Source organism: Microbacterium sp. zg.B48 (assembly GCF_024623505.1).
GTDB lineage: Bacteria > Actinomycetota > Actinomycetes > Actinomycetales > Microbacteriaceae > Microbacterium.
In genome coordinates this window covers 57,108-113,868 of sequence record NZ_JANJFE010000002.1, presented here as the reverse complement: position 1 = coordinate 113,868, position 56,761 = coordinate 57,108, and the positions used below count along the sequence as shown (strand labels likewise).

The window sequence follows — 56,761 nt, the reverse complement described above, 5'->3', positions numbered from 1 at the left end:
CCGCAGCAGAGTCCACTCCCCCGTCCACCACCGATTCCGAGCCGGAGAACGATCCCGGCACCGAAGCGGACCAGACCGCGGCGCCCGCCGACGCCACACCGGCCGACGCGCCATCGGCAGACGCCGCGCCCGCGGACGCGACACAGGCCGACGCGGCGCCCACCGACGTGGCGTCCGCCGACGGAACGCCCACCGACGTGACGCCCGCCGACGTGACACCCGCCGGCGCACCTGCGGTCCCCGCACCCGGCAAGGCCATGCCCTCCCCGGCGAAGGCCATGCCGTCGCCCGCGGACGCCGCACCGCCGGAGGCCGAGACGGAACCGTGGGGCCGCGTCGAGGAAGACGGCACCGTCTCGGTGCGCGAGGCGGACGGCTGGCGCGTGGTCGGACAGTATCCGGACGGATCCGCCGAAGAGGCGCTCGCGTACTACCGGCGCAAGTTCTCCGACCTGGCAAGCGAGGTCGCGCTGCTCGAGGTGCGCTCCCGTCGTGGCGGTGTATCGCCGTCCGACCTGCGCGCGACTGCGCGCGCCCTGCACGCCAAGCTGCAGGACGCGGCGGCGGTGGGCAACCTGGCGGCGCTGGACGCGCGTGTGCTCGCGCTCACCGGTACGCTCGCCGCAGCATCCGAATCCGAGGCCGCCGCATCCCGGCAGGCCGTGGAGGAGGCCGTGCGCGTTCGCACCGAACTCGTGGAGAAGGCCGAGGCCCTCGCCGCGCGCGACCCGCGCACCGTGCAGTGGAAGCAGGCCTCGGTCGACCTCGCGTCGATGTTCGACGAGTGGCAGTCGCAGCAGCAGAACGGCCCACGCCTGCCGAAGTCGACCGGTCAGCAGCTGTGGAAGCGATTCCGCGACGCTCGCGCGACCGTGGACAAGCACCGCCGCGAGTTCTACGCCGAACTGGACGAGGCGCACAAGACGGTGCGGGACCAGAAGGCCAAGCTCGTCGAGAAGGCCGAAGCGCTCGCCCCGAAGGGCGAGGACGGCATCACCGCCTACCGCGAGCTGCTGGATCAGTGGAAGTCCGCCGGTCGCGCCGGCAAGAAGGCCGACGACGCGCTGTGGGCGCGGTTCAAAGCCGCCGGCGATGCCCTCTACAGCGCGCGCGGCGCGCGCGAGGCCGCGGACGAAGAGGAATCCCGCGAGAAGATCGACGCCAAGCGGGCGCTGTTGGAGCAGGCACGGAGCATCGCTGACGAACGCGACCTGGTCCAGGCGCGAAGTGCCCTCACCGCCATCCAGCGCCAGTGGGATGACATCGGCCGGATCTTCCCCCGCGACAAGGAACGCGTCCTGGACGACGATCTGCGCAGGATCGAGACCGCGCTGCGCAGTCGCGAGGAGACGGATTGGAAGCGCAACAACCCCGAGACGAAAGCGCGCGCCAACGACATGACGCGTCAGCTCACCGAAGCCATCGCGAAGCTCGAGGACGAACTGGCGAAGGCGCAGAAGTCGGGCAACGAGGCGGCCATCGCGAAGGCGACCGAGGCGCTCCAGGCGCGCCGGGCGTGGCTCAACGCGCTCGGCGGCTGAGCGCTCCTCCCGGCTGATCGGAGGGACGGGTTCTCCACAGAGTCAGCGGCACGCCACCCGCGGTTCACCGGCATGAGCCACAGTGGCTGCCATGTCCTCGCCGTTCCTCTACTTCGCGGACGGGCGTCTGTCGCAGGCTGAGTTGTCGGCGGCGCGTCTGGACGGCCACCTCGTCGAACTCGGGGACGCGTACATCCCCGCCGACGCCGTCGAGACACGGGAACTGCGTGCCGGATCGCTGCGGGCAATCCTCGGAGACACCCTCGCCGCGACGCACCTGAGCGCAGCATGGGTCCACGGCGGCCTCCATGTCCCGCCGACCCGCCATACCGTGCAACGGGCTGTGCCGCGCCGGCTGCACCAGGTGATGGGCCGCCGGCTGCTCTACCGCGACCTCAACGTCGATCCGGTCGATCTGATGCGCATCAGCGGCGTGTGGGTCACCGACCCGGTGCGCACTCTCGCAGATCTGTCACGAGTCGTCGACGACGAGCACGCGCGCGCCGCGCGGCTGCTGGCCGATGCCGTTCCCGGACTGCCCGCGCGGGCGATCGCCTGGATGGCAGCGCACGGCGCGCTGCCGAACAAGCGATCTGCGCTGGCATTCCTGCGGGGCCTGGCGGCGCGGGGTGCGGTGGATCAGGAGGAGGTGACGCGGTAGACGTCGTAGACGGCGTCGATGCGTCGCACCGCGTTCAGGACCCGCTCGAGGTGGACGATGTCGCCCATCTCGAAGACGAACCGGCTCAGCGCCAGTCGATCGTTGGTGGTGGAGACGGTGGCGGAGAGGATGTTCACATGATGCTCGCTCAGCACGCGCGTGACGTCACTGAGCAGACCTGACCGGTCCAGCGCTTCGATCTGGATCTGAACCAGGAACACGCTCTTGCTCGTCGGTGCCCACTCGACCTCGATCAGCCGCTCCGGATCCTGCATCAGGGAGCTGATGTTGGTGCAGTCGGTGCGGTGCACCGAGACGCCGCTGCCGCGTGTGACGAACCCGACCACTTCGTCGCCGGGCACGGGGGTGCAGCATTTGGCGAGCTTGACCAGGATGTCCGGCGCTCCGCGCACCAGCACACCGGAGTCACCGCCGCGCTGGGCTCGCGACCGGCCCACCTGCGGAAGGTCGATCGGTCCGGTCGAGGTGTCGTCCGCGCTGACCAGCGCCGTCACCTTCTCGATCACGGACTGCGTGGAGACGTGGCCCTCGCCCACTGCGGCGTACAGCGCCGAGACGTCCTCGTACTTCAGGGACTGCGCAACCTCGGCGAACGAGTCCTGGCTCATCAGCCTCTGCAGGGGCAGGTTCTGACGGCGCATCGCGCGGGCGATCGCCTCCTTGCCCTGCTCGATGGCCTCCTCGCGCCGCTCCTTGGTGAACCAGCCACGGATCTTGCTGCGCGCACGCGTGCTCTTGACGAAGGTCAGCCAGTCCTGACTGGGTCCGGCATCCGGGTTCTTCGAGGTGAAGACCTCGACCACGTCGCCGCTTTGCAGTTCGGTCTCCAGCGGCACCAGCCGGCCGTTGACCTTCGAGCCCATCGTGCGGTGCCCGATCTCGGTGTGCACCGCGTACGCGAAGTCCACCGGCGTGGCGCCGCTGGGCAGGCCGATGACCCGGCCCTTCGGCGTGAAGACGTAGACCTCTTTCGCGCCGATCTCGAAGCGGAGCGAGTCCAGGAACTCTCCCGGGTCCGCCGTCTCGGCCTGCCAGTCGGAGATGTGGGCGAGCCACGCCATGTCGGCGTCCATCGACTTCGCGTCCGGCTTGCCGCCGATCAGGCGTTCCTTGTACTTCCAGTGCGCGGCCACGCCGTACTCGGCCTGCTGGTGCATCTCGTTGGTGCGGATCTGGATCTCCACCGTCCGCCCACCCGGGCCCATCACCGTGGTGTGCAGCGACTGGTAGAGATTGAACTTCGGCGTCGCGATGTAGTCCTTGAACCGGCCGGGCAGAGGAGTCCAGCGCGCGTGGATCGCGCCGAGGACCGCGTAGCAGTCCCGGACGCTGCCGACCAGGACCCGGATGCCGATGAGGTCGTAGATGTCGTCGAACTCGCGGCCGCGGACCACCATCTTCTGGTAGACGGAGTACAGCTGCTTGGGCCGTCCCAGCACGCGTCCGCGGATGCGCAGCTCACGCAGGTCGCTGTCCACCGCCTCGATGACGTTCTGCACGTATTGCTCGCGCTGGGGTGTGCGCTGCTTGACGAGACTTTCGATCTCGGCGTACAGCTTGGGGTGCATGACCGCGAAGGACAGATCCTCGAGTTCGGATTTGATGGTCTGGATGCCGAGCCGGTGCGCCAGCGGAGCGTAGATCTCCAGCGTCTCGGTCGCCTTCTTGCGCGCCTTCTCCGGGGGTACGAAACCCCACGTCCGGGCGTTGTGGAGGCGGTCGGCGAGCTTGATCAGCAGCACCCGGATGTCGCGGGACATCGCGACGATCATCTTGCGGACGGTCTCGGCCTGCGCGCTCTCGCCATACTTGACCTTGTCGAGCTTGGTGACCCCGTCCACGAGCATCGACACTTCGTCGCCGAACTCGGCCGTCAGCGTGTCCAGTGCGTATGCGGTGTCCTCGACCGTGTCGTGCAGCAGCGCGGCGGCGATCGCCTTGGGACCCAGCCCGAGGTCGGCGAGGATCTGGGCGACCGCGAGCGGGTGGGTGATGTACGGCTCGCCGCTCTGGCGGGTCTGCCCGGAGTGGGCCTGATCGGCAACGGTGTACGCACGCTCGATGATCGACAGATCGCCCTTGGGGTGGTGCGTGCGCACCGTGCGCAGCAGCTGCTCGACGTCGTCGCGCCGGGCCGAGCGGGAGAAGATGCGCGGTACGAGCCGTCGCAGCGACGAGGACTGGGCGGGGGGAACGGTCTCGGTCATCGATTCCTCCCCTCCCCGGATCCGTCAATCCTATGCCCGTGGCCAGCAGCGGCAGCCGCGCCGGGAGGCCGGTCTAGACCGGCTGCCCGGCACGTTCGCGCGCCGCCAGAACGCGGGCGTCGCGTGTCTTGATGTTCGGCTCGTTCTCGCGCAGCAGCGAATACAGCGGTGCGGCCACGAACACGGTCGAGTAGGCCGCCACGATGGTGCCGACGAAGATCGCCAGCGAGATGTCGGTGAGGGTCTGCGCGCCGAGCCACAGCGCGCCGATGAACAGGATCGCACCGGTCGGCAGGATCGCCACCACGGTCGTGTTGATCGAGCGGATCAGCGTCTGGTTCACCGCGAGGTTCACGGACTCCCCGAAGGTGCGGCCGGACACTTCGCCGTCCTCGGTCGTGTTCTCCCGGATCTTGTCGAACACGACAGTCGTGTCATAGAGCGCGTACGAGAGGATCGTCAGGAAGCCGATGACCGCCGCCGGGGAGATCTCGAATCCGCAGAGGGCGTAGACGCCGACCGTGATGACGAGCACGTCGAGCAGGCCGATGATCGAGGCGGCCGACATCTTCCACGTCCGGAAGTACAGGGCGAGGATCAGGAAGGTCAGCGCGAGGAAGATCGCCAGACCCCACAGCGACTGCCGGGTGACATCGGCGCCCCAGCTGGGCCCGATGAAGGACGAGGTCACCTCGGTGACCGGAACGGCGTAGATCTCAGCCAGCGCGTCGGTCACCTGCTGGGTCTCGCCGGGCGTCAGCTGGTCGGTCTGGACGCGGACGTTGCTGTCCCCGACCGTGGTGACCTTCGTCGTCGCATCGGGCACCACGGACTGGACAGCCTCGGTGGCCAGCTGCTGGTCCGGGGCGGTGACGTTGGTCACCGTGAACTGGGACCCGCCGGTGAATTCGATCGAGAACTGGATGGGCCGCACGAGCGGAACCAGCGCCGAGCCGATCACCAGGATCGCCGCGATGATGAACCACAGACGGCGACGCCCGACGAACGGGAAAGAGGTCTTGCCGGTGTAGAGGTCGTTTCCGAGCTGACTCATGGAACGCATCAGAGCTCTCCCTCCTTCTCGCGCGGGGACGGTTTGCCGCTGGCCGGAAGCTCGGCCAGCTCCGCCTGTTTGCGCTCGGCGATGGTCTGACGCCGTTCGGCCTCACCGCGTGAGCGGGACGCTCGTCGTTCCGCCGCGGTCTTGGTCGACGCGACCGCCGGTGCGCGGAACTGCGCGCGCCCTCGGTACACCGCTCCCAGTGCTGCCGGATCCATGCCGGAGAGCGGGTGACCGGAACCGAAGAACCGCGTGCGGGCGAGCAGCTGCATCACCGGGTGCGTGAACAGGATGAAGATCAGCACGTCGATGACGGTGGTCAGACCGAGGGTGAACGCGAAGCCCTTCACGGTGGCGTCGGCCAGGATGTACAGCACCACGGCGGCGAGCACGTTGATCGACTTCGAGATGTAGATGGTGCGCTTCGCGCGGCTCCAGCCGTCCTCGACCGCCCCGGTGATGGACTTGCCGTCGCGCAGTTCGTCCCGTATTCGTTCGAAGTAGACGATGAACGAGTCGGCCGTGAATCCGATGGAGACGATCAGGCCGGCGACGCCGGCGAGCGAGAGGCGGAAGCCCATGCGCCAGGCCAGGATGCAGATGGTGACGTACGTCAGCACACCCATCACGATCAGGGAGGCGATGATCACCATCCCGAGGGCGCGGTAGACGATCAGGGAGTAGATGGCCACGAGCGCCAGGCCGATCAGCCCCGCGATCAAGCCGATCTGCAGCTGTTGCGATCCGAGGGTCGCCGAGATCGTGTCCGAGCTGACCACTTCGAAGCTGAGCGGCAGCGCCCCGTACTTGAGCTGGTCGGCGAGCGTCTTGGCGGTCTCCTGAGTGAAGCTGCCGGTGATGCTCGGGTCGCCGCCGAGGATGATGGCGTTCATCGAGGGGGCCGAGAGCACACTGCCGTCCAGGACGAACGCGAACTGGTTCAGCGGCGTGGTCGCGCCGAACAGCCGCTGACTGATCTGACCGAACGTCTTGGTGCCCGCGTCGTCGAACTTGATGTTGACGGCCCAGCGACCGGTCGTCTGCTCCAGCCCGAACGTCGCGTCCGAGATGGACGAACCGTCCAGCTCCACCGGTCCGAGGATGTACTTGACGGTGCCGTCCACGTCGCAGGTGATCAGCGGCTGGTCCTTGGGAGCGTTCGCCGGATCGTTGTCGGGGTTCGCGCAGTCGTAGGCCTGGAACTGCGCGAACAGCGCCTCGGTGATCCACGCGGGATCGCTCCCGTTCGTCGGCTCGGTCGTCGGCGTCGCGTTCAGCGAAGGATCGGGCGTCGGGAACGGCGTGGACGTGCCGTCCGGGCCGACGAATGTCGTCGCCGGCTGACCGGTGTAAAGGACCCCGCGCAGCTGGAGCTGGGCCGAGGCCTCGATCCGCTGGCGGGTCTGCTCATCGGCCTGGCCGGGGATCTGGACGACGATGTTCCGGCCGCCCTCGGTCGTCACGTCGGCCTCGCCGACACCGGACGCGTCCACCCGCTGGCGGATGATCGTGACCGCCTGGTTCAGCTGCTCGTTCGAGGGCGCCGCCCCGTCGGCGGTCTGCGCCTCGAGGATGATCTGCGTCCCGCCCTGGAGGTCGAGCGCGAGCTCGGGGGTCCACGAGCTGGCTTTGAAGACATGGACGCCGAGCGCGTTGATGCCGAACAGCACCGCGGTGACGATCAGAAGACCGGTCAGCGCGCGCCAGGCATGACGGACGGGGGTGGAAGTCGCCACGAGGGGTCAGCTTTCTGGGAGCCCGGGAGGGCGAGCGGGTCAGGCCTTGGGCTTGTTGTCCAGGTCGGTGTCGGGGTCGACGGGCGGCAGCGGTTCGGCCGCGCGGTAGTCGTCGCTGATCGAGCTGATCGAACCGCTGGCGACGCCGTCGATGTAACCGGCCTCGCTCTCTTCGGCCTCGATGAGCTCGTCCTCGGTCACGACGCCCTCGGCGGGGTCCACGACGCGGAGGATGGCCTGGCTGTGCACCTTGATCTGGACGCCGGGCGCGATTTCCACGAGCGCGGGCTGGTCGAGGTTCTCCGGGTCGAAGGCGACGATGGTGCCGTAGAGACCGCCCTGGAGCAGCACCTCGGCGCCGGGAACGGTCTGGCGGGCCTTCTGCTCCTGCTCGGTCTTCTGCTTCTGCATCCGCCGACGCGAACTCCAGAACATGAAGACGAGGAGGACGACCAGCAGGATGATGAGGCCGTAATTGCCGAAGAACGTGGCGATGTCCATGGAGGCGAGAGCACCTTTCGAATCAGGCGCGCGCCGTTGCGGCGCTGCCTTGCATGAGGAGGGTAGGCGAGAGCCTCCAGCGATTATAGATCATTGAATCTGAGCGCAGAGTCTGCCTGCCGAACGCCCAGGTGTGCGAAGGCCGACGGCATCGCCACGCGCCCGCGCGGCGTGCGACCGATGAAGCCGATCCGCACGAGGTAGGGCTCCACGACCGACTCGATCGTCTCCGGCTCCTCGCCGACCGCCACGGCGAGCGTGCTCAGGCCCACCGGGCCACCGCCGAAGCGACGCACGAGGGCATCCAGCACGGCGCGGTCGAGGCGATCCAGTCCGATCGCGTCGACGTCGTAGAGGTCCAACGCGGCGTCGACGGTCGCCGTGTCGCCACCACCACCGCGCACGATCATGAAGTCGCGGACACGCCGGAGAAGTCGGTTCGCGATCCGAGGTGTCCCCCGCGACCGGCGGGCGATCTCGGCGCGTGAGGCCGGTGGCAGGTCGACCGCGAGCATCACCGCGGACCGCTCGATGACCCGCTCCAGCTCGGCGGGCTCGTAGTACTCGAGGTGACCGGTGAAGCCGAACCGGTCGCGCAGCGGGTTGGGCAGCAGCCCCGATCGGGTGGTGGCGCCGACCAGCGTGAACGGCGCCAGGTCCAGGGGGATGCTGGTGGCCCCGGCACCCTTCCCGACCATGATGTCGATGCGGAAGTCCTCCATGGCCAGATACAGCATCTCCTCGGCGGAGCGGGCCATCCGGTGCACCTCGTCGATGAACAGGACCTCACCGGGCGTCAAGCTGGACAGCAGCGCCGCCAGGTCGCCGGCGTGCTGGATCGCGGGCCCGCTGGACAGGCGCAGCGGCCGGCCGCTCTCGTGCGCGACGATCATCGCCAGCGTGGTCTTGCCCAGCCCGGGGGGTCCGGACAGCAGGATGTGATCCGCCGGACGCTGCTGGATGCGGGCGGCGTCCAGCAGCAGCTGGAGCTGCCCGCGCACCTTCTGCTGCCCGACGAACTCGGACAGTGAGGCCGGACGCAGTGCTCCCTCGATCGCCAGCTCGATGTCGTCGACCGGCTCGTCGGCGTCGCGGACGTCATCCACCGGCGTGCTCCTTGCGGGCGGGGCCCAGGGTGGCCAGAGTCAGGCGCAGCAGCGACGGCACGGCCGCCCGCTCAGCCGGTGAGGCCTGCTCCGCGGCGGCGGAGACGGCTTCGGCGGCGGCGCGCTCGTTCCAGCCCAGCCCGACCAGCGCCTGCATGACCTGGGCGGCGACATCGGGAGCGGCATCCCGACGCCCAGCGCCCGAAGGCGACGGGGCGGCGATCTTGCCGGCCAGCTGCACGACGATGAGCTTCGCCGTCTTCGGGCCGATGCCCGAGACGCGCCGGAACGGCGCGTCGTCGTCGGAGGCGACCGCGTCGGCGATCTGCGTCACACTGAGGGCGGCGAGGACTCCGAGCGCGGATTTGGGGCCGACTCCGGTCACGCTGAGCAGCTGGGTGAAGACGAGGAGCTCGTCGCGGCTTTCGAAGCCGAACAGCGAGAGCGCGTCCTCCCGGACGATGAGGTGGGTGTGCAGGTACACCTCGTCCCCGACGTCGGTGGCCGCCGCGACGTGCGGGGTGACGGCGATCGTGAGCCCGACGCCGCCGACTTCCAGGACGAGCGAGTCGGTCTCGACGTGGGCGGCCCGACCGCGCAGGGAGGAGATCATGCGACGAGCCTACGAGGCTGTTCGCAGTTTTGTTCGACCGACACACTCATCGTCGGGCAAGGCGCTCCGCGTCCGCCCACGCGCGCTGCGCGGGCGTGAGGGTTCCGCCGGTCGGAGCCTGTGCCGTGCCCCCGCGCCACGCATGGCAGAGCGCGAGCGCGAGCGCGTCGGCGGCGTCGGCCGGCTGCGGCACTTCGTCCAGGCGCAGGATGCGGGCGATCATCGCCTGCACCTGGCGCTTGTCGGCTGCGCCGTAGCCGGTCACCGCGGCCTTGACCTCGGTCGGCGTGTGCGTCGTGGCCGCGAGCCCGCGCTCGCCCGCGATCAGCAGGGCGATGCCGCTCGCCTGTGCCGTGCCCATCACGGAATGGCGGTTGTTCTGCGAGAAGACGCGCTCCACTGCCATGACCGTCGGCGCATGCAGGTCGATGACGGCGCGGATGCCGGCGGCGATCGTCGCGAGACGCCGTTCGATCGGCTGGCCCGGGTCGGAGCGGACGACACCGACGTGCACCAGCGTCGCGGACCGGTCGCGGGCGACATCGACCACGCCGACGCCACAGCGGGTCAGGCCCGGGTCGATGCCGATAACGCGAAGGGCTGTCACTCCCCCACGCTAAGCGGGCTCGACCGGCGGGCGCCGACGGCGCGCCCGGCGAGCGGCAGTTGTCGCCTACTCGTCCGTTTCCAGTTCGGCCTGCACGTCGGCGGTCAGGTCGAAGTTGCTGTAGACGTTCTGCACATCGTCGCTGTCTTCGAGCGCGTCGATCAGACGGAAGACCTTGCGCGCCGTGTCGGCGTCCACCTCGACCTTCAGCGTCGGGACGAATTCGACGTCTGCCGACTCGTAGTCGATGCCCGCCTCCTGCAGCGCGGAGCGGACCGTCACCAGCTCGGACGGATCGGTGAGGATCTCGAAGCCCTCCGCGTGCGGCTCGATCTCCTCCGCACCGGCCTCCAGGACGGCCAGCATGACGTCGTCCTCGCTGGTCCCCTCGCCCGAGACGACGATCACGCCCTTGCGATGGAAGTTGTAGGCGACACTGCCGGGGTCGGCCATCGTGCCGCCGTTGCGCGTCATCGCGGTGCGCACCTCGGCGGCCGCACGGTTGCGGTTGTCGGTGAGGCACTCGATCAGGAGGGCGACGCCATTCGGCCCGTAGCCCTCGTAGAGGATCGTCTGATAGTCGACCGACTCACCGGTCAGCCCGGCACCGCGCTTGACCGCGCGGTTGATGTTGTCGATCGGAACCGAGGTCTTCTTGGCCTTCTGGACGGCGTCCTGAAGGGTGGGGTTTCCCGCGAGGTCCGCGCCGCCGATCTTGGCTGCGACCTCGATGTTCTTGATGAGCTTGGCGAACGACTTGGCACGGCGCGAATCGATGATCGCCTTCTTGTGCTTCGTGGTCGCCCACTTGGAGTGGCCGGACATTCCCCCAGTTTACGTGGCTGCGGTCGCAGTCACGTGCGCGGATGCGCGCCGGTCCTCTCGCGCCGTGCGTCAGGCCGCCCGTACGGTCTCGAGGAAGAGGCTGTGGAAACGGTGTTCGCCGGTCACCTCGGGGTGGAAGGAGGTGCCCAGGAGGGTGTCGGTACGCACCGCGACCACCCGGCCATCCTCGAGACGGGCGATCGCCTGGACCCCCGGCCCCACGGCGACCACCAGGGGGGCGCGGATGAAGACCGCGTGGACCGGCGGCCCGTCGAGCACCGGCACGTCCAGATCGGTCTCGAAGGACTCCACCTGACCGCCGAACGCGTTGCGCTGCACGGTGACGTCGAGTCCGCCGAAGCTCTCCTGCCCCTCGATGCCGTCGGTGATGCGATCGGCCAGCAGGATCAGTCCGGCACACGTGCCGTAGACCGGCATGCCGGCAGCGATCGCGTCGCGGATCGGACGCTGCATCCCGAACGCGCGCGAGAGCTTGTCGATCACGCTGGATTCGCCGCCCGGCAGCACCAGCCCCTGCACGTCCGCCAGCTCATCCGGACGCCGCACGAGCAGGACGTCCGCGCCGAGATCGGTCAGCACGCGAGCGTGTTCGCGCACGTCGCCCTGCAGCGCGAGCACGCCCACGCGGGGTCGCTCAGCCATTCCCCGACCCAGCCGGAGGTCGCCGCTACCAGCCGCGCTCGGATAGGCGGTGCGGGGCGGCAAGATCGGTGACGTTGATGCCGACCATGGCCTCGCCCAGGCCGCGTGAGACCTCGGCGATGACCTTCGCGTCGTCGTAGAAGGTGGTGGCCTTGACGATCGCTGCGGCGCGCTCCGCCGGATTGCCTGACTTGAAGATGCCGGAGCCGACGAACACGCCGTCCGCGCCCAGCTGCATCATCATCGCGGCATCCGCGGGGGTGGCCACGCCGCCGGCGACGAACAGGACGACGGGCAGCTTGCCCGTCTCGGCGATCTCGGCGACCAGCTCGTAGGGCGCCTGCAGATCCTTGGCGGCGACGTAGAGCTCGTCCTTCGTCAGCGAGCGGAGGTGGTTGATCTCCCCCGAGATCTTGCGGATGTGCTTGGTGGCCTCGGAGACATCCCCGGTGCCGGCCTCCCCCTTGGAGCGGATCATCGCCGCGCCCTCGTTGATGCGGCGCAGCGCCTCGCCGAGGTTGGTCGCACCGCACACGAACGGGACGGTGAACTTCCACTTGTCGATGTGGTTGACGTAGTCGGCGGGCGAGAGCACCTCGGACTCGTCGATGTAGTCCACGCCGAGCTGCTGCAGGACCTGCGCCTCGACGAAGTGGCCGATCCGGGCCTTGGCCATCACGGGGATCGAGACGGCCTCGATGATGCCGTCGATCATGTCGGGGTCGCTCATGCGCGACACCCCGCCCTGCGCGCGGATGTCGGCCGGAACCCGCTCGAGCGCCATCACCGCGACCGCACCGGCATCCTCGGCGATGCGGGCCTGCTCGACTGTGACGACGTCCATGATGACGCCGCCCTTGAGCATCTCGGCGAGTCCGCGCTTGACGCGGCTCGATCCGTGCTGAGCGGATGAGGGCGCGGGTGTGGTGCTGTCAGTCATACTTCCTGATCTTAGTTGGGCCGCCGCGTTGCTCTCCGCCGCAGGCACCAGGCCACCGGCGGTCTGCAGGACCGGTGCATGGGTGGAGAATCGAGCGGTGAAGATCCTCTCGATCCAGTCCGCCGTCGCGTACGGTCACGTCGGCAACTCCGCCGCAGTCTTTCCGCTCCAGCGGATCGGGGTGGAGGTGCTGCCGGTGTACACCGTGGCCTTCTCCAACCACACCGGCTACGGCTCGTGGCGTGGTCCGATGCTCAGTCCGGATGATGTGCGCGAGATCATCGTCGGCATCGAGGAGCGGGGCGTGCTGGGGCAGATCGATGTGGTCCTGTCGGGGTATCAGGGCGGCGAGGGCATCGCGGATGTCATCCTGGACGCCGTCGCGCGTGTGAAGGCGGCCAATCCCGACGCCCTGTACGCCTGCGATCCGGTGATGGGCAACGCGAAGTCCGGATGCTTCGTCGCACCGGCGATCCCGGTGCTGCTGCGCGACCGGGTCGTTCCTGCGGCCGACATCATCACGCCCAACCAGTTCGAGCTCGGCTTCCTCACCGACACGCAGCCCGACACTCTGGAATCGACTGTGGAGGCGGTGGACCTCGTGCGCGCCACCGGCCCTCGGGTCGTGCTGGTCACCAGCGTGGAGCGCCCGGACCGCGAAGCCGACACCATCGAGATGCTCGCGGTCGACCAGACCGGTGCCTGGATCGTCCAGACCCCGCTGCTGCCGATGAAGGCGAACGGGTCGGGCGACGTGACGGCGGCACTGTTCACCGCCCACTACCGACGCAGCGGGGATGCCGCGGATGCACTGGCACGGACAGCATCCAGCGTGTTCGACCTGCTGGAGCGCACCCATCTGTCCGGTGAGCGCGAGCTGCAGCTCGTCGAGTCGCAGGAGGCCTACGCGCACCCGCGCATGCAGTTCGGGGTCCGTCGCGTCCGCTGATCCGGGCGTTCAGGCGTTCCAGGCGTCGGCCACGACCCGGCGCACCTCGCCGAGCAGCTGGGGCAGCGCCTTGGTCTTGGCGATGATGGGGAAGAAGTTCGCGTCGGCCGTCCACCGCGGCACGATGTGCTGGTGCAGGTGGCCGTCGATGCCCGCACCGGCGACGTGACCCTGGTTCATCCCGATGTTGAAGCCGTCGCACCGGGAGACCTCGCGCAGCACCCGCATTCCGCGCTGCGTGAGCGCGCCGATCTCGGCGACCTCCTCAGCCGTCGCCTCGTCGTACTGCGAGATGTGCCGATACGGGCACACCAGCAGGTGGCCCGAGTTGTACGGGTAGAGGTTCAGCAGCACGAAGGCCGTCTCGCCGCGCGCCACGATCAGCGCGTCCTCGTCGGACATCTTCGGGGCGGCGCAGAACGGGCACGCGTCCCGCAGCGGCTGTGGACCCGCCTGGATGTATGCCATCCGGTGCGGGGTCCACAGTCGCTGGAACTCGTCCGGCACGCCGGCCAGCGTGGCGGCATCCACCAGCTCGGCATCGTCGGTCACGCCAGATCCTCCGCGGTGTTCACCAGCACCCTCGTCGAGATGGACGTCAAGATGCGCTGCACGGCGTCGTCGATCGGGACGCCGTTCTCCTGCGAGCCGTCGCGGAACCGGAAGGACACGGTGCCGCCGGCACGGTCCTGCTCCCCCGCGATGAGCTGGAGCGGCACCTTCTGCGTCGTGTGCGTGCGGATCTTCTTCTGCATGCGATCGTCGCTGGCGTCGAGCTCTGCGCGCACGCCCTGGCGGCGCAGTGCGACGATCACGTCGTTCAGATAGTCCGCGTACTCCTCGGCGACGGGGATGCCGACCACCTGCACGGGTGCCAGCCAGACCGGGAACGCGCCGGCGTAGTGCTCGAGCAGGATCGCGAAGAACCGCTCGATCGAACCCATCAGCGCGCGGTGGATCATGACCGGGCGCTTCTTGGTCCCGTCACGGTCCGTGAACTCGAGATCGAACCGCTCCGGGAGGTTGAAGTCCAGCTGCACGGTGGACAGCTGCCACGTGCGACCGATCGCATCCCTGACCTTCAGGTCGATCTTCGGGCCGTAGAACGCCGCCTCGCCGGCGACCTCGGTGAGCTTCAGACCGCTGGCCATGGCCACGCGACGCAGCGCGTCGGTCGCCTCGGCCCAGTGCGCCTCATCGCCGATCCACTTCGACTTCTCGTCGTCGCGCATCGACAGCTCCAGTTCGAAGTCGCTGAGCCCGAAGTCGCGCAGCAGCGACAGGACGAACTCCAGCACGTCGGCGACCTCGCCCTCGAGCTGCTCGGGCGTCACGAACAGATGCGCGTCGTCCTGGGTGAAGCCGCGAACACGCGTCAGGCCGTGCAGGGCGCCGGAGAGCTCGTTGCGGTAGACCGTGCCGTTCTCCGCGAGCCGCATCGGCAGATCGCGGTAGCTGCGCGCGCGTTCCCGGTAGATCAGGATGTGCATCGGGCAGTTCATCGGCTTGAGGTAGTAATCCACGCCCTGCTTGGTGATCTCACCGTTCTCGTTCCGCTCTTCATCCATGTGGATGGGCGGGAACATGCCCTCGGCGTAGGTGACCAGGTGGTTGGACTCGATGAAGAGGTCCTTCTTCGTGATGTGCGGCGTGTACACGTAGCTGTAGCCGGCTGCACGGTGACGGTGCAGCGCGTGCTGCTCCATCTCCTGACGCACGATGCCGCCGCGCGGATGCCACACCGACAAGCCGGAGCCGATCTCGTCGGGGAACGAGAACAGGTCCAGCTCCTTGCCCAGACGCCGGTGGTCGCGCTTGGCGGCCTCCTCGAGACGCTGCTGGTAGGCGCGCAGCTCGTCCTTCGACGGCCACGCCGTGCCGTAGATGCGCTGCAGCTGCGGGTTCTTCTCGCTGCCCCGCCAGTACGCGGCGGCGATGCGGGTCAGGTCCCAGCCGTTGCCGATCAGCCGGGTGCTCGGCAGGTGCGGACCGCGGCACAGGTCCTTCCAGACGACGTCGCCGTCGCGGTTCACGTTGTCGTAGATCGTCAGTTCGCCCGCGCCCACCTCGACGGAGGCGCCTTCGGCGGCTTCCTTGCCCGAGCCGATGCCGCCCTTCAGGCCGATCAGCTCCAGCTTGAACGGCTCCGCGGCCAGCTCGGCCCGTGCTTCCTCGTCGCTGACGACCCGTCGCACGAATCGCTGGCCTTCGCGGATGATGCGCTGCATCTCCTTGGCGATGGCCTTCACATCCTCGGGCGTGAACGGCTCCTGCACGCCGAAGTCGTAGTAGAACCCATCGGTGATCGGCGGGCCGATGCCCAGGTTGGCCTGCGGGTTGATCCGCTGCACCGCCTGCGCGAGCACGTGCGCCGCCGAGTGGCGCAGGATCGCAAGACCGTCGGGACTGTCGATCGCCACGGGTTCGACGGAATCGGCCTCCGTGACCGTGGTGGCGAGGTCCTTCAGCTCACCGTTGACGCGCAGCGCGACGACGGAGCGGTCGGGGAAGAGGGCGAATCCGTCGGCGGGATAGGTCACGTCCGGCGGGAGGGCGGCGTCAGTCAAGGGACTCTCCAGGGGTGGCTCGGATCAAGGCTACTCAGCTTCGGGCGCGTGGCGCCCCGCCCGCTCAGGCGCCGAGCGTTCGCGTCCCGGCCGCGACGACGGTCGCAGTCGGCGAAACGCGCAATCCCATGCGTCCCAGTCTAGTTGCGGTGCGTCAGAGGTGCTTGAGCGCTTCACGCCGGCTGAGCGGGCTCAGCTCGTGCGTCTCGGCGTAGGCGCGCACCCATTCCGGATGCACCCGCGCACACTCCCGCAGCGCCCAGCCGATCGCCTTTCTGATGAAGAACTCGCGGTCGGCGAGGTTCGGCTCGATCACCGCCGCGAGCAGTTCGAGGTCGACGCGATCGCGCCTACCCAGTTGCGAGATGATCGCGATCCGCCGGATCCACATGTCGGGATCAGTGCTCCACCTCCGCACGAGATCGGCCGTGGCGGCGGGTTCGCGATCGTGCAGAGCGGCGAGGCGGTGCGAGAGCTCGTCGGTGTAGTCCCACCACCTTCCGGTCCGCACCATGTGCTCGATGATCGGCACGACGGCCGCGTCGGCAGCGGCGCCGTCCACGGCCAGGAGGGCGGCCGCCGCGTAACGCTCCTCGCGATACTCCGCGTCGTCCCACAGCTCCCGGGCGGCATCCCGAAGTGCCGCCGGGTCAGCCGCCCCCGCCGATTCCACCGCCGCCCGCGTGAGGCGCCGCACATTGGGCAGGCGCACTCCGCGGAACGGGATCGTCGATTTCATGTACGCCTGCTGCCCGGCCGCGCGGGTGGGGTCCGCTGCGGAATGCAGGGCAGCCCGGATGCGGTCGGCGAGCGCGCTCATGCGGCTCTCCTTTCCGGCTTCGGGGGCGGCTTCAGGTCCGGCGTCAACGCTAGCGGGAGAGGCGCTCCGGACGCTCCGGTGAGGCCGTTCCGGGCGTCGTGCTCCTCGTGCCGGATGTCGGTGGCCCCGGTCAGAATGGATACATGAACAGCCCCGCGATCGCCGCGAAAGAGCGGGCGGATGCGCGGTTGGCGACGTTGTTGCCGCAGCTGGCGGACGCGCGGCGGGAGATGGCGCGGCTGCAGGCGGTGGAGGCACAGCTGCTGGCGGACGCCCAGCGGATCGCGGCGGACTGGGCGGCCGAAGAGGACCCGGCAGCGACCAGTGCCGCGGAGTTCCCGTATCGGTCGGTCGCGGCGGAGATCGGGGCGGTATGGCGCGTCAGCGACCGGTCCGTGCAGCGCCGGCTGGGTGAGGCCGCCGCCCTGGTCGGCGGATACCGCGAGACGCTGGCGGCGCTCGCGGCCGGTGAGATCTCGGCCGCCCACGCCCGGATCATTGTGATGGCCGGAACGGTGATCGACCGGCCGGAGCTGCGGGCCGAGTTCGAAGGGTCTGTGCTGGAGTTCGCCAAGACCGAGTCCGCGTCGAGGCTTGCCCCGGTCGCGAAACGACGTGCCGAGTGGTTCGCGGAGTCCACCATCGATCAGCGGCAGCGTCGCGCCCGCGGGCAGCGGCGCGTGTGGGTCACCGACCTGGATGATGCGATGTCCGAGGTGCACGGGATCGTCCCGTCGGTGATCGCCCACGGCATCCGGGACCGCCTCACCCAGCTCGCCCATGCCGTCCAAGACGGTCGCGATCCGGTCGGCCCCGCCGATGCGGTGCAACCCGCGGGGGGTGGCTGGGGCGAGGCCGTGCCGAGCCGCGCAGAGGTCGACACCCGGGGTGTCGATGAGCTGCGGGCGGACATCTTCGCAGACCTGCTGCTGGCCACCGATCCGACCGCGCACACCGGGCCGACCGGACTAGCCGCAGTCCACGCCAGCGTGACCGTGACCGTTCCCGTGCTGACGCTGATCGGCGACGCTGTCGCCGACCCGTTCGAGATCGGGATGCTGGAGGGGCACTCCCCGATCGATGCCGAGACCGCCCGGATCCTGACCGCGAACGCCCCCGGGTGGGACCGCGTCCTCACGCACCCGATCACCGGTGAGGTGCTGGCCGTGGACCGGTACCGGCCCGGCGAAGAGCTGCGCCGGCACCTGCGCGTCCGCGATCAGCACTGCCGCTTTCCCGGATGTCGCATGCCGGCTCGCCGGTGCGACACCGACCACACCGTCGACCATGCCACCGGCGGCCCGACCACGGCGCAGAACCTGGCGCACCTGTGCCGTCGACATCATTCCCTGAAACACCACACCGCATGGCGGGTCCGACAGCGGGGCGGCGGTGTTCTGGAATGGACCAGCCCCACCGGCCGGACCTACACCGACATCCCGGTCAGCACGGTGGCCTTCGCCCCTGACCCGGAATGCGACCTTCAGCCCGCACCTTTCTGATTTCCAGGCTGTGCGCCGGCGCGTTCCCCGGCCCACGCCTCGCATTCCGGCAGAGGTGCGAGTGGACAAGGGGAAGCACCGTGCCGGAGTCTTGTGCGATGAGCGCCGGTGCTGCGGTGAAGGTCGTCACGGTGGTCGTCGCGGTCAGCGCGTTCCTGGCGGGATGCTCCCCCAGCGGGGCGGCACGTCCGCACGAGGGGTCGACCATGCCCCCTGACACCGTCGTCGAGGAGCCCCGCGTCGACGTCGACGACCTCTTCGATCCCGGGCCGCCGGCATTCAGGCAGCGTGACCCGCTGCCATCCTGCGGAACGGTGGAGCTGACCCAGGGCGAGCAGATGCCGGCGGACGCGATCGCTTGCGTCGACGGTGCGGGTGCGGCCGGGGCGGAGCTGGTGGTGACCGCACCGACTGTCGAGGGAGATCCGATCACGTCGTATTTCCGGGCGCTCCCGGGCGGCGGCATCGAGATGTTCGTCGATCTTTCGGAGGACATGTTCGCCGGTGAGGGCTCGTCGTGGCGTCACGTATCGTGCCCGCTCGCCACCTCCATTCAGAGGGCCCGCGGCGCGAACTGCCGGAGCGACGAGCGGTGAATCCCATCAGGTCAGGCGGCGGGTGGTGAGGAGGTGCTGGAGGATCGAGCCGGCCGGCACGGATGCGGGATCGTATTTGTAGCTGAGCTTCTGCACGATGGAGATCTGATCGATCACTCCTGCCACGTCGGCAGACCAGGGCTCCATCATGCTCAGCTGCAGGACGTGGCTGGACGCGCTCGAGAGATGGCCGGCCTCGGACCATTGACCACGGAACTCGGGGATCAGTGCCCGCAGGGCCTCGAAGATGCGGTGGTAGAGGAAGTAGTCCGGCAGATCGTCCCGCTCTGCCCACCACATCTCCAGCGCCGCGCGCTGCAGCCGGATGACGAGCGAGCCGGGGACGGCCGCGATGAACCAATTGCCGATCTGTCCGGTCGCCCAGCGCGGGTAGAGCACGCCCCCGCTCAGGAGCGGTCGGATCACCTCGCCGAGCGGGTGGGGCACCCAGCAGGTCGCGTCGACCCAGATCCCGCCGTAACGGTCCAGGAGCGCGCTCCGCACGTAATCGGCGAAGTGTGCAGGACGGTCGCGCTCCAGGACGGTGTGGATGCGCGAGGGGATGTCGATCAGCTCCCGCACGCTGACAGCATCCAGGAGTCGAACGCCGGGATGCATCCGTTGGAGTTGGGCGGTGCACGCGCGGACGATGTCCGGAGCGTCGTGCGCACCGGTGTTCCAGTAGGAGTACACCGCAAGCGGCACGTCGCGTGAACGAGCCAGGTCTTGCGCGGCCAGTCGCCTGCCCAGGGCGGAACTTCCCGGTCCGGCCGGAAGCCCCGCTGCGTGGCGAAGCGCGTCCCTGCGCTCGCGGAAGAACTCCGTGACGAGGCGACTCCCGCGGCGCACTGCCGCCGGGTCCAGGATGTCCTTGAACTTCTCGACGCGTGCGAGCTGGGCCGCCAATCCAGCCAGGAACGACGAGGGCGCCCCATCCGCCCCCGCGCCGGTGCGGTCGAGGTCAGCCATGGTCCAGTGTTCCACGAGCATCCGCGCTACGTTGGCGAGACTGCAACGAAAGGCACCGTCGAATGAATGACTACGGCCCCGGCGTCGCTGCCGGTTTCGCCTTCATCGTCCTGGGGATCGTTCTGTACCTCGGCACCATCGCGCTGGTGCTGTGGATCGGATATCTCATCATGCGTACCGCCGTGAAGAACGGCATCCTTCTTGCTGATGCCGAACGCGGTCGCCCGACGCTCGGTGGCGGACCGGGTCCCTCTGCGCCGGCAGGCTGGTACGACTCCAGCCAGGGCCGTCGCTATTGGAACGGTCAGCAGTGGACGACACCGCCGCCGGTTCCCGGCAGGTGAATCCCGAAAAACAGAAACCCCCGGTATCCCGGGGGTTTTCTCTGTGCGCGAGGTGGTCAAGGTCATCAAGATCGACGAGGCGTCCATCGGACAGGCCGGCAACGCGTACAACGCGAACACCGCATGACGGGGACGTGCCGGGTGAACAACCACGACTCTGAGAGGTGAAGCGCATGAGCACAAACGGCTTCGGCCTGAGCAAAGACGGCGTGACAAACGAAGGCGCAGCAGAGGAGGAAGCGCAGCACCTGGCGGCACTGATCATCTCAGGCTCAGCGCCGGCAAACGAACTGCGCCGCCTTCTTTATGCCAGCAAGCCGACGGAGTCGTAGAGCCGATCCCAGGAGGGCCCCTCCAGCCTTCCCGCAAAACCCTCCGGGTATAGGCATCTTCTCCCTCCCCGAAAAGGCGACAGCGTGAAGGGCCTGCGCCTCGGCTACGACCACGATGACTACAAGGGTCGCAATGTCGTCGAACGCGGCTTCAACGACACGAAGCAATGGCGTGGTCTCGCGACCCGTTATGACAAACTCGCGCTCACCTACCGCGGCGGTGCCGCGTCCTCCGTGCGATCGCCCTCTGGCTGCGTCGGTTGGACAGTCTGTCACGATGAGTGGATGAACTCTTCTGGGGCTGACCCCGCACTCGTACCCGAGCTGCTGGTCCGCGACACGCTGAAGAGCATCCAATTCTGGTGCGGGCTCTGCGGGTTCGAGATCGACTATCAGCGCCCCGAGGAGGGCTTCGCCTACGTCTCGCTAGGCTCCGCGCACATCATGCTCGAGCAGCGCGGCGTCGGGCGAAACTGGATCACCGCGCCGCTGGAACCGCCACTCGGACGAGGAATCAACTTCCAGATCAGCGTCCCAACCGTTGACCCAATTCTCACGTCACTTCGCGACGCCAACTACCCGCTATTCATGCCGCCCGAGACGAAGTGGTACCGCATCGGAGACCTCGACGAAGCCGGAGTCACCCAATTCCTCGTCACGGACCCCGACGGATATCTCGTTCGCTTCCAAGCATCCCTGGGCCACCGACCAATCGTGCATTAGGGAGGACACGCCCTAGGTCGCCAGCGCCCGGCACACCTGTAGTCGCGTATACGGGCAAGACCCCGTCGTTGCGTGGAGCCGTCCTGGACACCGTCGAGGATCTCGTGAGAGCTCTGACGAAAGTTCCTTCGAGTCGGCGCCCTTGTCGGGCTAGTGACGCAGGATCCGTCTTGAGGGGATACAAAACCGGTACGAGTGTGGTGCAGTTGAATCCTGAGGTTCATAGTCGTCACACTTGAAGGGGGAAAGTGTGCAGAATCATCGCGTTCCGCGATTGCGCCCGGCACTGCGACTGATCTCCGGCATCGCGATTACTGGGATCATTGCGGCCACAGTCTGGTTCGGATTCGCGGCCGTCAACGAGTCCGGCGCTCAGATGGCCGCAGCCAGCGCGACGGCAGCAGCTTTGGTAAGCGGTTGGTCCGCGGCATTCGCAGCGATCAAGGCCAAGTTGAAGTCGCCCGAGGCAGCACGAGCCTAGTCGTCGCTATCCGGCTCCCCATTGGCTGTTCGCTCCCCTCGCTCTTCTTTGGCCGAGGCACCAGGAGCGTCGCTCAACCTCTGTCCCCAGGCGATGACGGCGTTTTAGGACGACGGCGGCGCGGTAGATGACGGCGTGCTGTCGAAGCGGGTGGCGAGGCCGCGCCACTGCTTCAAGCGCGCGTAGCCGCGCTCGATTACGTTGGGTGGGCCCGGTAGACCGTGGAACGTGCGACGCCGAACAGCTCCGCGATCGCGGATGGTGTGGGTTCCGTGGCGGTGCAGGTTCACCAGATGTCTCTCTTGCGCAGCCGAGAGTTTCGGCTTCTTACCGCGGAGGCGACCTTTGGCCTTGGCGACGGCCATGCCTTCGCGTGTGCGCATCCGGATTAGGCCGGACTCGAACTGTTTAGTATTTCGCGGGACACCCGACGCCCCGCATAGCTGACTGCTGAAGCGCTTCGCGCGCGATCCGCAAGCGGATCCTCCCGCGGGGCGAATGTGTGTGAACGGAGCGTGCTGGTTAGCCTCGGAGGGTGGCGCATCGAGGCATCTTCGTGGAGGTCGAGATCGACGCACCTCTCGAACAGGTGTGGGACGTAACCCAGCATGCTGAGCAGCACGGCCGGTGGGATCTCCGTTTCTCCAGCATCCGTCCCGCCGGCACTGACGAGCACGGCGCAACGAGCTTCGCTTACACCCGCAGGGTCCCGTTCCACACGGTTGCCGGGGTGGGCGTAAGCCTCGGTGAGCGATCACGACCCGATGGAACCCGCACCTCGGCATTGCGGTTCTCGACCACAGATCGGTTCTCGCCAATCCGTAGCGGTCGCGGGTATTGGCGGTATGCGCCCGTGGAGGGCGAACGAACACGGTTCACCACGGGGTATGACTACACGCCCGGATGGGGACGCCTCCTCGACAAGGTGGCCCGACCATTGCTGGGGTGGGCGACCGCGTGGAGTTTCGACCGCCTCCGCATCTGGATCGAATGCGGGGAAGAGCCCGAGAGATGGCCCGTGCACAGCATCCTGTGGTTCTGGAACCCGGGCAGGCCACGGGCATCCCGCTGCCGCCGCGCACCGTTGGGCGGATCGCGACGCGACGATCACCTTCGTGACGCGCCGCCCACGCTCGCGACACTGCCCGACCCGGCGGCTATCTGATGAGTTCCATCTTCGAGGAAGCCATGGGCAGGGATTTTGAGCGTCTGCACCCGATGTTGCAACGCCGCTTCGGGGTCGGAGTCGACCGGGGTGAAGCGTGCGTCGGTCTCGGGACAATGACCCAGATCCGACGCGGACCCTGGTGGACGGTCCCTTTCCTGCAGATCGGACGGCTCCGCAACATCCTGATCCCTGACACCGGCACCGACATCCCGTTCATCATCGAGAACTATCCGTATCGGGACCCGTTCGGTCGAGAGACTGTCACCTTCGTCCGCGAGTACACGATCAACGACCACCGAAGCCGATTCGACGCGACGATGGTGCTCGCGGACGGGCGCATTGTGGACTACCTCGGCACCCACCAGCACCTCGCCGTCGACCTCGCCCTGACCGTCGATGAGACCGGAGCGCTCATCCTCACCTCTGACGCTCAACGTTTCTACGAAGGACCGATCGCCTTCCGTTTCCCCATGATCTTCAGCGGGCGCGCACGCCTCAGGGAATCATTCGACGAGCGAACCAACACGTTTCACGTCGACCTGGAAGTCCACAACGACCGGTTCGGGTTCCTCTTCGGCTACACCGGGTCCTTCACTTGCGAATGGATCCCCGTCACCGATGCCCCCGAACGCCTCAAGCCCAAACGCCACGAGAACCGGATCTAACCGATAGCGGATCCCGTGCGGGCACAACTCGGGCTGAGTAACGGTGCTCGAACCCGTTACAGCGTCGCGGTGACGGACCGGCTTCCGGGCGGGACGCCGGCGCGGTTTAATCGCGAAGGGGCGCTGGGTGCCAGCCGTCAATCTTGGATGAAGGAATGCAGAGTCGACATCAGTTGGGTCTTCTGCGAGCCGATCCAGAAGAGGTGACTTGGGGCACTGAGTTCGACGAGGTCGGCGTCGGGGATGACGCGCGCGAAGTCCTCCGCATGGGTGAACGACACCCCACCGTCGCTTCTGGAGGCCGTCACCATGGTCGGGCACTTTACGGCCGACATCGCCTTACGCCGCGCGTCAGCCCCGCGGGGATGCGCTTGGCGCAGGTCATTCGTGAAGCCGGAATCCGAGCGCATGGCACGGAACAGGCTCTGGGCCTCATCCCTGTCGGCCACACTCATCTGATCCCACCACTGGCTGGTGGGGAGGTTCGATAGCTGGGACAACATCATTCGTAACCCGGCGTCGGACCGCACGACACTTCGCACCAACCCCCAGACCGCACCCTGCAAGAGAGGCGAGAACACCACCGGGCCGAGGAGCGCCTCTGCGCGGGTGTCGGGGTATTGCTTGGTCGAGGGTGCGCAACTGTGAAGAATCAGGCGCTGCACGGTCGGCCCGCCGCCAGCAGCGACGTGCACCGCCTGCAGCCCCCCGAACGAAACCCCCACAGAGGCAGCGACCGAGGAAATCCCCAGCTGTTCACACACCTCCCCCACCAGCGGGGTGAACTCCGCAGCGGTGAGCCGGCCAACCCGGGTACCGCCATAGCCGGGACGTGAGAAGGAGACCACCTCGTGGCCCAACCCGGCATACAAGCTCCGCCCGCAGTCCGTGGTCGCGCGGCAATGACCACCGGGGAAGAACAGCACCGCTGACCTGTCCCCGGGCACGTGCAGGATCTCCACCGCCCCTGCGCTCGTCGAAACGAGCCGCGTGCCCACCATCGCCCCAGTGTGGCGGTGTTCGAAACTGCGCGGTAGTTGACCGGCGTGCGGTCGGTCTGCGAGGCCTTTCTATCGGCGTGCCCTCAGGCGCCTCCGGGCGGCAAGACTCCCACGATGACGAGGGGGACCAGCACGACCCCGATGATCACGAACATCAGGCCAGCAATACGGTTGAGGTGGACCTGCAGTCGTCCTGTCCGCTCGGTGTAGCCGATCCGCTGACCCAAGTGGGAGGCCGTGCGCTCCAGCGCGAAAGGGCGCAGGGCGAAGAATGCGCCCATCCCGATCGCAGCAATCGCCCACAGGAGGACGAAGATCGCTGAGCCGCTCACGTCTGCAACGATACGCACCCCTTCCTCGATAGACCTCACGGTCCCATCTACGAAACGATCGTCGACGATTCGGGGCCATTCACGCTAAAGGACCGGCTTCGCACTCGAGGCACGTTCGACCCGGGCTAATCAAAGGCATCCTCGGGTAGAAGGATGTCGTCGGGGCGTAGCGCGCCGCCGATCGAATAGATCCGCCACGGTCACGAAGGCCTCGACGTGCCGTTCGGGCTGAGTGCGGCCGGGCACCACGTCGGTGACATGAGGCAGGGTTGAGGGCATGACCTTGACTACGCCCACGCGGACAGAGGCACTCGATGTCCTGCGCGCCCTCGTCGGGCGCGACGACGCCGACTTCCACGACGGCCAGTTCGAGGCCATCGATGCCCTCGTCGACGGTCACCGCCGCGCGCTCGTGGTGCAGCGCACCGGGTGGGGGAAGTCGGCGGTCTACTTCGTCGCGACCCTGCTCCTGCGCCGGCGCGGCGCAGGGCCCACCGTGCTGGTCTCGCCCCTCCTGGCGCTCATGCGGGACCAGATCGCCGCGGCGCAGCGAGCGGGTGTGCGGGCAGTCGCGATCAACTCGACGAACGCGCACGAGTGGGCTGATGTGCTTGCGCAGCTCGACCGCGACGAGGTCGACGTGCTGCTGGTCTCTCCCGAGCGACTCAACAACCCATCGTTCCGCGACGAGCAATTGCCACAGCTGGTGGCACGGATCGGGCTTCTCGTCGTCGACGAGGCACATTGCATCAGCGACTGGGGTCACGACTTCCGCCCCGACTATCGACGACTTCGCGACCTCATCGCGCGCATACCCGCGGGCGTCCCGGTGCTGGCGACGACCGCGACCGCCAACAGCCGCGTCGTGGCGGATGTCGCCGAGCAGCTCGGCGTGCCCGACGAGAGCACCGGCTCATCCGAGGTCCTCATCATCCGCGGGGCCCTCGCTCGCACGTCGCTGCGGCTCGGCGTGCTCCGCCTGCCGAACGCGCCGACCCGACTCGCGTGGCTTCTCAGCCATCTCGGCGAGCTCCCCGGCTCCGGAATCATCTACACGCTCACCGTTGCGGCGGCCAACGACACGGCCCGGCTGCTGCGCGACCGCGGGTACGAGGTGCGTGCGTATACCGGTCAGACCGATCCGGACGAACGCGAGGAGTCCGAGTCGCTCTTGAAGGACAACCGGGTCAAAGCCCTCGTCGCCACCAGCGCTCTGGGCATGGGATTCGACAAACCCGACCTCGGGTTCGTCATCCATCTCGGTGCGCCCTCATCGCCGGTGTCGTACTACCAGCAGGTCGGCCGCGCAGGGCGCGCCACCGCCTCCGCCGATGTGCTCCTCCTTCCCGGCGTCGAAGATCGCGACATCTGGCACTACTTCGCCACCGCGTCGATGCCCGACCGAGACCGGGCCGAGCGCGTGCTCTCGGCCCTTTCGGCCGCGGGAAGCCCGCTGTCGACGCCGTCCCTGGAGGCCATGGTCGACATCCGGCGCACGCCGCTGGAGCTGCTGCTGAAGGTGCTGGATGTCGACGGGGCGGTCGCCCGCGTGCGGGGCGGATGGATGGCGACCGGCCGACCGTGGACGTACGACGAGGACCGCTACCGACGGATCGCCGCGGAACGCGTCGCCGAGCAGCAGCACATGATCGAGTACGAGGAGACCACCTCGTGCCGCATGGAGTTTCTGCAGCGCTCCCTGGACGACGACACCGCGACGCCGTGCGGACGCTGCGACAACTGCGCCGGAGCGTGGTTTCCCACCGCGATCGGCGACGACGCCACGGAAGCTGCATCCGCCGCCCTCGACCGTGTCGGCGTGCCGCTCGAACCGAGGCGACAGTGGCCGACCGGCGCCGACCGGCTCGGCGTGCCCGTTCGTGGCCGCATCCTCGCTGAGGAGCAGGCCGACGAAGGCAGGGCGCTTGCCCGGCTGACCGACCTCGGATGGGGTGGAACCCTGCGCGAGATGTTCGCGGCGGGCGCCGCGGACAGCCCGATCCCGCCGAACGTGCTCGCCGCCTGCGTCCGAGTGCTGGCCGGCTGGGGGTGGGCCGAGCGTCCGGTCGCCGTGGTGGCGATGCCCTCCCGATCGAGGCCGCAGCTCGTGGACTCCCTGGCGCGCGGAATCGCCGACATTGGGCGGATGCCGATGCTGGGAGCCTTGGACCCGGTGGAGGGCGGGCCCAGCGGCGGGCCGGGCGGCAACAGCGCCTTCCGGCTCGCCGGGGTTTGGGAGCGGTTCAGCGCGGCCGCCCTGGCCGTTCCGACCGGTCCCGTGCTGCTCGTCGACGACCTCGTCGACAGCAGGTGGACGGTGACGGTCGCGGCGCGTGAGCTGCGCCGAGCCGGGGCGACCGCGGTCCTTCCGCTCACCCTCGCGCTCCGGGGATGATCATCGCCGTCTCGAGAGTGGCGATTCCGGTCGTTGCGTACCTCGCCGCCAGCGCCAGCATGTCCGGTCCGCTCGCAGGACTGCGCCGCGGCCAGCCTCACACTCACGTCGAGGATCAGTTCAGGTCTTCGGTCTCGGAGCGCTTACCCGCGACGATGTCCGTGAAGATCTGGCCGAGTCTCTCCGCGCGCGTGAGGATCGTGTCGCCGGGCTGCAGGTACACGCCGGCCGCGTGGGCGTCGCGAACGTAGACCTTCAAAGCGGAGCGACCGTCAGCCGAGAATCCCGCCGAACAGCAGCGACACCATCATCGCGACGATCACAGTGTTGAACGTGAAGGCGAAGAGGACGTTGATACGGACGACCGTCCACGCTCGACGTGAGCGGATCGTCGCCGACACCGTCGCCGCCATGGTGGAGACCAGGATCGCGAGGGTCAGATAGTCGGTGAAGCGTGGATCGCCGTCGATGTTGATATCGATGGGGACGTCGTCGTCTTCGTCCGTGAAGGCCAGGCGAAGATACTCGAGCGCGAAGGAGTAGACCATCATCGCCCATGAGCTGGCGACCGTGAGAAGACCGAGGAGGATGAACAGCCAATCCCCCTGGAACGCCGGGTTCTGAGCGACGACGATGGTCAGCATGACGGCGACCAGCGCGCCGGTCAGGGCCCAGTTCGAGGCGCCACCGTACCCCAGGAGGCGGGTCCACCAGCGTCGCAGGGATCGAGTCTCTTGCCGGGCCACCGTCGCGAGGCCCCTCGGACCGCGTTGAGCATAAACGACATGTGTCCACGCCAGATAAATCGCCACGAACGCCGGCCATGCAACAAGGTAGAACGCGATGGCCACCGTTGCCGGGTCGCGCTCGGCGGGGTCGTTGCGCGAGAGCACGATGAGCACGGCCAGAGCGACTCCCACCGCGCCGGAGATGAGTGAGCTCCAATTCGCTCTCGCGAGATCGCTCACATACCGGGACGCCACGGCACCATGGTCGCACAGGGGTGTGCCCTTCCCGCCAGCGTGAAGCCCTATGCGCGCCCACTCGCACGCGTGGTGTCCCTACGTTTTGGGCTTTCAGAAGGGCAAACTTTGAAGCTTTACGCGAAAGTTGCGCGAAGATCGCCCTATTGCGATGGCCCGGAAAGGAGAAAACCCCCGGGATCCCGGGGGTTCTTCTCTGTGCGCGATACTGGGATCGAACCAGTGACCTCTTCCGTGTCAGGGAAGCGCGCTACCGCTGCGCCAATCGCGCCCGTGCAGGGCTGTTCAGTTGTGAGTGGAGGTGGCGACGGGATTCGAACCCGTGTAAACGGCTTTGCAGGCCGGTGCCTAGCCGCTCGGCCACGCCACCGCGTGTGGTTTGACCCCACGTGCCATGGTCCCTCCGGAGAGGGACCCAACACTCGAGCGGATGACGAGACTCGAACTCGCGACCCCAACCTTGGCAAGGTTGTGCGCTACCAACTGCGCTACATCCGCGTTTCCGGATTGCTCCGGGCACTTCCATGACTTTAGCCGATGCACGGCGCCGTGCAAAACCACGCGGAGCTCGCGCGTGTCACCTGCCCCGGGCGTTCGTCGGAGCCCGGCGCATCCGGTAGGATCGGAAGCCGACCCCGCAAGGTCATGGGCGATTGGCGCAGTTGGTAGCGCGCTTCCTTCACACGGAAGAGGTCATCAGTTCGAGTCTGGTATCGCCCACCACGGACCGCAGGTTCAGCTCTCCACCTCCCAGCCGTATCGGCGATGCAGCGCGTCGGCGACGCGGGAGAACCGCTCGCGATCCAGCGCGGATGCCTCGCGTCGCATGCCGTCGGTGTGCACGCTGTAGATCTGATCGATGTCGACCCATGAGGCTCGCCCCTGGGCATCCCACGGACCCGCGCCGATGCTGAGGAAGTCCCGGTCCCCGTCGTGCGATCTGCTCGTCAGCCGCACCGCGAAGACACGCCGACGGTCGGCCTGCCGGCCGATCACCAGCACCGGGCGGTCCTTGCCGCGGCCGTCGTTCTCTGTGTACGGCACCCACGTCCAGACGATCTCCCCGGCATCCGGTTCGCCGTCCCGGTCGGGCGCATAGCTGATCCGCAACCCTCTCGCGGAGGGGGGTTCGATCTCGATGGTCGCGGTGGCGGCATCCTGTCCGGGTGTCCCCGCTCGTGAGCGGATCGGCTCGGGCGCTCGCGCGGGTCGGGACAGGCGCTTGAGGGCGCTGAGGATGCCTCGGGGTTCGGTCACGGCTTCACACTAGGCGCCGTCCGCCGGGCACAGCGAAGGGCGCCGCGGCTGCCCGCGACGCCCTGCACTGTGCTGATGATGGTCAGTCGACGAGGGCGTAGCCCTCTTCGCCGTGCACCACGGTGTCGACGCCGGCGATCTCATCCTCGTTCTTGACCCGGAAGCCCATGGTCTTCTCGATCGCGAAGCCGATGAGCAGCGCGACGATGAAGGAGTAGACCATCACCCCGAGTGCGGCGATGACCTGGAGGACCAGCTGCTCCCAGCCGCCGCCGAGGAACAGGCCGGTCTCCGTGGCGAAGAAGCCGAGGTAGACGGTTCCGATCAGACCACCGACGAGGTGGATGCCCACCACGTCGAGCGAGTCGTCGAAGCCGAGCTTCCACTTCAGCTCGATCGCCAGTGCGCACACCGCGCCGGTGACCACGCCGAGCAGGAGCGCCCAGCCGGGTGCGAGGTTCGCGCAGGCCGGGGTGATCGCGACGAGGCCCGCGACGGCGCCCGAGGCGGCACCCACAGAGGTCGCCTTGCCGTCCTTGAGCTTCTCGACGATGAGCCAGCCGATGATGGCAGCCGCGGTTGCTCCGATGGTGTTGATCACGATGAGACCGACGCTGGAGTCCTCGGTGCCGAGCAGGTTGAACGTGCCCTCGGCGCCGGCGTTGAAGCCGAACCAGCCGAACCACAGGATCGCCGCGCCGAGCATGACCAGCGGAACGTTGTGCGGCTTGTGGATGCCCTTCTGGAATCCGATGCGCTTGCCCAGCACGAGCGCCAGGGCCAGTGCTGCGGCGCCGGCGTTGATGTGGACTGCGGTTCCACCGGCGTAGTCGATGACGCTCGTGGAGAAGCCGAAGGTCTCGCCGAGGCTCATGATCCAGCCGCCGCCCCAGACCCATGCCGCGACCGGGAAGTACACCAGCGTGACCCAGACACCGGCGAAGATCAGCCACGCGCCGAACTTCGCCCGGTCCGCGATGGCACCGGAGATGAGCGCGACGGTGATGATCGCGAACGTCGCGCCGAACGCGACGCCGACCAGCGTGTCGCTGTCGGCCGTGGCCAGGCCGAAGTCGGAGAAGGGGTTGCCGGCGAATGCCCACGGGGAGCCGACCGCGCTCATGTTGAACCCGTAGAGGATCCAGAGCACGCTCACCAGGCCCAGTGCCCCGAAGCTCATCATCATCATGCTGACGACGCTTTTCGCCTTGACGAGGCCGCCGTAGAAGAAGGCCACGCCCGGTGTCATAAAGAGCACTAGTGCTGTCGCAGCGACAGACCAGGCCAGGTTTCCGCTATCCATGAGAGTCCTCATCCATGTGTCGTGTTACTCAGTGGCCCGAAGCCGCCGCGGAGTCGGGTCGCGGCTGTTCGGGCCAGGCCAGTCTGACGAGCGGGGGTTTCCGGCGACGGGCAGGTCGTGTTTCGCGTCTGTTACGCGAGGTCGCTCAGCGTAAACATCACGTTTCGCCGGCGTGAGAACTCGACGTGAATAAGCGGATGAGGCTCAGTCGAGAGTCGAGGCGATCAGCCGCGAGATGGCGCGCAGGTACTTCTTGCGGTACCCGCCGGCGAGCATCTCCTCGGGGAAGACCAGATCGAGGCTCTCCCCCGTGGCTCTGATCGGCAACTGAGCGTCGTAGACGCGGTCGATGAACGCGACGAAGCGCAGGGCCGCGGACTGATCGGTCAGCGGCGCGACGTCGCGCAAGCCGACCAGCGACAGGCCGTCGATCAGACGGATGTACCGCGAGGGATGCACCGTCGCCAGGTGCGCCACGAGTGCCGGGAAGGCATCGTCCGAAACGAGTCCGGTGGTGGCGGCATCCGCGATCGTCGCCTGGTAGTCGGCCACCGTGAGCACGGCGGCATGTCCATCCAGGGCGCGATGCCGGTAGTCGGTGCCGTCGATGCGCTGAGTCTGGAAGCTCGCGGCCATCGCGTGGATCTCCCGCAGGAAGTCCTGCGCGGCGAAACGCCCTTCGCCCAGGGCGTTCGGCGGAGTGTTGGATGTCGCGGCCAGCCGCGTGCCGGATGCGACGAGTTCGGCAAGCAGCCGTGTCATGACCATCGTGTCGCCGGGATCGTCCAGCTCGAACTCGTCGATGCAGAGCAGATCGGAGCCGCGGAACAGCTCGACGGTGTTCTGATATCCGAGTGCCCCGACCAGCGCGGTGTACTCGATGAACGAACCGAAGTACTTCCGGCGAGCCTGCATCGCGTGATAGATCGAGGCCAGGAGGTGCGTCTTGCCGACACCGAACCCGCCATCCAGGTAGACGCCCGGCTTGAGCTCGGGCCCCTTCTTGGCTCGCCGGAACAGGCCGGTCCGCGCCGCCGGCGCAGCGACGCCGGAGAACGCCATCAGCGCGTCCTTCGCGTCCTGCTGTGACGGATACGCCGGGTCGGCGCGATACGACTCGAACGTCGCGTCGGTGAACTGCGGCGGAGGCACCAGCGAGGCGACCATTTCCGCACCCGAGATCTGCGGGGCGAGTTCGGTGAGGTGAACGATTCCCGTGCGGGTCGCGGTGGGTGTCATCCTGCTGATCCTGTGTCGGGGTCTTACGGAGTGTGTGCGCTCCCGCGCCCGGGAATCTAGGCTCGGAGAGACGGTCCCACCCTACGCCGTCCATCCCGCCACCCCGACCGAGGAGCCCCGGTGCCCGTCGACTTCGACACGTCATCCCCCAAGTTCGCCGAGTACTCCGAACCTGGGCGTCTCGTCACCGGCGAGTGGCTGGAGGCGCGCCTGAACGAGCCCGGCCTCGTCGTGGTCGAATCCGACGAGGACGTCCTCCTCTACGAGACCGGCCACATCCCCGGCGCGGTCAAAGTCGACTGGCATACCGAGCTGAACGACCCGGTGGTCCGGGACTATGTGGACGGCGAGGGCTTCGCGAAGCTGCTCAGCCGCAAGGGCATCTCGCGCGACGACACGATCGTCATCTACGGCGACAAGAACAACTGGTGGGCCGCCTACGCGCTCTGGGTGTTCTCACTGTTCGGCCACGAGGACGTCCGACTGCTGGACGGCGGCCGCGACAAGTGGATCGCGGAAGGTCGCCCGATCACCACCGATGCGCCGACCCGGCAGCCGACGGACTATCCCGTCGTCGTGCGCGATGACAGCAGTCTGCGCGCCTATAAGGACGATGTACTCGCGCACCTGGGCGAGCCGCTGATCGATGTCCGCTCCCCGGAGGAGTACGACGGAACGCGGACCACCGCACCGGCCTACCCCGAAGAGGGGGCGCTGCGGGCGGGACACATCCCGACGGCCAAGAGCGTGCCCTGGGCGCGCGCGGTGGCGCCAGACGGCGGTTTCAAGCCGCGCGCGGAGCTGGACGCCATCTATCGCGGCGAGGTCGGCCTCTCCGACGGCGACGACGTCATCGCGTACTGCCGGATCGGAGAACGTTCCAGTCACACCTGGTTCGTCCTGCGGCATCTGCTCGGGTTCGACAACGTCCGCAACTACGACGGGTCGTGGACGGAGTGGGGCAGCGCGGTGCGCGTGCCGATCGTGATCGGCCCCGAGCCTGGGAGCCTTCCGGCCTGAGCGATCTCGCGATCCGTCCGGGTCGGATCGCGCCGTGGGAAGATGGAGGAGATGACCACGCACGTTCTGCCCGACTCTCTCGCGGAGATCCGCGACGAGTTCCTCGAGCTGCCTGAAGCCGACCGCCTGCAGCTACTGCTGGAATTCTCCAACGAGCTGCCCGCCGTACCGTCTCGGTTCGACGAGCACCCGGAGCTGCGCGAGCGCGTGGCGGAGTGCCAGTCCCCCGTCTACATCGTCATCGATGTGGACGACGATGGCACGGTCGCCATGCACGCCACCGCACCCAAGGAGGCGCCCACCACGCGCGGATTCGCCAGCATCCTGGTCCAGGGCATCACCGGGCTGACGGCCGATCAGGTGCTCGCGATCCCCGACGACTTCCCGCAGAGCATCGGCCTCACCCGGGCCGTCTCCCCGCTGCGCATCGCCGGCATGAGCGGCATGCTCCGGCGTGCCAAGCGCCAGGTCGCCGCCAAGCGCGCTGCCTGACCGAAGTCGCCGCTGCGGCGGTCAGGACGCGGTCAGTCCCTGACGCTCCAGCCAACCGCGGATGCTCTGACTCCACCGCTCCTGGTCGTAGTTCCACAGCTTCGTGTGGCGCGCCACCTCGAAGACCTGCATCTCGACCAGATCCGGCCGTGCCAGCGCGAGGTCGTGGGACGCGTCCGACGGGACGAAGCCGTCATCGTCGCTGTGCAGGATCAGGATCGGATGCCGCAGCTCGGATGCGCGGGCGACCACGTCCAGACGGTCGAAGGGGATCGCCGCACCGACGCCCGTCATGGGCGTCGCCCACTCCGTCTTCAGCGCGCCGATCGCGATGCCGGTGACGGCGGCGGGGAGCCGCATCAGCTTGGCCTGGTACCCCAGGACGGCCCGCCAGTCCACGACCGGGGACTCCAGGATCAGTCCCGCGATCGCTTCGCGGTGTGCGGAGTTCAGCTCGAGCTGCAGGGCGATGGCGCCGCCCATCGACCAACCCATCAGGATGATCCGGCGGGCTCCGCGGCGCCGGGCGAAACCGACAGCGGCATCGACGTCCCGCCACTCGGTCGCCCCCAGCGCGTACGTACCGGTGCGGCTGCGCGGCGCCTCGCCGTCGTTGCGATAGGACACCACCAGCGAGGTGATGCCCAGGGCGTGGAAGACCGGTACCGCCCTGAGGCATTCGGCTCGGGTCGTGCCGCGCCCGTGCACCTGGATCACCCAGACCTCGCCGTCGCCAGCGGGGAACAGCCACGCCGGACACGGTCCGACGCTGGATCCGATGAGCTCTGCGGTGAACGGGAGGTGCAACTCCCCCGGCTGGTCGTAGTACCACCCGCTGAAGGCCGCATCCGGTGAGATGCGGGTCTGCGTGCCGATGTGGGTTAGCAGCTTGCGTTTAACGCTGGTGGCGTCCTCGGCCAGGACGGAGCCGAGCTTGACGTAGCTCTCGGTGCCATCGGTGAAGAGGCCGTATCTGCCCGGCAGCTCGGTGTCCGGTGTGCGGGCCAGGGTGATGGTCTGGGCCGCGGTGTCCAGCGAGAGGATCCGGGTGTCCGCCACCCGCACTGCCGGCGTGACGACGCGGCGTGCGATGCGCAGGGAAAACACCGTGAGCGCGGAGAGCACGACGGCCAAGGCGGCGCTGATCACGGTGAGCGCGGCCTTGACTCCGAGAAGGAGTGCGGGAGAAGAGGCACCGCGCATCGCGGCGCGCCTGAAGACGACCATTGGGGCCCCACTCTAGTCTTTCGGCGTGGCTGCCCATCGTCCCCCGACCGAGCCGCCGTCGTTCGAGCGTGCGACGGCGGACCTGCGATCGACCGTGTTCCGCAGTGATCTCTCGGTCCGGGAGATCCCCGCGCCGGCCGGTCTCGCACCCGAGTGCATCGCCCTCGCCGGCGACGTCCGCCCGGAGCAGGAGGGCGTGGACTCGCCGTACGGGACGGGGCGGTTCATCCTGCTCCACGACCCGGACGAGCCGGAACCGTGGGGCGGTGCGTGGCGCATCGTGTGCTTCGCCCAGGCGCCGCTGGAACCTGACATCGGTGTGGACCCGCTCCTGGCGGATGTGGCATGGTCGTGGCTGATGGACGCCCTGGATTCCCGACACGCCCGCTACCACTCCGCCTCAGGCACCGCGACCAAGACCCTCTCGAAGGGCTTCGGCGGGCTGGCCGCGGAAGGCGACGGCGCGCAGATCGAGCTGCGCGCATCCTGGACGCCCGAGGGCAGCATGAGGCCGCACGTGGAGGCCTGGTCCGAGTTGGTGTGCATGCTCGCCGGTCTGCCGCCGGGCTCCGAGGACATCGCTGTGCTCGGCTCGCGCAAGGCTGCGCGTGGCTGAGTACACCGTCATCACCGACGCCGCCGGGTACGCGGATGCCGTCGCCAGGCTCTCCGGCGGAACCGGCCCGGTCGCCGTCGATGTGGAACGCGCCTCGGGCTTCCGCTACTCGCAGCGCGCCTATCTCGTCCAGATGTTCCGCCGCGGGTCCGGCGTGTTCCTGTTCGACCCGCCCGCCGTCGGAGACTTCAGCGCGCTGCAAGAGGCGATCGGCTCGGTGGAATGGGTCCTGCACGCCGCCAGCCAGGATCTGCCCTCGCTGCGTGAGCTCGGGTTGGAGCCGGAGACCATCTTCGACACCGAATTGGCCGCACGGCTGCTCGGTCACGCGCGCGTCGGGCTCGGCGCCGTCGTGGAGGACACGCTCGGGATCAGCCTGGCCAAGGCGCACTCCGCCTCGGACTGGTCCACTCGCCCACTCCCGCAGTCCTGGCTCGAGTATGCGGCGCTGGATGTCGAGCATCTCGTCGACGTGCGAGACGTGCTGGTCGCCGAACTCGCCGAACAGGGGAAGACGGAGTTCGCGGCGGAGGAGTTCCGCGCCGTGCTCGATCGCATCCCGAAGCCGGCACGGGAAGAGCCGTGGCGGCGTCTCAGTGGGCTGCACGCCGTCCGGGGCCGCCGGGCGCTCGCCGTCGCACGGGCGCTGTGGACAGCGCGCGAGGACTACGCACGAGAGCAGGATGTCTCGCCGGGCCGTCTCGTTCCCGACCGTGCACTGCTCGCGGCGCTCATCGCCGACCCGAAGAGCAAGCAGGAGCTGGCGCAGATCAAGGAGTTCACCGGCCGGGCGAGCCGGACTCAGCTGGACAGATGGTGGGCTGCCTTCGAGGCCGGACGCGCCGACCCCGATCTCCCGCTCGAGCGCGCGAGCGGTGGGGATTCGATCCCGCCTGCGCGCGCGTGGCCTGATCGCAATCCCGAGGCGGACGCGCGGTTGAAGGCCGCACGACCGGTCGTCGAGGCGCGCGCCGAAGAACTCACGATGCCCACCGAGAACCTGCTCACCCCCGAACTGCTGCGGCGGGTGGCCTGGGCGCCTCCGGTGCCTCTGACCGCGGCATCCGTCGGCGAGATGTTGGCCGAACTCGGCGCTCGCCCGTGGCAGATTGCGCAGACTGCACAGCTGATCGCGGATGCCTTTGTGCAATCCGTGCAAAGCCCTGCTCCGGACCCGGAGAACGCTTCGTAGGTTCGACCCAACCGATACCGGGCCTTTCGACCCGCCTCCTAGGCTGAGGTCATCCCTAATTACGGAGGCAGAGTGGCCGAGATCTCGGACGTCTTTTTCGTCGATGGTATGCGTACGCCCTTCGGGCGCGCCGGCGAGAAGGGCATGTATTGGAACACCCGAGCCGACGACCTGGCGGTCAAGGCGAGCATCGGGCTCATGGAGCGAAACCCGAACGTTCCCGCGGAGCGCATCGACGACGTCGCGATCGCCGCGACCTCGCAGACAGGTGACCAGGGCCTGACCCTCGGCCGCTCCGTGGCGATCCTCGCCGGCCTGCCCGTGACGGTGCCCGGCTTCGCGATCGACCGGATGTGCGCGGGGGCGATGACCAGCGTCACCACGATGGCCGGATCCATCGGCATGGGCATGTACGACCTCGCCCTGGCGGGCGGCGTCGAGCACATGGGTCGCCACCCGCTGGACGGCAGCAACGTCGACCCGAACCCCAGGTTCGTCGCCGAGAAGCTCGTCAGTGCGGATGCCCTGAACATGGGTCTCACCGCCGAGCGCATCCACGACCGCTTCCCCGAGCTGACCAAGGAGCGCGCCGACCGGTTCGGAATGCTCAGTCAGCACAAGGTGCAGGCCGCCTATGAGGCCGGCAAGTTCCAGCCCGACCTGGTGCCGGTGGCGATCAAGGACGCCGACGGTACGTGGGGGTTGGCCACCGAGGACGAGGGCCGGCGTCCGGAGACCACGATGGAGGGTCTCGCCGGGCTGAAGACTCCCTTTCGCCCGCACGGTCGGGTGACGGCGGGGACCTCGTCGCCGCTCACCGACGGCGCGACGATGTCGCTGCTGGCCGGCGGCACCGCCGTGAAGGAGCTCGGACTGACGCCGAAGATGAAGCTCGTCTCGTTCGCGTTCGCCGGAGTGCAGCCCGAGATCATGGGCATCGGCCCGATCCCGTCCACCGAGAAGGCGCTGCGCAAGGCGGGCCTGACCATCGAGGACATCGGCCTGTTCGAACTGAACGAGGCGTTCGCCATCCAGGTGATCTCGCTCCTTGACCACTTCGGAATCGCGGATGACGACCCCCGCGTCAACCAGTGGGGCGGCGCGATCGCGCTGGGACACCCCCTGGCGGCATCCGGTGTGCGTCTGATGATCCAGCTCGCGGCGCAGTTCGCCGAGCGTCCGGACGTGCGCTACGGTCTGACCGCCATGTGCGTCGGTCTCGGACAGGGCGGCTCGGTCATCTGGGAGAACCCCTTCTACAACGGCAAGCGGAAGAAGTGAGCAGCGCGACGATGACCAGGACCGCATCCGATCAGTACGCGAAGGTCGACTTCTCGCCCCTGGACGCCCTCGCCGACGGAGAGGTGGTCACTCACTCCCGCGCACGCGACATCCGCCTCGGCTCGGGAAAAGTGCTCGCACTGATCACGCTGGACAACGGCCGCGACCACACTCGCCCGAACACACTCGGGCCGTCCACCCTGAAGGAACTCGGCACCGTCCTTGACGGGCTGAAGGCCCGTGCGGCGGCCGGCGAGATCCACGCGGTCGGGATCACCGGCAAGCAGTACATCCTCGCCGCCGGAGCGGATCTGTCCGACATCAGCCGCGTGGAGTCCAAGGAGACCGCGCGGCTGGTCGCGCAGCTCGGACACTCGGTGCTGGGCAGGCTCTCCGAGCTCGGTGTCCCGTCGTTCGCGTTCGTGAACGGGCTCGCCCTCGGCGGCGGGCTCGAGATCGCGCTGAACTCGACCTACCGCACGGTGGATGCGTCGGCGGCCGCCATCGCGTTGCCGGAGGTGTTCCTCGGCATCATCCCCGGGTGGGGAGGCGCGTACCTGCTGCCCAACCTGATCGGCATCGAGAACGCACTCGAGGTGGTCATCTCCAATCCGCTCAAGCAGAACCGCATGCTCAAGCCGGCGCAGGCCTTCGACTACGGCATCGTCGATGCGATCTTCCCCGCGTCGAACTACCTCGAGGACTCGCTGAAGTGGGCGGACGGGGTGCTCGGCGGCAAGATCAAGGTCGACCGCAAGCAGGAGCCGGGCAAGATCGAACGCCTCACGAAATGGCCGATCGCGATCAAGATGGCGCGCGGCATGCTGGAGAGCCGGATCGGTCTGATTCCCAGATCGCCGTACGCGGCGCTCGAGCTGCTCGACAAGGCCAAGAGCGGCACGAAGGCGGAAGGCTTCGCGCGCGAGGACGAGGCGCTGGCCGAACTCGTCACCGGCGACCAGTTCGCCGCGTCGATGTATGCGTTCGATCTGGTGCAGAAGCGTGCGAAACGGCCCGTCGGAGCACCGGACAAGGCACTCGCGAAGAAGGTCACCAAGGTCGGCATCATCGGCGCCGGGCTCATGGCCGGCCAGTTCGCGCTGCTGTTCCTGCGCAAACTGCAGGTTCCCGTGCTGATCACCGACCTCGACCAGGCGCGCGTGGACAAGGGGATCGCCTCCATCCATGAGGAGATCGGCAAGCTCGAGGCCAAGGGCCGGCTCGACGGCGATGCGGCCAACCGTCTCCGTGCCCTCGTTCGCGGCACCACCGACAAGGCCGAGTTCGCGGACTGCGACTTCGTCATCGAGGCCGTGTTCGAAGAGGTCGGCGTCAAGCAGCAGGTCTTCGGCGACATCGAGAAGATCGTCGCCGATGACACGATCCTCGCGACGAACACCTCGTCGCTCTCCGTCGAGGAGATCGGCGCGAAGCTGGCCCACCCAGAGCGGCTCGTGGGCTTCCACTTCTTCAACCCGGTCGCCGTCATGCCCCTGATCGAGATCGTCACGACGCCGCAGACCACCGATGCCGCCCTGTCGACCGCGTTCGTCGTGGCCCGCGGGCTCGGCAAGAGCGCGGTCCTGACCGCCGACGCCCCGGGCTTCGTGGTCAATCGTCTGCTGGCCAAGGTGATGGGCGAAGCCGCGCGGGCCATCTACGAGGGCACTCCGCTGCTGACCGTCGAGAAGGCGTTCGCGCCGATCGGGCTGCCGATGACCCCGTTCCAGCTCATCGATCTGGTCGGCTGGAAGGTCGCCGCGCACGTGCAGGACACGATGGCGCACGCCTTCCCCGGGCGGTTCTTCGCGTCGGAGAACTTCCACCGGCTCGCCGAGCTTCCCGACGTGGTCGAGAAGGACAAGAACGGCAGGGTCACCGGATGGACCAAGGCGGCCGAGAAGGTGCTCAAGGGCGCCGTCGGCTCCACGCCCGCGACCGAAGCCGAGATCCTCGGCCGGGTGCAGGACGGTCTGGCGCAGGAGATCAAGCTGATGCTGGACGAGGGGGTCGTCCCCGCGGTCGAGGATATCGACCTGTGCCTGATCCTCGGGGCGGCCTGGCCGTTCATCGATGGTGGGGCCTCGCCCTACCTGGACCGCGAGGGTGCCTCCGAGCGTGTCTTCGGCGACACCTTCCATCACCCGATGATCAAGGGGATCGCAGGATAGAGCCTGCGCACGCAAGCGCCCGTCCTCGTTGTGAGGACGGGCGCTGTGCGTTGCGGCGAGGGATGCCGAGACTGCCGGTTACGCGTCGCGCACCTCGTCGTCGGGCGTGGGAACGCCGGCCATCCAATCGGGATGCTGCTCGGTCGGGCGCGCCACCGGTATGCGGGTGCCCAGCACCTGCGATACCACGTCCTGCGCGATCTTCGCGGGCGTGAGCCCGGCATCCTCCAGGATCTGCTCCCGCGTCGCGTGCGGGATGAACTCGTCGGGGAGCCCCAGTTCGTCCACGGCGGTGTCCACCCCGGCTTCGCGCAGCACCTGCCGTACGCGCGTTCCGATGCCGCCCACGCGGATCCCGTCCTCGATGGTGATCACCAGGCGATGGGATGCCGCCAGCTCCACGATGGACGGCTGCACGGGGACGACCCACCTCGGGTCCACGACGGTGGCCCCGATCCCCTGCGCGCCGAGCCGGCGCGCCACGTCGACCGCAAGATGCGCCATCGGGCCGATGCCCACGATCAGCACGTCCTGCGCGTCGGATCGGACGAGCACGTCCACGCCGTCGCGAAGGCGCTCCAGCGCCGGCAGCGTAGGGCTGACCGTGCCCTTCGGGAACCGCACGACGGTGGGTGCATCCTCCACGCCGACCGCTTCGCGCAGCTCCTCGCGAAGCCGCTCCGCGTCGCGCGGGGCGGCGATGCGGATGTGCGGCACGAGCTGCAGCATCGCCAGATCCCAGATCCCGTGATGGCTGGGACCGTCCGGCCCGGTCACTCCGGCCCGGTCCAGGACGAATGTGACGCCCGCGCGGTGCAGCGCGACATCCATCATCACCTGATCGAAGGCACGATTCATGAACGTCGCGTAGAGCGCCACCACGGGGTGCAATCCGCCGTATGCCAGCCCCGCCGCAGACGCGACGGCGTGCTGCTCGGCGATGCCGACGTCGAGGACGCGATCGGGGAAGCGCTGGGCGAACGGAAGCAGCCCGGTCGGACGCAGCATCGCCGCCGTGATGCCGATGATCTCGGGGCGCTCCTCCCCCACGGCGACCAGTTCTTCTGCGAAGACGTCGGTCCACGCTGTGGCGGAGGACGCGCCGACCGGCTCGCCGGAGGTGGGGTCGATGCGACCCACGGCGTGGAACTGGTCGGCTTCATCATCCCGGGCCGGCTGGTACCCGCGGCCCTTCTCGGTGATCGCGTGCACGATGACAGGCGCGCCGAAATCCTTCGCCAGCTGCAGTGTCTCCAGCAGCACGGGCAGGTCGTGGCCGTCGACGGGGCCGAGGTATTTGATGTCCAGATTCGAATAGAGCGCGGCGTTGTTCGTGAAGCGCGACAGGAAGCCATGCGTTCCGCCTCGCACCCCGCGGTAGAAGGCGCGCGCGGCCGGGCCCAGCCGTCGGGCGAACGAGTCCGAGCTCTGATGCAGGGTGCGGTAGCTGTCGGCCGTGCGCACGCGGTTGAGGTAGCGGGCCATGCCGCCGATGGTCGGCGCATACGATCGGCCGTTGTCGTTGACGACGATGACCAGGTTGCGGTCGTTGTCGTCGGAGATGTTGTTGAGCGCTTCCCAGGTCATCCCGCCGGTGAGGGCTCCGTCACCGACGACGGCGACGACATGCCTGTCCAGGCGTCCGGTCCGCGTCAGTGCGCGCGAGACTCCGTCGGCCCAGCTGAGCGAACTGGAGGCGTGCGAGGATTCGACCACGTCGTGTGGGCTCTCCGACCGCTGCGGGTAGCCGGCCAGTCCCCCGCGGGCACGCAGCCCGGTGAAGTCCTGGCGACCGGTCAGCAGCTTGTGCACGTAGGACTGATGACCGGTGTCGAAGATCATCGGATCGTTCGGGGAGTCGAACACCCGGTGCATCGCGATGGTCAGCTCGACCACCCCGAGGTTGGGGCCCAGGTGACCGCCGGTGCGGGAGACGTTCTCGATGAGGAAGTCACGGATCTCGTCGGCGAGCTGTCCCAGCTGCTCGATGCTCAGCGCATCGAGGTCCCGGGGTCCGGACACGGACGACAGCAGCGACATTCGTGCTCCTTTCCGAGCCATGGCAGGGTCCTGGAAAGTCTACCCGCGGCCGGGACGGCGGAAGGGCCGGGCGCATGGCACCCGGCCCTTCCGCTCTGCGCTCAGACCAGCGAGCGCAGCACGTACTGCAGGATGCCGCCGTTGCGGTAGTAGTCCGCCTCGCCGGGTGTGTCGATCCGCACGACCGCATCGAATTCGACGGTCTGCTTGCCGGGCGCGGAGAATTCGCTCGGCGCGGCCGAGACGCGGACGGTACGCGGGGTGACCCCCTCGTTCAGCTGCTCCAGACCGGTGATCGAGACGATCTCGGTGCCGTCGAGTCCGAGCGATTCCCAGCTCTGACCGTCGGGGAACTGCAGCGGCACGACGCCCATCCCGATCAGGTTGGAGCGGTGGATGCGCTCGAAGCTCTCCGTGATGACGGCCTTCACACCGAGCAGGCTGGTGCCCTTGGCTGCCCAGTCGCGGGACGAGCCGGACCCGTACTCCTTGCCGCCGAAGATGACGAGCGGAAGTCCCTGCTCCTGGTAGTTCTGGCTCGCGTCGTAGATGAACGACTGCGGTCCGCCCTCCTGGGTGAAGTCGCGCGTGAACCCGCCCTCGACCTGCGCGCCGGCGTTGACCGAACGGACGAGCTGGTTCTTCAACCGGATGTTCGCGAACGTGCCGCGGATCATGACCTCGTGGTTTCCGCGACGCGAGCCGTAGGAGTTGTAGTCCTTCCGGTCCACGCCGTGCTCGTCCAGGTAGCGTCCGGCGGGACTGTCGCTCTTGATGTTGCCGGCCGGGCTGATGTGGTCGGTGGTCACCGAGTCGCCCAGCGTCGCCAGCACACGTGCGCCGACGATGTCGGTGACCGGGGTGAGCTCCATCGTCATGCCGTCGAAGTACGGGGGCTTGCGCACGTACGTGGAGTTCTCGTCCCACTCGAACACTGCGCCGGTCGGGGTGGGCAGCGTCTTCCACCGCTCGTCGCCTTCGAAGACGCTCGCGTACTGGTGGGTGAACATCTCCTTGTTGATCGACGAGTCGATGGTCGCCTGGACCTCCGCCGCGTCGGGCCAGATGTCCCTGAGGAAGACGTCATTGCCGTCGCGGTCCTTGCCGAGCGCGTCCATCTCGAAGTCGAAATGCATCGAGCCGGCCAGCGAGTAGGCGATCACCAGGGGCGGGCTGGCCAGGTAGTTCATCTTCACGTCGGGGTTGATCCGGCCCTCGAAGTTGCGGTTGCCCGACAGGACAGCGGTGACGGCCAGGTCGCTGCGGTTGATCGCCTCCGAGACCTCTTCGATCAGCGGGCCGGAGTTGCCGATGCACGTCGTGCAGCCGTAGCCGACCGTGTAGAAGCCCAGGGCTTCGAGGTCCTGCGTGAGGCCGGCCTTCTCGTAGTAGTCCGTGACGACCTTCGACCCCGGAGCCAGCGTGGTCTTGACCCACGGCTTGGCCTTGAGGCCCTTCTTCACGGCGTTGCGAGCCAGGAGGCCTGCCGCGAGCATCACCGAAGGGTTGGACGTGTTCGTGCACGAGGTGATCGCTGCGATCGTCACGGCACCGTTGTCGATCGTGTACGACGAGCCGTCGGCGGCCGTCACCTTGACGGGATTGGATGCCGCGGCCGGTCCGCCGCTGGAGATGTGCACCACGCGGGTGTCCTCCTGCTCGTCCCCGGGCGCTGGGCCGGGATCGGACGCGGGGAACGAGTGCTTCGACTCGAGGTCGACGATGTCGTCCGTGGTGCACGGAGTCGCGTAGTTGACGATGTCGGACTCGAACTGGGACTTCGCCTCCGACAGCAGGATGCGATCCTGCGGGCGCTTCGGTCCGGCGATCGAGGGCACGACGGTGGACAGGTCCAGCTCCATGTACTCGCTGAAGTTCGGCTCCCGCTCGGGGTCGTGCCAGAGGGACTGCTCCTTGGCGTACGCCTCCACGAGCGCGACCGCCTGCTCGTCGCGTCCGGTCAGTCGCAGGTAGTCCAGCGTCACGCCGTCGATGGGGAACATCGCGGCCGTGGAGCCGAACTCGGGGCTCATGTTGCCGATCGTCGCGCGGTTCGCGAGGGGAACCGAAGCCACACCCGCTCCGTAGAACTCGACGAACTTGCCGACCACGCCGTGCTTGCGGAGCATCTCGGTGATCGTGAGCACCACGTCCGTGGCAGTGACCCCGGCCGGGATCTGCCCGGTCAGCTTGAAGCCGACCACGCGCGGGATGAGCATCGACACCGGCTGACCGAGCATCGCCGCCTCGGCCTCGATGCCGCCGACGCCCCAGCCGAGCACGCCCAGGCCGTTGACCATCGTGGTGTGGGAGTCCGTGCCGACGCACGTGTCCGGGTAGGCGCGCAGGACTCCGCCGACCGTGCGGTCGTAGATGACCTTCGCCAGGTGCTCGATGTTCACCTGGTGCACGATCCCCGTGCCCGGCGGGACGACCTTGAAGTCGTCGAAGGCCGTCTGACCCCAGCGCAGGAACTGGTACCGCTCGCCATTGCGCTCGTACTCGATCTCGACGTTGCGCTCGAGCGCGTTCTCGCTGCCGAACAGGTCGGCGATCACCGAGTGGTCGATGACCATCTCAGCGGGTGAGAGCGGGTTGATCCGCGTCGGATCGCCGCCGAGAGCCGCGACCGCCTCGCGCATCGTGGCCAGGTCGACGATGCACGGCACGCCGGTGAAGTCCTGCATGACCACGCGCGCGGGCGTGAACTGGATCTCGGTGTTCGGCTCGGCGGCCGGATTCCACGAGCCGAGGGCCTCGATCTGCGCCCGTGTCACGTTCGCGCCGTCTTCGGTGCGGAGTAGGTTCTCCAGCAGCACCTTCAGGCTGAAGGGGAGCTTCTCGTAGCCCTCGACGGCATCGATGCGGAAGATCTCGTAGTCGGTGCTGCCGACCGTCAGGGTGCTCTTGGCACCGAAGCTGTCAACCGTGGACACGTGTGTCTCCTTCGTCGGCGGAGCGAGCTGCAAGGCCCGGCACTCCCCATCTTCCCCGTCACCGGCAGCACTGGCTAGTGAGGCCAGCCTTACCGCGTGGCAGGCAAATTTATCTTGATGTCAAGATAAATATATCACTTGGAGGTTGGCGGATAGAGTGCGCGCACCGCGAGCCATGTGACGGCCACGAGCGGTGCGAAAAGGGGCAGCCCCATGATCAGCTTCAGAGTTCCGAGCGCCGTCACATCCCCGGCGAAATACAGCGGCAGCTGAACGGCGAGGCGGACGGCGAACAGCGCGCCCCAGGCGAGGGCGAGCCAGAAGAACACCCGCCGTTTGCGCTTGTCGGCACGCCAGCGCGTTCCTTCGCCCATCAGGAAGCCCACCGCGATGCCGATCAGCGACCAGCCGATGACCGCCGAGACGAGGAAGGCCGTGCCGTACGCGGCGTTCGTGAAGAATCCCAGGACGAAGTTGTCCTGGCCGCGTCCGGTCCACAGCGCCAGCGCCGCCGCGCCCGCGGTGGCCAGCAGTCCGCCGATCGCGGCGGACGGCGGCGATTTGGTGACCAGTCGGATGATGGTGAAGATCGCCGCCAGACCCACCGACAGGCCGAGGGACAGCCACAGGTTCCCGGCCTGCGTGCCGGGGTCGTACGAGACCGTGAACGCCACGACGAAGACGAGGCTCGGCAGGACGGATTCCAGGATGCCGCGCCAGCCGCCCATCGCACGCCAGACGACGTGGCCGGTGGCTGCTCCTTCCGCCGGATCCAGCCCCGCCCGCTTGGCCGCGCCGCCCAGCGCTGCACCGAGCACGTCGGAAGCGCTCGGCTCGGAGCGCGCGGCGGTGTCCTCAGGATCGTTCCCCGCCTGCGGACGCGGCGCGTCGGTCATGCCGTTCCCGGCGTGGCCGGCATCCGGAGCGGAATCAGATCACGCGGCGGCATGGGGGTCCCGCCCCGCACCACGACGATGGAGCGGAACAGATCCTCGACCTGGCCCGCTGCTTCCACGTCGCCGGTGGCGGCGCCGCCGATCACGCCGCGCAGGAACCACCGCGGTCCGTCCACGCCGACGAAGCGCGCGAGCCGCTTGTCGGCGGCGCCGTCGGGACCGGCCGAGACCGGGACCTCGGCGAGCAGCTCTGCGCCGAGAGGGCCTTCGCGCTCCTCGACGCGGCCACCCTGCTGGCGGATCTGCGCCTTGATCTGTTCCCGGGTCTCTGCCCACAGCCCCGTGCTGCGTGGTGCCGCGAACGGCTGGACCTGCAGCGTGGAGCCGGCGTAGTCGAGCCCGACCGCGACGATGCGCTTGGTCTGCTCCTCGACCTCCAGGCGGAGGTTCAGACCCTCGCGCGGCAGGATCTTGATGCCGCCCAGGTCGATGTAGGGCCGCACCGGGTTCGCCTCGGCTTCGTCGAAGGGTCCGGCGGTGGCGCGATCGGCGAGAGATCCGCCGGTGGGCGCGTCCGAGGGTGTCGGGTCTGTCATGAGGGGACTCCGTTCTTCTGGTACCCGGTCGAGCCGAAGCCGGCGTCCCCACGGGCGCTGTCGGGTAATGCCTCGACCGGGATGAAGTTCGCCCTCGACACCGGCATCACGATCAGCTGCGCGATGCGGTCGCCGACGGCGATGTCGTAGGCGTGCTCGGGATCGGTGTTCAACAGCGTCGCCTTGAGCTCGCCGCGATAGCCGGCGTCGACCGTGCCGGGGCTGTTGACGATCGTGATCCCGTGCTTGGTGGCCAGGCCGCTGCGCGGCACCACGAAGGCGACGTAGCCGTCCGGCAGCGCGATCCGCACGCCGGTGCCGACGAGTGCGCGCTGACCGGGCTCCAGCCGCAGCGCCTCGGTCGAGACGAGATCAGCTCCGGCGTCCCCGGGGTGCGCGTACACCGGGACGTCGGGGGCGATAATGGGGACGTCCACAGTTTCAGCCACGCAATGAGGGTAATGCAGAAGACAGCGAGCGGCGCCCGCGGCAATTCCGTCACCCGCTACCGAGAACGACTCAGCCCGTCCCTGTGGGTGATCGCAAGCGCAGCCGTCGTCGCCCCGATGGCAGCTCTGGTGCTCTCGCCGTTCGACACGACACTCGCGCTGGTCGCCGGAGCGGCGATCGGGGTGTGCTTCATCTGGCTGCTGGTCGCAGGCTCCCCGGTGGTCGAGGTCCGCGACGGAGTCCTGACCGCGGGGCGCGCGCACATCGACGTCGCCTTGACCGGCGATGTCGCGATCCTCACCGGCGACGAAGCCCGCAACGCGCGCGGCCCCGGTTTGAACCCGAGATCGTGGCACGTCATCCGCGGGGGGATCGACGGCCTGGTGATCGTCGCGATCACCGACCCGGACGATCCGGCGCCGTCCTGGGTCATCTCCACGCGGACGCCGGACCGGCTGGCGGCCGCGCTGCGGCGCGCGCAGGCTACGCCGCGCACTCCCGGCAGATAGGACCGTCGGAGTCCTCGTGATCCAGCTGCGAGCGGTGCTTGACCAGGAAGCAGCTCACGCAGGTGAACTCGTCCTCCTGGGCGGGCAGTACGACGACATCCAGCTCGAGGTCGGAGAGGTCCGCACCCGGCAGCTCGAACCCCGAGGGGTTGTCGGCGTCTTCCGCGTCGACCGATCCGGACAGCTTGTCGGGGACGCGCTCTTTGAGCGCCTCGATCGATTCGCTGTCATCTTCGGTCTTGCGGGGGGCGTCGTAATCCGTGGCCATGCGTAAACGTCTCAACTTCCGGGGAATAGCTTGCGTGCACTGACCCTGTCGGGGCGGCGATAGTTTGCACGACCTGAACTCATTTGGCAAATGCACTGTCGGTTCCGGGTCCTGCGTGCCGTGAAACTCGCGGCGCGCGAGAGATATTCCCGTCGTATGGCAACCGCTGTGTAACCATGGGCGCACACCGCTGGATCGGAGGGGCTTTTCGCATGGAACAGCTCAAAGTGATCGGAACCGAGGACGAGGTGCTCGTCCTGGTGACCGAGTCGGGTGAGCGGTTTTCGCTCCCCGTCGATGACGTATTGCGCGTCGAGCTGCGCAAAGCGCGCAGGGAACGCGACGGCGATCCGCAGACCGTGCGGCCCAGCCCGCGCGAGATCCAATCGCACATCCGCGCGGGCATGTCCGCCGACGAGGTCGCCGCTCTGCTCGGCGCGCGCGTCGAGGACATCGCACGCTTCGAGGGACCGGTGCTCGCCGAACGCGAGCACGTCGTCGGACAGGCCCTGGCCGTTCCCGTTCTCCTCGGCGCCGAACTCGATCCGGATATCCACCCCACATTCGGCAGCGCAGTCCGCGCCAAGCTGGCCGAGGCCGGCGCGTCGGGTGAGCGCTGGACCAGCTGGAAGGGCCCCGGCGGCTGGATCGTCAAGCTGGAGTTCACCGCGAACGAGGTCGACCACGACGCGCGTTGGGGTTTCGACCCCCGGCGCAGCACGCTGTCGCCGCTGAACGCGGACGCGATTCAACTCTCCCGGCAGGGCTCCCTGCCTGAGGGGCTGATCCCCCGGCTCCGCGCGCTCGACGCGTCACCGGCCAAGGACGACACGCGCTTCGACAGCGGCGCCTTCGGTCCGCGGCGGATGCCCGAGGCGGACATGGAATCCCCCGATCTGCGTGAGCCGGTGGCGCCGGCCGTGCAGGAGGCCGCCATGAAACGCGCGACCGCGATGCCGGTCACGTCCTCGGAGACGGCAGATCTGCTCGAAGCGCTCCGCCGACGCCGGGGCCAGCGGGAGCCGCTGCCGGGCACGGAGGAGCTGCCCTCCGCCCGCCCGCATGCGCCCGTGGCGCTTTTCGACGCACTCGAGCCCGGGTATGACGAGACCCCGCGCGCCGACGCGGAGCAGACGCGCGAGCATGACGACGAGCAGCAATCGGCCGTGGCCGAGGCCGCGGGTCGGCGCAAGGGCCGGCCGTCGATGCCGTCGTGGGACGAGATCGTGTTCGGGGCACGCAGCGACGACTGAACCGTCGGTCAGGCGAACGCGCCGAGTCGGATGAGCGGCACGGTCCGCTCCTCGTCGGTGAGCGATCCGTGCTGCCCGACCATCCGCTGGGCGCCCTTGTCCTCGAGCCGGTCGTCGTAGTAGGCGATCCCGGCACGCGCCGCCACCAGCACGTCGCCGATCCGCGGCAGCACGTCGGTGGACACCGGACCGAACAGACCCGCGTCGACCGCTTGGCTGCGCGAGAGCACCCACGAGCGGTCCGATTCGGATTCCGTCCACCTTCCGAGCAGGTCCTCAGACATACCGGGCTCGGCGTACAGGTGCAGCATCCGGGGTTCCCCGCCGATGTGACGGACTCCGTCGAGCAGATCGTCGTCGTCGGTCAGGAGCACGTGCCGATGTCGGGGGACGTCGACCATGCCGTGGTCGGCCGTGATGACCGCACCGGTACCGGGAGCGAGCGCGTCGGACAGGATGCGGGACGCGGCATCCACCCGCTCCAGCGCTGCCACCCACTCGTCGGATTGCCACCCGCGCTTGTGACCGATCGCGTCCAGATCCGGCGCGTAGACGTAGACGAACGCCCCGGGGTTGCGCGCTGCCAGGTCGGCGGCGGTCCGGGTGCGCTCGGCGAGGTCTTCCACAGCGACGAACTGGGCACCGCGCATGATCGCCGTGGTGAACCCGGTGCCGGCGTACTCCCCCTTGGAGACGATGAACGACGGCCGGCCACCGGCGGCGTGCCGCTCGGTGAGCGGCTCCGCGCGCTGCCACGCGATATCCAGACCGTCCGTGTCCCAGCCGCGCAGCTGATTGAGGACGTGGTCGCTGTCCGGGTCGAGCACCCGATACCCGACGATCCCGTGCTCGCCCGGTCGGACTCCGGTCAGCAGGCTGGTCAGCGCGGAGGCGGTGGTGGACGGGAAGACGGTGCGCGCGACATCCTTCTTCGACGCGGCCGAGGACAGGAACCGGGCATGGCCGGCGCGCGCGCCGAGGTTGGCGGCGCCCAGTCCGTCGATGACGAAAACGATGACGCTGCGGGCCGGGGCGAACCAGTCCGACGTGCCATCCAGCGCGGCGATCATCTGCGGCGCGACACCGGTGAGGCTGCGGGCTCGTCGCGGCTCCGCGGGTAGGCTGAGTGACATCGGGGCCAGTCTCGCACACCGGCGGGAGCCCCTCTCCGACCGCCGTCTCCCGAGGCCACATCGTCATGCCCGCATCGCCCACAGGATCCTCGCCCGCCGAGGAGCGCATCGAAGACGTCGACGTCTCCGCCGAGATGCAGGGCTCGTTCCTCGAATACGCCTACTCGGTCATCTACTCGCGCGCGCTGCCGGACGCACGCGACGGGCTGAAGCCGGTGCAGCGTCGCATCCTGTACCAGATGGCCGAGATGGGTCTGCGACCGGACCGCGGCCACGTCAAGAGCGCCCGGGTCGTGGGCGAGGTGATGGGAAAGCTGCACCCGCACGGCGACGCTCCCATCTACGACGCTCTCGTCCGGCTCGCGCAGTCCTTCTCGCTGCGGGTCCCGCTGGTGGACGGCCACGGCAATTTCGGCTCGCTGGATGACGGTCCGGCCGCGCCGCGCTACACCGAGGCGCGACTGGCCCCGGCGGCGCTCGCACTCACCGAGGGCCTGGATGAGGACGTCGTCGATTTCATCCCCAACTACGACGGCCAGTTCCAGCAGCCCGAGGTGCTGGCCGCGGCCTATCCGAATCTTCTGGTCAACGGCGCGACCGGCATCGCGGTAGGCATGGCGACCAACATGGCGCCGCACAACCTCGTCGAAGTCATCGGCGCCGCCATCCACCTCCTGGAGAATCCGGACGCCACGGTCGAGGACCTGATGGAGTTCGTTCCGGGGCCGGATCTGCCCTCGGGCGCGGTCGTCGTGGGTCTAGACGGCATCAAGGACGCGTACACGACCGGGCGCGGCAGCTTCCGCACCCGCGCGAAGGTCGCGATCGAACCGCTCGGGCCGCGTCGTACCGGGCTGGTCGTCACGGAGCTGCCGTATCTGGTCGGCCCGGAGCGGATCATCGAGAAGATCAAGGATGCCGTCCAGGCCAAGAAGCTGCAGGGCATCGCCGATGTCACCGACCTCACCGACCGCCACCACGGGCTCCGCCTCGTCATCGCGATCAAGACCGGTTTCGATCCGCAGGCCGTGCTGGAGCACCTGTATCGGCTGACCCCCCTCGAGGACTCGTTCAGCATCAACAACGTCGCGCTGGTCGGCGGGCAGCCGCGGACCCTGGGTCTGCGCGAACTGCTCCGCGTGTACCTCGATCACCGTCTGCAGGTCGTGACGCGCCGGAGCCGGTACCGGCTGGCCCGCAAGCAGGAGCGACTGCACCTGGTCGAAGGCCTCCTCATCGCGATCGTCGACATCGACGAGGTCATCCAGGTCATCCGCGCCTCGGACGACGGCGAGCAGGCACGGACGCGACTGCAGGAGGTTTTCGACCTCTCGCTCGCACAGGCCGAGTACATCCTCGAGCTGCGTCTGCGTCGGCTCACGAAGTTCTCCCGCCTCGAGCTGGAGACCGAGCGCGACTCCCTCAAGGCGGAGATCGCCGAACTCGAGCGGCTCCTGGGCAGCGACGTGCTGCTGCGCGGGCAGGTCGCCAAGGAGCTCGGCATCGCCGCCGACACGTACGGCACGCCGCGCCGGACGCTTCTGCTGAACGGCGGACCCGTCCAGCCGCGGTCGCGCAGCGCCGCCGCCGTCGCGGACCTGCAGATCTCGGACGCGCCGTGCCGCGTCTTCCTCTCCGCGACCGGGCGGATGGTGCGCGCCGAGATGACGGCGGATGTCCCCAACGGCGGGATCGTGCCGCCCGCGCGCCGTTCCAAGCACGATGCCGTCCGCTCCCACGTGGACACCACCAGCCGCGGCGACATCGGCGCCGTGACCACTGCGGGACGCCTCATCCGCTTCTCGCCGGTGGATCTGCCTTCGGTGCCCGGCAATTCCGTGCAGCTGTCCGCGGGCACGCGGGCAGACCACTATCTCTCCCTCGGCAAGGACGAACACGTCGTCGCGCTGGTTCCACTCGTGGAGTCCCCGACGATCGCGTTGGGCACTGCGCAGGGCATCGTCAAGCGCGTCGCTGCGAGTGAGATCGGCCCCAAGCAGGACGCCGAGATCATCGCGCTCAAGCCCGGCGATCGCGTCGTGGGTGCGGCATCCGCCCCCGACGACAGCGAGCTCGTCTTCATCACCTCCGATGCGCAGCTGCTGCGCTTCGAGGCCGCCTCGGTGCGGCCGCAAGGCCGGTCGGCGGGCGGCATGGCCGGTGTCCGGGTGGCGCCCGGTGAGAGGGTCATCGGCTTCAACGTCGTGGACGCCGATGCGACGGATGTGCTCGTGGTGACGCTTGCGGGCAGCACGCAGGCCCTGGCCGGTGCGGATGCCGTCACCGGGAAGGTCTCGGACTTCGCAGAGTTCCCCGCCAAAGGGCGTGCGACCGGCGGTGTGCGCGCGCAGCGCTTCCTGAAGGGCGAGGACACCTTGACCCTCGGCTGGGTCGGCACAGAGCCGCGTGCCGTCGGCGCGGACGGTGCCACGCGCTCCCTCCCGGAGCCCGGCGCGAAACGGGATGCCTCGGGCCAGCCGCTCGAGGGCGTCATCGCCGCGGTCGGCACCGCCGTCCGCTGACCGCGCGCGGTACCGCCTACCGTGGCGGCGGCCGTCACGTGGCATCGGCGGTGATCCGACTGTGCGGGTGAACTCGGCTCCCCTGTCACCAAGCGCGATGTGAGCCGCAGATTGCGACAGGCGAGCGGACGAGGACGATCGAGTGGCGAACGCCGCGACGCCGGGCCAGGGCTCCCCTGTCACCAAGCGCGGGCGGGGCCGCAGAGTGCGACAGGCGAGCGGACGAGGACGATCGAGTCGCGAACGCCGCGACGCCGGGCCAGGGCTCCCCTGTCGCGAACTGCGGGCTGAGCCGCAGATTGCGACAGGCGAGCGGACGAGGACGGCCGAGTCGCGAACGCCGCGACGCCGGCCGGGGCTCCCCTGTCACCAAGTGCGGGCTGGGCCGCAGAGTGCGACAGGCGAGCAGAATGAGGCGCCGAGACGCGAGCAACCGCACACCCAAGACGCGAATACATCCGCGCGAGCGCGGGCTCAGGCGTCGATGCGCTCGCGGCCGAGGCGGTCGCTGGAGTCAATGATGAACTCCTTGCGCGGAGCGACGTCGTTGCCCATGAGCAGTTCGAAGACGGATGCCGCCGCTTCGGCATCCGTCATCCGCACGCGCCGCAGGGCGCGTCCGGCGCGGTCCATCGTCGTGGTCGCCAGCTGATCGGCATCCATCTCGCCGAGGCCCTTATAGCGCTGGATGGGCTCCTGCCAGCGCTTGCCCGCCTTGGTGAGCTTGGCCAGCAGGGCGTGCAGCTCCTGCTCGCTGTAGGTGTAGATCGTGTCGTTCGGCTTCGTGCCGGGGTTCGTGACGATCACGCGGTGCAGCGGCGGCACGGCCGCGTACACGCGGCCGTCGTCGATCAGCGGCCGCATGTACCGGAAGAACAGCGTCAGCAGCAGGGTGCGGATGTGCGCGCCGTCGACGTCGGCATCGCTCATCAGGATGATCTTGCCGTAGCGGGCGGCGTCCAGGTCGAACGAGCGTCCCGAGCCGGCGCCGATCACCTGGATGATCGCGGCGCACTCGGCGTTGGAGAGCATGTCGCTGACCGAGGCCTTCTGCACGTTCAGGATCTTCCCGCGGATGGGAAGCAGCGCCTGATACTCGCTGTTGCGGGCGAGCTTGGCCGTGCCCAGCGCGGAGTCGCCCTCGACGATGAACAGCTCCGAGGAGGCGACGTCGTTGGTGCGGCAGTCGGCCAGCTTCGTCGGCAGCGACGAGGACTCCAGCGCGTTCTTGCGGCGCTGCGTCTCCTTGTGCGTGCGGGCGGAGATGCGCGCCTTCATCTCGGAGACGATCTTGTCCAGCAGCTGCGCGGCCTGGGACTTGTCGTCGCGCTTGGTCGAGGCGAACTTCGCGGCCAGCTCCGACGCCACGACGTTCGCAACGATCTGGCGGACGGCGGGTGTACCGAGGATCTCCTTCGTCTGGCCCTCGAACTGCGGCTCCGGCAGACGCACGGTCAGCACGGCGGTCAGACCCGCGAGGATGTCATCCTTGTCGATCTTGTCGTTGCCCACCTTGAGCCGGCGCGCGTTCTGCTCGATCTGCGAGCGGAGCACCTTCATCAGGCCCAGCTCGAACCCGGCCTGGTGCGTACCGCCCTTCGGCGTGGCGATGATGTTGACGAAGGACCGCTGCACCGTCTCGTAGCCGATTCCCCAGCGCAGCGCGATGTCCACGACGCACTCCCGGGCCAGCTCGGTGGGAACCATCGCGCCGGTGGGCTGCAGGACCGGGACGGTCTCGGTGAACGTGCCGGTGCCGGTCAGACGCCACGTGTCGGTGATGGGCGCATCGGGCGCGAGGAACTCCGCGAACTCCGAGATCCCGCCGTCGAAGCGGTAGGAGTTCTCGACCGGCTCGTCCCCGCGCTCGTCGCGGATGACGATCTCGAGACCGGGGATCAAGAACGCCGTCTGCCGCGCGCGCTGCTCCAGTTCGTCGAGGTGGAACGCGGCATCCTTCGTGAAGATTTGCGGATCCGCCCAGTAACGGATCCGGCTGCCGGTGACGCCCTTGGCCACCTTGCCGACCACGCGCAGCTCGCTGCGGTCCTCGAACGGGGTGAACGCCGATTCCGGGCTGCCGTTGGCGAAGACACCCGGTTCGCCGCGATGGAACGACATCGCCCAGGTCTTGCCGCCCCGGTCCACCTCGACGTCCAGTCGCGCGGAGAGCGCATTCACGACGGAGGCACCGACACCGTGCAGGCCGCCGGATGCCGCGTACGAGCCGCCGCCGAACTTGCCGCCGGCATGCAGCTTCGTGAACACCACCTCGACCCCGGACAGGCCGGTGCGCGGTTCGATATCCACCGGGATGCCCCGTGCCCGGTCGCGGACCTCGACGCTGCCGTCACTGTGCAGGATCACGTCGATGCGACTGCCGTGCCCGCCCAGCGCCTCATCGACAGAGTTGTCGATGATCTCCCAGAGGCAGTGCATGACACCGCGGGAGTCGGTCGAGCCGATGTACATGCCCGGGCGCTTGCGGACCGCTTCGAGTCCTTCCAGCACCTGCAGATGGTGGGCGGAATACTCGGAGGTCACAATCGTCAAGCGTATCCGCGGTGGTCGGGAGCCCTATGCACAGACACGGGGAACGGGCCGCGCGTACGCGCTGAGCGAAATGTGATGGCTTCCGGGCATTCCCCCATGGATCGCGTGGTTGTATGTGAGGACCCGCAAGGGATCGAGACGAGCGACGCTTACGAGGAGGACCCGAGATGAACACGCTTTCGACACCGACCGAGCCCGCCGTCCTCGAGTACCGCCTGACCGCGCTGGACCGGTGCGACTCGTGTGGAGCACAGGCCTACATCGCCGCCGAGGTCAAGGGCAGCGAGCTGCTGTTCTGCGCCCACCACGGTCGCAAGTACGAAGAGAAGCTGCGGTCGATGGCCACCAGCTGGCACGACGAGACGGCTCGACTGCTCGAGTCCGTCTGAGTCCTACCGGCCCGGATACGCCCGCCGCACCAGCGGCGACACGCGCACCAGGAGCTCCTCGCCGACTGTGCCGATCGTCTCGGCCAGATCGGTCGCCGACGTCCCGTCCGGACCGAAGACGGCAACCCGCTGCCCCACCGCAGCCCCGCGCCAGGGCGCGACCATCGTGTGGGTCGCGCCGACGTGCTGAACCTCGCGACGGTCTCCGCCCACCTCGAGGTGGGCATGCTGGGCAAGCGTCGAGGGAAGTCCGTGCAGCGAGCCCACGCCGAGCGTGACGGCGTAGTCCGCGACGTGCGTGACCGTCGCGACGAGCGAGGCGACCGGACGGATGCCGAGCTCGTCCTGGCCGGGTCCGCCGGCGGGACGGATGCCGTAGCAGAACGCCCCGACCCGGGCGAGGTCGTAGCGGAACTCCGGCCGGGCGAACGAGGCGGCGCTGGCGGAGAGGTGGCGCACGTCCAGCGCGAATCCCGCCGCCTCCGCCGCCGTGACCGCGTCCTCGAACAGGGCACGCGCGGTGTCGTCCTCCGCGTCGCTCGCTTCGGCGATGTGACTCCAGACACCGACGACGCGCAGCAGGCCTTCGGTCGCGAGGGCCTGCGCCCGGCCGAGGATCGCGTCCCACTCCTCCGGACGGATGCCGTTGCGGTGCAGGCCGGTGTCGATCTTCAAGTGCACCCGGGCAGGCGCGCCGGCCGTGCGTGCCGCGGCCGCGATGTCTTCCAGGAAGCCGGCGTCGCCGACCCCGAGGTCGATGTCCGCGGCCAGGGCCGCAGCGATCTCGTCCGCCCCGACGGTGAGCCACGAGAAGACGCGGGCCTTCGGGCCGACCGCGGCGCGCGTCCGAAGCGCCTCGCGCACGTCGAACGCGCCGAACCAGACGACGCCCTCGGCCGCAGCTCTGGTCACCACCGCCGTCAGGCCGTGTCCGTAGGCGTCATCCTTGACGATGAGCATGAGCTGCGCCGGGGCGACCCGCGCTCGGACGACCGCGATGTTGGCGGCCAGCGCGTCCAGGTCGACCTGCAGTTCTGGCGCGGTCACGGCGTGTACTCCCGTCCGGCGCGCAGGCCGACAGCGGTGACGAGTTCGGCCGCGCTCAGCCCG

At 68.4% G+C, this 56,761-nt stretch carries 53 protein-coding genes, 4 tRNA genes and 1 pseudogene (1 of these 58 running past the window's edge); 22 read left to right on the top strand and 36 right to left on the bottom strand.

The genetic code is table 11. The annotated features are described in order from the left end of the window. Positions 1–278 precede the first annotated feature (278 nt). Together NQ152_RS00560 and NQ152_RS00555 are read left to right on the top strand one after the other, a co-directional pair. A complete protein-coding gene (locus NQ152_RS00560; RefSeq protein WP_257522802.1) occupies positions 279–1,541 on the top strand; it encodes a DUF349 domain-containing protein in 1,263 nt (420 codons plus the stop codon). Positions 1,542–1,632: 91 nt separating this feature from the next. Next, positions 1,633–2,202: a hypothetical protein gene (locus NQ152_RS00555; RefSeq protein ID WP_257522648.1), complete on the top strand. Its 570-nt coding sequence runs from the start codon at positions 1,633–1,635 to the stop codon at positions 2,200–2,202. On the opposite strand, the gene NQ152_RS00550 is transcribed toward NQ152_RS00555, so the two are convergent. From NQ152_RS00550 to pdxS, 10 genes are all read right to left on the bottom strand, one after another. Then, positions 2,181–4,430 carry a bifunctional (p)ppGpp synthetase/guanosine-3',5'-bis(diphosphate) 3'-pyrophosphohydrolase gene (locus tag NQ152_RS00550; RefSeq protein ID WP_257522647.1) on the bottom strand — a complete coding sequence of 750 codons (2,250 nt, stop codon included), beginning with the start codon at positions 4,428–4,430 and terminating at the stop codon, positions 2,181–2,183. The genes NQ152_RS00555 and NQ152_RS00550 overlap by 22 nt on opposite strands. A 73-nt stretch (positions 4,431–4,503) precedes the next feature. Next, the gene (gene secF, locus NQ152_RS00545) at positions 4,504–5,493 is read right to left on the bottom strand and encodes a protein translocase subunit SecF (protein WP_257522646.1); all 990 of its coding nucleotides are present in this window, start codon (positions 5,491–5,493) and stop codon (positions 4,504–4,506) included. Continuing rightward, positions 5,493–7,226, bottom strand: coding sequence for a protein translocase subunit SecD (secD, locus tag NQ152_RS00540; protein ID WP_257522645.1), 1,734 nt, complete (start codon positions 7,224–7,226; stop codon positions 5,493–5,495). The genes secF and secD overlap by 1 nt, the downstream gene beginning before the upstream one ends. Before the next feature lie 39 nt (positions 7,227–7,265). Then, positions 7,266–7,727: a preprotein translocase subunit YajC gene (gene yajC / locus NQ152_RS00535; protein WP_257503739.1), complete on the bottom strand. Its 462-nt coding sequence runs from the start codon at positions 7,725–7,727 to the stop codon at positions 7,266–7,268. Between the two features lie 83 nt (positions 7,728–7,810). Further along, entirely contained in the window at positions 7,811–8,833 is a 1,023-nt protein-coding gene (gene ruvB, locus NQ152_RS00530) for a Holliday junction branch migration DNA helicase RuvB (protein ID WP_257503740.1), read from the bottom strand. Beyond that, positions 8,826–9,446, bottom strand: a complete 621-nt coding sequence (gene ruvA, locus NQ152_RS00525) for a Holliday junction branch migration protein RuvA (RefSeq protein WP_257522644.1) — start codon at positions 9,444–9,446, stop codon at positions 8,826–8,828. Before ruvA ends, ruvB begins: the two co-directional genes overlap by 8 nt. 46 nt (positions 9,447–9,492) lie before the next feature. Further along, complete coding sequence (gene ruvC, locus NQ152_RS00520; protein ID WP_257503742.1) at positions 9,493–10,053, bottom strand: crossover junction endodeoxyribonuclease RuvC; 561 nt, start codon at positions 10,051–10,053, stop codon at positions 9,493–9,495. Between the two features lie 66 nt (positions 10,054–10,119). Continuing rightward, complete coding sequence (locus NQ152_RS00515; protein WP_257522643.1) at positions 10,120–10,878, bottom strand: YebC/PmpR family DNA-binding transcriptional regulator; 759 nt, start codon at positions 10,876–10,878, stop codon at positions 10,120–10,122. 69 nt (positions 10,879–10,947) lie between these two features. Beyond that, the gene (gene pdxT, locus NQ152_RS00510) at positions 10,948–11,541 is read right to left on the bottom strand and encodes a pyridoxal 5'-phosphate synthase glutaminase subunit PdxT (protein WP_257522642.1); all 594 of its coding nucleotides are present in this window, start codon (positions 11,539–11,541) and stop codon (positions 10,948–10,950) included. Between the two features lie 25 nt (positions 11,542–11,566). Continuing rightward, complete coding sequence (gene pdxS, locus NQ152_RS00505; protein ID WP_257503745.1) at positions 11,567–12,481, bottom strand: pyridoxal 5'-phosphate synthase lyase subunit PdxS; 915 nt, start codon at positions 12,479–12,481, stop codon at positions 11,567–11,569. 97 nt (positions 12,482–12,578) lie between these two features. Between pdxS and pdxY the strand changes: the two genes are divergently transcribed. Next, positions 12,579–13,430 carry a pyridoxal kinase PdxY gene (gene pdxY / locus NQ152_RS00500; protein ID WP_257522641.1) on the top strand — a complete coding sequence of 284 codons (852 nt, stop codon included), beginning with the start codon at positions 12,579–12,581 and terminating at the stop codon, positions 13,428–13,430. A 9-nt stretch (positions 13,431–13,439) separates the two neighbouring features. On the opposite strand, the gene NQ152_RS00495 is transcribed toward pdxY, so the two are convergent. From NQ152_RS00495 to NQ152_RS00485, 3 genes are all read right to left on the bottom strand, one after another. Next, positions 13,440–13,982, bottom strand: a complete 543-nt coding sequence (locus NQ152_RS00495; RefSeq protein WP_257503747.1) for an HIT domain-containing protein — start codon at positions 13,980–13,982, stop codon at positions 13,440–13,442. After that, on the bottom strand, positions 13,979–15,997 hold the full coding sequence (thrS, locus tag NQ152_RS00490; RefSeq protein ID WP_257522640.1) for a threonine--tRNA ligase: 2,019 nt from the start codon (positions 15,995–15,997) through the stop codon (positions 13,979–13,981). Before thrS ends, NQ152_RS00495 begins: the two co-directional genes overlap by 4 nt. A 154-nt stretch (positions 15,998–16,151) precedes the next feature. Further along, entirely contained in the window at positions 16,152–16,817 is a 666-nt protein-coding gene (locus NQ152_RS00485; protein WP_257522639.1) for a DNA alkylation repair protein, read from the bottom strand. Positions 16,818–16,960: 143 nt separating this feature from the next. Between NQ152_RS00485 and NQ152_RS00480 the strand changes: the two genes are divergently transcribed. Together NQ152_RS00480 and NQ152_RS00475 are read left to right on the top strand one after the other, a co-directional pair. Further along, positions 16,961–18,319, top strand: a complete 1,359-nt coding sequence (locus NQ152_RS00480; RefSeq protein ID WP_257522638.1) for an HNH endonuclease signature motif containing protein — start codon at positions 16,961–16,963, stop codon at positions 18,317–18,319. Positions 18,320–18,417: 98 nt separating this feature from the next. Further along, the gene (locus tag NQ152_RS00475) at positions 18,418–18,915 is read left to right on the top strand and encodes a hypothetical protein (RefSeq protein ID WP_257522637.1); all 498 of its coding nucleotides are present in this window, start codon (positions 18,418–18,420) and stop codon (positions 18,913–18,915) included. 6 nt (positions 18,916–18,921) lie between these two features. Here the strand turns inward: NQ152_RS00475 and NQ152_RS00470 are convergent, their stop codons facing one another. After that, complete coding sequence (locus NQ152_RS00470) at positions 18,922–19,884, bottom strand: capsular polysaccharide synthesis protein (protein ID WP_257522636.1); 963 nt, start codon at positions 19,882–19,884, stop codon at positions 18,922–18,924. A 62-nt stretch (positions 19,885–19,946) separates the two neighbouring features. On the opposite strand from NQ152_RS00470, the gene NQ152_RS00465 reads away from it, so the two are divergent. The 3 genes from NQ152_RS00465 (at position 19,947) to NQ152_RS00450 (ending at position 21,283) form a co-directional block, all read left to right on the top strand. Beyond that, entirely contained in the window at positions 19,947–20,228 is a 282-nt protein-coding gene (locus NQ152_RS00465) for a hypothetical protein (RefSeq protein ID WP_257522635.1), read from the top strand. A 173-nt stretch (positions 20,229–20,401) separates the two neighbouring features. After that, complete coding sequence (locus tag NQ152_RS00460) at positions 20,402–20,560, top strand: hypothetical protein (RefSeq protein ID WP_257522634.1); 159 nt, start codon at positions 20,402–20,404, stop codon at positions 20,558–20,560. A gap of 84 nt (positions 20,561–20,644) precedes the next feature. Beyond that, positions 20,645–21,283 carry a VOC family protein gene (locus tag NQ152_RS00450; RefSeq protein WP_374113540.1) on the top strand — a complete coding sequence of 213 codons (639 nt, stop codon included), beginning with the start codon at positions 20,645–20,647 and terminating at the stop codon, positions 21,281–21,283. Between the two features lie 677 nt (positions 21,284–21,960). Here NQ152_RS00450 and NQ152_RS00445 read toward each other — a convergent pair. Next, positions 21,961–22,171 (bottom strand): annotated as a pseudogene (locus NQ152_RS00445) (helix-turn-helix domain-containing protein); the annotation flags it as partial. Between the two features lie 128 nt (positions 22,172–22,299). On the opposite strand from NQ152_RS00445, the gene NQ152_RS00440 reads away from it, so the two are divergent. Both NQ152_RS00440 and NQ152_RS00435 read left to right on the top strand, forming a co-directional pair. Then, positions 22,300–22,929: an SRPBCC family protein gene (locus tag NQ152_RS00440; RefSeq protein ID WP_308209080.1), complete on the top strand. Its 630-nt coding sequence runs from the start codon at positions 22,300–22,302 to the stop codon at positions 22,927–22,929. Then, positions 22,929–23,597 (top strand): DUF4166 domain-containing protein, encoded by a 669-nt coding sequence (locus NQ152_RS00435; protein WP_257522633.1) that lies wholly within the window; start codon positions 22,929–22,931, stop codon positions 23,595–23,597. Before NQ152_RS00440 ends, NQ152_RS00435 begins: the two co-directional genes overlap by 1 nt. Before the next feature lie 137 nt (positions 23,598–23,734). On the opposite strand, the gene NQ152_RS00430 is transcribed toward NQ152_RS00435, so the two are convergent. Then, positions 23,735–24,598, bottom strand: coding sequence for an alpha/beta fold hydrolase (locus NQ152_RS00430; RefSeq protein WP_257522632.1), 864 nt, complete (start codon positions 24,596–24,598; stop codon positions 23,735–23,737). A gap of 83 nt (positions 24,599–24,681) precedes the next feature. Next, complete coding sequence (locus NQ152_RS00425) at positions 24,682–24,930, bottom strand: hypothetical protein (RefSeq protein WP_257522631.1); 249 nt, start codon at positions 24,928–24,930, stop codon at positions 24,682–24,684. 277 nt (positions 24,931–25,207) lie between these two features. Between NQ152_RS00425 and NQ152_RS00420 the strand changes: the two genes are divergently transcribed. After that, positions 25,208–27,325, top strand: coding sequence for an ATP-dependent DNA helicase RecQ (locus NQ152_RS00420; RefSeq protein WP_257522630.1), 2,118 nt, complete (start codon positions 25,208–25,210; stop codon positions 27,323–27,325). Positions 27,326–27,440: 115 nt separating this feature from the next. Here the strand turns inward: NQ152_RS00420 and NQ152_RS00415 are convergent, their stop codons facing one another. The 5 genes from NQ152_RS00415 to NQ152_RS00395 form a co-directional block, all read right to left on the bottom strand. Then, positions 27,441–27,584, bottom strand: coding sequence for a hypothetical protein (locus tag NQ152_RS00415; RefSeq protein WP_257522629.1), 144 nt, complete (start codon positions 27,582–27,584; stop codon positions 27,441–27,443). A 13-nt stretch (positions 27,585–27,597) separates the two neighbouring features. Beyond that, entirely contained in the window at positions 27,598–28,293 is a 696-nt protein-coding gene (locus NQ152_RS00410; protein WP_257522628.1) for a DUF1345 domain-containing protein, read from the bottom strand. A gap of 214 nt (positions 28,294–28,507) precedes the next feature. Then, positions 28,508–28,579: transfer RNA gene (locus NQ152_RS00405), tRNA-Val, on the bottom strand. 25 nt (positions 28,580–28,604) lie between these two features. Then, a tRNA-Cys gene (locus NQ152_RS00400) sits at positions 28,605–28,678 on the bottom strand. Between the two features lie 55 nt (positions 28,679–28,733). After that, positions 28,734–28,806, bottom strand: a tRNA-Gly gene (locus tag NQ152_RS00395). A 149-nt stretch (positions 28,807–28,955) separates the two neighbouring features. Between NQ152_RS00395 and NQ152_RS00390 the strand changes: the two genes are divergently transcribed. Beyond that, a tRNA-Val gene (locus tag NQ152_RS00390) sits at positions 28,956–29,031 on the top strand. A gap of 12 nt (positions 29,032–29,043) precedes the next feature. On the opposite strand, the gene NQ152_RS00385 is transcribed toward NQ152_RS00390, so the two are convergent. From NQ152_RS00385 to zapE, 3 genes are all read right to left on the bottom strand, one after another. Beyond that, positions 29,044–29,565, bottom strand: a complete 522-nt coding sequence (locus NQ152_RS00385) for a type II toxin-antitoxin system PemK/MazF family toxin (protein ID WP_257522627.1) — start codon at positions 29,563–29,565, stop codon at positions 29,044–29,046. An 82-nt stretch (positions 29,566–29,647) separates the two neighbouring features. Further along, positions 29,648–30,868 carry an ammonium transporter gene (locus NQ152_RS00380; protein ID WP_257522626.1) on the bottom strand — a complete coding sequence of 407 codons (1,221 nt, stop codon included), beginning with the start codon at positions 30,866–30,868 and terminating at the stop codon, positions 29,648–29,650. 204 nt (positions 30,869–31,072) lie between these two features. Next, positions 31,073–32,107, bottom strand: coding sequence for a cell division protein ZapE (gene zapE, locus NQ152_RS00375; RefSeq protein ID WP_257522625.1), 1,035 nt, complete (start codon positions 32,105–32,107; stop codon positions 31,073–31,075). Positions 32,108–32,227: 120 nt separating this feature from the next. Here zapE and NQ152_RS00370 point away from each other — a divergent pair, with 120 nt between their 5' ends. Then, positions 32,228–33,127 carry a sulfurtransferase gene (locus tag NQ152_RS00370; RefSeq protein WP_257522624.1) on the top strand — a complete coding sequence of 300 codons (900 nt, stop codon included), beginning with the start codon at positions 32,228–32,230 and terminating at the stop codon, positions 33,125–33,127. A 51-nt stretch (positions 33,128–33,178) separates the two neighbouring features. Then, positions 33,179–33,619, top strand: coding sequence for a SufE family protein (locus NQ152_RS00365; protein WP_257503767.1), 441 nt, complete (start codon positions 33,179–33,181; stop codon positions 33,617–33,619). A 21-nt stretch (positions 33,620–33,640) separates the two neighbouring features. On the opposite strand, the gene NQ152_RS00360 is transcribed toward NQ152_RS00365, so the two are convergent. After that, on the bottom strand, positions 33,641–34,846 hold the full coding sequence (locus NQ152_RS00360) for a S9 family peptidase (protein ID WP_257503768.1): 1,206 nt from the start codon (positions 34,844–34,846) through the stop codon (positions 33,641–33,643). 25 nt (positions 34,847–34,871) lie between these two features. Here NQ152_RS00360 and NQ152_RS00355 point away from each other — a divergent pair, with 25 nt between their 5' ends. The 4 genes from NQ152_RS00355 (at position 34,872) to NQ152_RS00340 (ending at position 40,106) form a co-directional block, all read left to right on the top strand. After that, positions 34,872–35,462: a DUF3000 domain-containing protein gene (locus NQ152_RS00355; protein WP_257503769.1), complete on the top strand. Its 591-nt coding sequence runs from the start codon at positions 34,872–34,874 to the stop codon at positions 35,460–35,462. Beyond that, positions 35,455–36,654 carry an HRDC domain-containing protein gene (locus tag NQ152_RS00350; RefSeq protein ID WP_257503770.1) on the top strand — a complete coding sequence of 400 codons (1,200 nt, stop codon included), beginning with the start codon at positions 35,455–35,457 and terminating at the stop codon, positions 36,652–36,654. The genes NQ152_RS00355 and NQ152_RS00350 overlap by 8 nt, the downstream gene beginning before the upstream one ends. A 72-nt stretch (positions 36,655–36,726) precedes the next feature. Then, positions 36,727–37,935 (top strand): thiolase family protein, encoded by a 1,209-nt coding sequence (locus NQ152_RS00345; RefSeq protein WP_257522623.1) that lies wholly within the window; start codon positions 36,727–36,729, stop codon positions 37,933–37,935. Between the two features lie 11 nt (positions 37,936–37,946). Beyond that, positions 37,947–40,106: a 3-hydroxyacyl-CoA dehydrogenase NAD-binding domain-containing protein gene (locus NQ152_RS00340; RefSeq protein WP_257522622.1), complete on the top strand. Its 2,160-nt coding sequence runs from the start codon at positions 37,947–37,949 to the stop codon at positions 40,104–40,106. 78 nt (positions 40,107–40,184) lie between these two features. Here NQ152_RS00340 and dxs read toward each other — a convergent pair whose 3' ends face one another. The 5 genes from dxs to dut form a co-directional block, all read right to left on the bottom strand. After that, positions 40,185–42,146, bottom strand: a complete 1,962-nt coding sequence (dxs, locus tag NQ152_RS00335) for a 1-deoxy-D-xylulose-5-phosphate synthase (RefSeq protein ID WP_257503773.1) — start codon at positions 42,144–42,146, stop codon at positions 40,185–40,187. Between the two features lie 101 nt (positions 42,147–42,247). After that, positions 42,248–45,082, bottom strand: coding sequence for an aconitate hydratase (locus NQ152_RS00330; RefSeq protein WP_257503774.1), 2,835 nt, complete (start codon positions 45,080–45,082; stop codon positions 42,248–42,250). Between the two features lie 134 nt (positions 45,083–45,216). After that, entirely contained in the window at positions 45,217–45,978 is a 762-nt protein-coding gene (locus NQ152_RS00325) for a DUF3159 domain-containing protein (RefSeq protein WP_257522621.1), read from the bottom strand. Next, a complete protein-coding gene (locus tag NQ152_RS00320; RefSeq protein WP_257503776.1) occupies positions 45,975–46,574 on the bottom strand; it encodes a DUF3710 domain-containing protein in 600 nt (199 codons plus the stop codon). Before NQ152_RS00320 ends, NQ152_RS00325 begins: the two co-directional genes overlap by 4 nt. Continuing rightward, positions 46,571–47,023, bottom strand: a complete 453-nt coding sequence (gene dut, locus NQ152_RS00315) for a dUTP diphosphatase (protein WP_257503777.1) — start codon at positions 47,021–47,023, stop codon at positions 46,571–46,573. The genes NQ152_RS00320 and dut overlap by 4 nt, the downstream gene beginning before the upstream one ends. Positions 47,024–47,035: 12 nt before the next feature. On the opposite strand from dut, the gene NQ152_RS00310 reads away from it, so the two are divergent. Continuing rightward, the gene (locus NQ152_RS00310) at positions 47,036–47,533 is read left to right on the top strand and encodes a DUF3093 domain-containing protein (RefSeq protein ID WP_257503778.1); all 498 of its coding nucleotides are present in this window, start codon (positions 47,036–47,038) and stop codon (positions 47,531–47,533) included. Here the strand turns inward: NQ152_RS00310 and NQ152_RS00305 are convergent. Further along, positions 47,508–47,801: a DUF4193 domain-containing protein gene (locus NQ152_RS00305; protein ID WP_257503779.1), complete on the bottom strand. Its 294-nt coding sequence runs from the start codon at positions 47,799–47,801 to the stop codon at positions 47,508–47,510. The genes NQ152_RS00310 and NQ152_RS00305 overlap by 26 nt on opposite strands. Positions 47,802–48,013: 212 nt before the next feature. Between NQ152_RS00305 and sepH the strand changes: the two genes are divergently transcribed. Continuing rightward, positions 48,014–49,054, top strand: coding sequence for a septation protein SepH (sepH, locus tag NQ152_RS00300; RefSeq protein WP_257503780.1), 1,041 nt, complete (start codon positions 48,014–48,016; stop codon positions 49,052–49,054). 8 nt (positions 49,055–49,062) lie between these two features. On the opposite strand, the gene NQ152_RS00295 is transcribed toward sepH, so the two are convergent. Further along, entirely contained in the window at positions 49,063–50,187 is a 1,125-nt protein-coding gene (locus tag NQ152_RS00295; RefSeq protein WP_257503781.1) for an alkaline phosphatase family protein, read from the bottom strand. 65 nt (positions 50,188–50,252) lie between these two features. On the opposite strand from NQ152_RS00295, the gene NQ152_RS00290 reads away from it, so the two are divergent. Continuing rightward, on the top strand, positions 50,253–52,709 hold the full coding sequence (locus tag NQ152_RS00290) for a DNA topoisomerase (ATP-hydrolyzing) subunit A (RefSeq protein WP_257522620.1): 2,457 nt from the start codon (positions 50,253–50,255) through the stop codon (positions 52,707–52,709). A 474-nt stretch (positions 52,710–53,183) separates the two neighbouring features. Here the strand turns inward: NQ152_RS00290 and NQ152_RS00285 are convergent, their stop codons facing one another. After that, entirely contained in the window at positions 53,184–55,256 is a 2,073-nt protein-coding gene (locus NQ152_RS00285; protein WP_257503877.1) for a type IIA DNA topoisomerase subunit B, read from the bottom strand. A gap of 173 nt (positions 55,257–55,429) precedes the next feature. On the opposite strand from NQ152_RS00285, the gene NQ152_RS00280 reads away from it, so the two are divergent. Next, on the top strand, positions 55,430–55,651 hold the full coding sequence (locus NQ152_RS00280; RefSeq protein WP_257522619.1) for a hypothetical protein: 222 nt from the start codon (positions 55,430–55,432) through the stop codon (positions 55,649–55,651). Between the two features lie 3 nt (positions 55,652–55,654). Here the strand turns inward: NQ152_RS00280 and NQ152_RS00275 are convergent, their stop codons facing one another. Further along, a complete protein-coding gene (locus NQ152_RS00275) occupies positions 55,655–56,698 on the bottom strand; it encodes an alanine racemase (protein WP_257522618.1) in 1,044 nt (347 codons plus the stop codon). Then, positions 56,695–56,761 carry the 3' end of an alanine racemase gene (locus NQ152_RS00270; protein ID WP_257522617.1) on the bottom strand. It continues 659 nt past the right edge of the window, so the window shows 67 of its 726 coding nt (coding positions 660–726); its start codon lies beyond the right edge, outside the window; its stop codon occupies positions 56,695–56,697. The genes NQ152_RS00275 and NQ152_RS00270 overlap by 4 nt, the downstream gene beginning before the upstream one ends.

Coding starts and splice junctions, on each gene's coding strand:
- NQ152_RS00420 (WP_257522630.1), top strand. CDS start 25,208: ATGACCTTGACTACGCCCACGCGGACAGAGGCACTCGATGTCCTGCGC.
- pdxS (WP_257503745.1), bottom strand. CDS start 12,481: ATGACTGACAGCACCACACCCGCGCCCTCATCCGCTCAGCACGGATCG.
- NQ152_RS00340 (WP_257522622.1), top strand. CDS start 37,947: ATGACCAGGACCGCATCCGATCAGTACGCGAAGGTCGACTTCTCGCCC.
- dxs (WP_257503773.1), bottom strand. CDS start 42,146: ATGTCGCTGCTGTCGTCCGTGTCCGGACCCCGGGACCTCGATGCGCTG.
- NQ152_RS00310 (WP_257503778.1), top strand. CDS start 47,036: ATGCAGAAGACAGCGAGCGGCGCCCGCGGCAATTCCGTCACCCGCTAC.
- NQ152_RS00325 (WP_257522621.1), bottom strand. CDS start 45,978: ATGACCGACGCGCCGCGTCCGCAGGCGGGGAACGATCCTGAGGACACC.
- NQ152_RS00280 (WP_257522619.1), top strand. CDS start 55,430: ATGAACACGCTTTCGACACCGACCGAGCCCGCCGTCCTCGAGTACCGC.
- NQ152_RS00365 (WP_257503767.1), top strand. CDS start 33,179: ATGACCACGCACGTTCTGCCCGACTCTCTCGCGGAGATCCGCGACGAG.
- NQ152_RS00360 (WP_257503768.1), bottom strand. CDS start 34,846: ATGGTCGTCTTCAGGCGCGCCGCGATGCGCGGTGCCTCTTCTCCCGCA.
- NQ152_RS00550 (WP_257522647.1), bottom strand. CDS start 4,430: ATGACCGAGACCGTTCCCCCCGCCCAGTCCTCGTCGCTGCGACGGCTC.
- NQ152_RS00480 (WP_257522638.1), top strand. CDS start 16,961: ATGAACAGCCCCGCGATCGCCGCGAAAGAGCGGGCGGATGCGCGGTTG.
- NQ152_RS00465 (WP_257522635.1), top strand. CDS start 19,947: ATGAATGACTACGGCCCCGGCGTCGCTGCCGGTTTCGCCTTCATCGTC.
- NQ152_RS00380 (WP_257522626.1), bottom strand. CDS start 30,868: ATGGATAGCGGAAACCTGGCCTGGTCTGTCGCTGCGACAGCACTAGTG.
- zapE (WP_257522625.1), bottom strand. CDS start 32,107: ATGACACCCACCGCGACCCGCACGGGAATCGTTCACCTCACCGAACTC.
- NQ152_RS00320 (WP_257503776.1), bottom strand. CDS start 46,574: ATGACAGACCCGACACCCTCGGACGCGCCCACCGGCGGATCTCTCGCC.
- NQ152_RS00515 (WP_257522643.1), bottom strand. CDS start 10,878: ATGTCCGGCCACTCCAAGTGGGCGACCACGAAGCACAAGAAGGCGATC.
- NQ152_RS00560 (WP_257522802.1), top strand. CDS start 279: ATGCCGTCGCCCGCGGACGCCGCACCGCCGGAGGCCGAGACGGAACCG.
- NQ152_RS00475 (WP_257522637.1), top strand. CDS start 18,418: ATGAGCGCCGGTGCTGCGGTGAAGGTCGTCACGGTGGTCGTCGCGGTC.
- NQ152_RS00295 (WP_257503781.1), bottom strand. CDS start 50,187: ATGTCACTCAGCCTACCCGCGGAGCCGCGACGAGCCCGCAGCCTCACC.
- sepH (WP_257503780.1), top strand. CDS start 48,014: ATGGAACAGCTCAAAGTGATCGGAACCGAGGACGAGGTGCTCGTCCTG.
- pdxT (WP_257522642.1), bottom strand. CDS start 11,541: ATGGCTGAGCGACCCCGCGTGGGCGTGCTCGCGCTGCAGGGCGACGTG.
- secF (WP_257522646.1), bottom strand. CDS start 5,493: ATGCGTTCCATGAGTCAGCTCGGAAACGACCTCTACACCGGCAAGACC.
- NQ152_RS00290 (WP_257522620.1), top strand. CDS start 50,253: ATGCCCGCATCGCCCACAGGATCCTCGCCCGCCGAGGAGCGCATCGAA.
- ruvA (WP_257522644.1), bottom strand. CDS start 9,446: ATGATCTCCTCCCTGCGCGGTCGGGCCGCCCACGTCGAGACCGACTCG.
- NQ152_RS00430 (WP_257522632.1), bottom strand. CDS start 24,598: ATGGTGGGCACGCGGCTCGTTTCGACGAGCGCAGGGGCGGTGGAGATC.
- NQ152_RS00435 (WP_257522633.1), top strand. CDS start 22,929: ATGAGTTCCATCTTCGAGGAAGCCATGGGCAGGGATTTTGAGCGTCTG.
- yajC (WP_257503739.1), bottom strand. CDS start 7,727: ATGGACATCGCCACGTTCTTCGGCAATTACGGCCTCATCATCCTGCTG.
- NQ152_RS00470 (WP_257522636.1), bottom strand. CDS start 19,884: ATGGCTGACCTCGACCGCACCGGCGCGGGGGCGGATGGGGCGCCCTCG.
- NQ152_RS00305 (WP_257503779.1), bottom strand. CDS start 47,801: ATGGCCACGGATTACGACGCCCCCCGCAAGACCGAAGATGACAGCGAA.
- NQ152_RS00485 (WP_257522639.1), bottom strand. CDS start 16,817: ATGAGCGCGCTCGCCGACCGCATCCGGGCTGCCCTGCATTCCGCAGCG.
- NQ152_RS00555 (WP_257522648.1), top strand. CDS start 1,633: ATGTCCTCGCCGTTCCTCTACTTCGCGGACGGGCGTCTGTCGCAGGCT.
- NQ152_RS00460 (WP_257522634.1), top strand. CDS start 20,402: ATGAGCACAAACGGCTTCGGCCTGAGCAAAGACGGCGTGACAAACGAA.